Origin of the sequence: Microbacterium sp. NPDC058269, from assembly GCF_042881445.1 — a bacterium.
Lineage (GTDB): Bacteria > Actinomycetota > Actinomycetes > Actinomycetales > Microbacteriaceae > Microbacterium.
Genome location: NZ_JBHVXT010000001.1, coordinates 339378 through 394412 on the forward strand (window position 1 = coordinate 339378; position 55035 = coordinate 394412).

The 55035-nt window shown below is 67.0% G+C and carries 58 protein-coding genes, 3 tRNA genes and 1 pseudogene (2 of these 62 running past the window's edge); 29 read left to right on the plus strand and 33 right to left on the minus strand.

All coding sequences use genetic code 11. The features are described from left to right. The 4 genes from ACFVWL_RS01595 to ACFVWL_RS01610 all read left to right on the plus strand — a co-directional run. Positions 1-411, plus strand: partial view of an SOS response-associated peptidase family protein gene (locus ACFVWL_RS01595; RefSeq protein ID WP_387177691.1) — the 3' portion only. It extends 228 nt beyond the left edge of the window; 411 of the gene's 639 nt are visible here — the last part of the coding sequence; its start codon lies beyond the left edge, outside the window; its stop codon occupies positions 409-411. A gap of 48 nt (positions 412-459) precedes the next feature. Then, positions 460-1578: a tyrosine-type recombinase/integrase gene (locus ACFVWL_RS01600; protein WP_387177693.1), complete on the plus strand. Its 1119-nt coding sequence runs from the start codon at positions 460-462 to the stop codon at positions 1576-1578. After that, positions 1559-1912 (plus strand): helix-turn-helix domain-containing protein, encoded by a 354-nt coding sequence (locus ACFVWL_RS01605; protein ID WP_387177695.1) that lies wholly within the window; start codon positions 1559-1561, stop codon positions 1910-1912. The genes ACFVWL_RS01600 and ACFVWL_RS01605 overlap by 20 nt, the downstream gene beginning before the upstream one ends. A gap of 422 nt (positions 1913-2334) precedes the next feature. After that, a complete protein-coding gene (locus ACFVWL_RS01610) occupies positions 2335-3420 on the plus strand; it encodes a hypothetical protein (protein ID WP_387177697.1) in 1086 nt (361 codons plus the stop codon). A gap of 88 nt (positions 3421-3508) precedes the next feature. On the opposite strand, the gene ACFVWL_RS01615 is transcribed toward ACFVWL_RS01610, so the two are convergent. After that, positions 3509-4303, minus strand: a complete 795-nt coding sequence (locus tag ACFVWL_RS01615; RefSeq protein WP_387177699.1) for a hypothetical protein — start codon at positions 4301-4303, stop codon at positions 3509-3511. Between the two features lie 207 nt (positions 4304-4510). On the opposite strand from ACFVWL_RS01615, the gene ACFVWL_RS01620 reads away from it, so the two are divergent. Then, positions 4511-5998, plus strand: coding sequence for a hypothetical protein (locus ACFVWL_RS01620; protein WP_387177701.1), 1488 nt, complete (start codon positions 4511-4513; stop codon positions 5996-5998). Here ACFVWL_RS01620 and ACFVWL_RS01625 read toward each other — a convergent pair. Then, entirely contained in the window at positions 5970-6872 is a 903-nt protein-coding gene (locus ACFVWL_RS01625; protein ID WP_387177703.1) for a DNA adenine methylase, read from the minus strand. The two genes, ACFVWL_RS01620 and ACFVWL_RS01625, sit on opposite strands and share 29 nt — an antisense overlap. 544 nt (positions 6873-7416) lie before the next feature. Next, positions 7417-7734 (minus strand): hypothetical protein, encoded by a 318-nt coding sequence (locus ACFVWL_RS01630; RefSeq protein WP_387177704.1) that lies wholly within the window; start codon positions 7732-7734, stop codon positions 7417-7419. A gap of 630 nt (positions 7735-8364) precedes the next feature. Between ACFVWL_RS01630 and ACFVWL_RS01635 the strand changes: the two genes are divergently transcribed. The 5 genes from ACFVWL_RS01635 to ACFVWL_RS01655 all read left to right on the plus strand — a co-directional run bounded on the left by ACFVWL_RS01635 (position 8365) and on the right by ACFVWL_RS01655 (position 12766). Then, a complete protein-coding gene (locus tag ACFVWL_RS01635; protein WP_387177706.1) occupies positions 8365-8994 on the plus strand; it encodes an SOS response-associated peptidase family protein in 630 nt (209 codons plus the stop codon). A gap of 93 nt (positions 8995-9087) precedes the next feature. Next, complete coding sequence (locus ACFVWL_RS01640; RefSeq protein ID WP_387177707.1) at positions 9088-9999, plus strand: ABC transporter ATP-binding protein; 912 nt, start codon at positions 9088-9090, stop codon at positions 9997-9999. Then, positions 9996-10811, plus strand: coding sequence for an ABC transporter permease (locus ACFVWL_RS01645; protein ID WP_387177709.1), 816 nt, complete (start codon positions 9996-9998; stop codon positions 10809-10811). The genes ACFVWL_RS01640 and ACFVWL_RS01645 overlap by 4 nt, the downstream gene beginning before the upstream one ends. A 9-nt stretch (positions 10812-10820) precedes the next feature. After that, entirely contained in the window at positions 10821-12095 is a 1275-nt protein-coding gene (locus ACFVWL_RS01650; RefSeq protein WP_387177711.1) for a sensor histidine kinase, read from the plus strand. After that, positions 12092-12766, plus strand: a complete 675-nt coding sequence (locus ACFVWL_RS01655) for a response regulator (RefSeq protein WP_387177713.1) — start codon at positions 12092-12094, stop codon at positions 12764-12766. Before ACFVWL_RS01650 ends, ACFVWL_RS01655 begins: the two co-directional genes overlap by 4 nt. A 10-nt stretch (positions 12767-12776) precedes the next feature. On the opposite strand, the gene ACFVWL_RS01660 is transcribed toward ACFVWL_RS01655, so the two are convergent. Both ACFVWL_RS01660 and ppk2 read right to left on the minus strand, forming a co-directional pair. Continuing rightward, positions 12777-13730 (minus strand): aldo/keto reductase, encoded by a 954-nt coding sequence (locus tag ACFVWL_RS01660; RefSeq protein ID WP_387177715.1) that lies wholly within the window; start codon positions 13728-13730, stop codon positions 12777-12779. A 66-nt stretch (positions 13731-13796) separates the two neighbouring features. Next, entirely contained in the window at positions 13797-14627 is an 831-nt protein-coding gene (ppk2, locus tag ACFVWL_RS01665) for a polyphosphate kinase 2 (protein ID WP_387177717.1), read from the minus strand. 239 nt (positions 14628-14866) lie between these two features. Between ppk2 and ACFVWL_RS01670 the strand changes: the two genes are divergently transcribed. Next, the gene (locus ACFVWL_RS01670) at positions 14867-15190 is read left to right on the plus strand and encodes a hypothetical protein (protein ID WP_387177719.1); all 324 of its coding nucleotides are present in this window, start codon (positions 14867-14869) and stop codon (positions 15188-15190) included. 33 nt (positions 15191-15223) lie between these two features. Here the strand turns inward: ACFVWL_RS01670 and ACFVWL_RS01675 are convergent, their stop codons facing one another. Next, complete coding sequence (locus ACFVWL_RS01675; RefSeq protein WP_387177721.1) at positions 15224-15502, minus strand: hypothetical protein; 279 nt, start codon at positions 15500-15502, stop codon at positions 15224-15226. 286 nt (positions 15503-15788) lie between these two features. Here ACFVWL_RS01675 and ACFVWL_RS01680 point away from each other — a divergent pair. Further along, positions 15789-16289: pseudogene (locus ACFVWL_RS01680) on the plus strand (M23 family metallopeptidase); the annotation flags it as partial. A gap of 105 nt (positions 16290-16394) precedes the next feature. Beyond that, positions 16395-16589, plus strand: a complete 195-nt coding sequence (locus ACFVWL_RS01685) for a hypothetical protein (protein WP_387180951.1) — start codon at positions 16395-16397, stop codon at positions 16587-16589. A 114-nt stretch (positions 16590-16703) separates the two neighbouring features. Here the strand turns inward: ACFVWL_RS01685 and ACFVWL_RS01690 are convergent. Continuing rightward, positions 16704-16779, minus strand: a tRNA-Thr gene (locus tag ACFVWL_RS01690). Positions 16780-16824: 45 nt separating this feature from the next. Then, entirely contained in the window at positions 16825-17763 is a 939-nt protein-coding gene (locus ACFVWL_RS01695; protein ID WP_387177723.1) for a DsbA family protein, read from the minus strand. A 231-nt stretch (positions 17764-17994) separates the two neighbouring features. On the opposite strand from ACFVWL_RS01695, the gene ACFVWL_RS01700 reads away from it, so the two are divergent. Beyond that, positions 17995-19098, plus strand: coding sequence for an ABC transporter ATP-binding protein (locus ACFVWL_RS01700; RefSeq protein ID WP_387177725.1), 1104 nt, complete (start codon positions 17995-17997; stop codon positions 19096-19098). A gap of 84 nt (positions 19099-19182) precedes the next feature. After that, on the plus strand, positions 19183-20487 hold the full coding sequence (locus ACFVWL_RS01705) for a DUF4032 domain-containing protein (RefSeq protein ID WP_055865219.1): 1305 nt from the start codon (positions 19183-19185) through the stop codon (positions 20485-20487). A gap of 28 nt (positions 20488-20515) precedes the next feature. On the opposite strand, the gene ACFVWL_RS01710 is transcribed toward ACFVWL_RS01705, so the two are convergent. The 5 genes from ACFVWL_RS01710 to ACFVWL_RS01730 form a co-directional block, all read right to left on the minus strand. Continuing rightward, positions 20516-21157, minus strand: a complete 642-nt coding sequence (locus ACFVWL_RS01710; RefSeq protein WP_387177727.1) for an NAD(P)-dependent oxidoreductase — start codon at positions 21155-21157, stop codon at positions 20516-20518. A 22-nt stretch (positions 21158-21179) separates the two neighbouring features. Continuing rightward, a complete protein-coding gene (gene rlmB / locus ACFVWL_RS01715; protein ID WP_387177729.1) occupies positions 21180-22193 on the minus strand; it encodes a 23S rRNA (guanosine(2251)-2'-O)-methyltransferase RlmB in 1014 nt (337 codons plus the stop codon). Beyond that, the gene (gene cysS, locus ACFVWL_RS01720; protein ID WP_387177731.1) at positions 22186-23586 is read right to left on the minus strand and encodes a cysteine--tRNA ligase; all 1401 of its coding nucleotides are present in this window, start codon (positions 23584-23586) and stop codon (positions 22186-22188) included. Before cysS ends, rlmB begins: the two co-directional genes overlap by 8 nt. Positions 23587-23690: 104 nt before the next feature. After that, positions 23691-24887 carry a 2-C-methyl-D-erythritol 4-phosphate cytidylyltransferase gene (ispD, locus tag ACFVWL_RS01725; RefSeq protein WP_387177733.1) on the minus strand — a complete coding sequence of 399 codons (1197 nt, stop codon included), beginning with the start codon at positions 24885-24887 and terminating at the stop codon, positions 23691-23693. Between the two features lie 70 nt (positions 24888-24957). Beyond that, positions 24958-25440, minus strand: coding sequence for a CarD family transcriptional regulator (locus ACFVWL_RS01730; protein WP_017201416.1), 483 nt, complete (start codon positions 25438-25440; stop codon positions 24958-24960). Positions 25441-25576: 136 nt separating this feature from the next. On the opposite strand from ACFVWL_RS01730, the gene ACFVWL_RS01735 reads away from it, so the two are divergent. Next, positions 25577-26110, plus strand: coding sequence for a DNA modification methylase (locus ACFVWL_RS01735; protein WP_387177736.1), 534 nt, complete (start codon positions 25577-25579; stop codon positions 26108-26110). A 65-nt stretch (positions 26111-26175) separates the two neighbouring features. On the opposite strand, the gene ACFVWL_RS01740 is transcribed toward ACFVWL_RS01735, so the two are convergent. Then, positions 26176-26859, minus strand: a complete 684-nt coding sequence (locus ACFVWL_RS01740; RefSeq protein ID WP_017828959.1) for a response regulator transcription factor — start codon at positions 26857-26859, stop codon at positions 26176-26178. Beyond that, positions 26856-28079, minus strand: coding sequence for a sensor histidine kinase (locus tag ACFVWL_RS01745; RefSeq protein WP_387177738.1), 1224 nt, complete (start codon positions 28077-28079; stop codon positions 26856-26858). Before ACFVWL_RS01745 ends, ACFVWL_RS01740 begins: the two co-directional genes overlap by 4 nt. A gap of 216 nt (positions 28080-28295) precedes the next feature. On the opposite strand from ACFVWL_RS01745, the gene phoU reads away from it, so the two are divergent. After that, entirely contained in the window at positions 28296-29006 is a 711-nt protein-coding gene (phoU, locus tag ACFVWL_RS01750; RefSeq protein ID WP_021199093.1) for a phosphate signaling complex protein PhoU, read from the plus strand. Between the two features lie 71 nt (positions 29007-29077). Here phoU and ACFVWL_RS01755 read toward each other — a convergent pair whose 3' ends face one another. Then, positions 29078-29827 (minus strand): phosphoglyceromutase, encoded by a 750-nt coding sequence (locus ACFVWL_RS01755; RefSeq protein WP_021199094.1) that lies wholly within the window; start codon positions 29825-29827, stop codon positions 29078-29080. 59 nt (positions 29828-29886) lie between these two features. Here ACFVWL_RS01755 and ACFVWL_RS01760 point away from each other — a divergent pair, with 59 nt between their 5' ends. Next, positions 29887-30714, plus strand: a complete 828-nt coding sequence (locus ACFVWL_RS01760) for a class I SAM-dependent methyltransferase (RefSeq protein ID WP_387177741.1) — start codon at positions 29887-29889, stop codon at positions 30712-30714. 21 nt (positions 30715-30735) lie between these two features. Here ACFVWL_RS01760 and ACFVWL_RS01765 read toward each other — a convergent pair whose 3' ends face one another. The 3 genes from ACFVWL_RS01765 to ACFVWL_RS01775 form a co-directional block, all read right to left on the minus strand. Further along, positions 30736-31866 carry a YgfZ/GcvT domain-containing protein gene (locus ACFVWL_RS01765; protein WP_387177743.1) on the minus strand — a complete coding sequence of 377 codons (1131 nt, stop codon included), beginning with the start codon at positions 31864-31866 and terminating at the stop codon, positions 30736-30738. A gap of 1 nt (position 31867) precedes the next feature. Further along, complete coding sequence (locus tag ACFVWL_RS01770; RefSeq protein ID WP_387177745.1) at positions 31868-32470, minus strand: FABP family protein; 603 nt, start codon at positions 32468-32470, stop codon at positions 31868-31870. Positions 32471-32620: 150 nt separating this feature from the next. Further along, positions 32621-32911, minus strand: a complete 291-nt coding sequence (locus ACFVWL_RS01775; protein WP_387177746.1) for a hypothetical protein — start codon at positions 32909-32911, stop codon at positions 32621-32623. Between the two features lie 71 nt (positions 32912-32982). Here ACFVWL_RS01775 and ACFVWL_RS01780 point away from each other — a divergent pair, with 71 nt between their 5' ends. The 7 genes from ACFVWL_RS01780 to pstB all read left to right on the plus strand — a co-directional run bounded on the left by ACFVWL_RS01780 (position 32983) and on the right by pstB (position 41082). Next, entirely contained in the window at positions 32983-33666 is a 684-nt protein-coding gene (locus ACFVWL_RS01780; protein ID WP_387177747.1) for a winged-helix domain-containing protein, read from the plus strand. 51 nt (positions 33667-33717) lie between these two features. Next, on the plus strand, positions 33718-35883 hold the full coding sequence (locus tag ACFVWL_RS01785) for an RNA degradosome polyphosphate kinase (RefSeq protein ID WP_387177749.1): 2166 nt from the start codon (positions 33718-33720) through the stop codon (positions 35881-35883). After that, positions 35880-36869, plus strand: coding sequence for an NUDIX domain-containing protein (locus ACFVWL_RS01790; RefSeq protein WP_387177751.1), 990 nt, complete (start codon positions 35880-35882; stop codon positions 36867-36869). The genes ACFVWL_RS01785 and ACFVWL_RS01790 overlap by 4 nt, the downstream gene beginning before the upstream one ends. Positions 36870-37019: 150 nt before the next feature. Next, on the plus strand, positions 37020-38126 hold the full coding sequence (gene pstS, locus ACFVWL_RS01795) for a phosphate ABC transporter substrate-binding protein PstS (protein ID WP_387177754.1): 1107 nt from the start codon (positions 37020-37022) through the stop codon (positions 38124-38126). Between the two features lie 92 nt (positions 38127-38218). Continuing rightward, positions 38219-39169: a phosphate ABC transporter permease subunit PstC gene (gene pstC, locus ACFVWL_RS01800; RefSeq protein ID WP_387177757.1), complete on the plus strand. Its 951-nt coding sequence runs from the start codon at positions 38219-38221 to the stop codon at positions 39167-39169. A 1-nt stretch (position 39170) separates the two neighbouring features. After that, a complete protein-coding gene (pstA, locus tag ACFVWL_RS01805; RefSeq protein WP_387177760.1) occupies positions 39171-40274 on the plus strand; it encodes a phosphate ABC transporter permease PstA in 1104 nt (367 codons plus the stop codon). A gap of 28 nt (positions 40275-40302) precedes the next feature. Continuing rightward, positions 40303-41082 (plus strand): phosphate ABC transporter ATP-binding protein PstB, encoded by a 780-nt coding sequence (gene pstB / locus ACFVWL_RS01810; protein ID WP_028503355.1) that lies wholly within the window; start codon positions 40303-40305, stop codon positions 41080-41082. Between the two features lie 73 nt (positions 41083-41155). Here pstB and ACFVWL_RS01815 read toward each other — a convergent pair whose 3' ends face one another. The 4 genes from ACFVWL_RS01815 to sigK form a co-directional block, all read right to left on the minus strand. Next, a complete protein-coding gene (locus ACFVWL_RS01815) occupies positions 41156-42040 on the minus strand; it encodes an aminodeoxychorismate lyase (RefSeq protein ID WP_387177763.1) in 885 nt (294 codons plus the stop codon). 169 nt (positions 42041-42209) lie between these two features. Beyond that, positions 42210-42839 carry a DNA-directed RNA polymerase subunit beta gene (locus tag ACFVWL_RS01820; protein WP_387177766.1) on the minus strand — a complete coding sequence of 210 codons (630 nt, stop codon included), beginning with the start codon at positions 42837-42839 and terminating at the stop codon, positions 42210-42212. Positions 42840-42868: 29 nt separating this feature from the next. Continuing rightward, the gene (locus ACFVWL_RS01825; RefSeq protein WP_387177768.1) at positions 42869-43642 is read right to left on the minus strand and encodes an anti-sigma factor domain-containing protein; all 774 of its coding nucleotides are present in this window, start codon (positions 43640-43642) and stop codon (positions 42869-42871) included. Then, a complete protein-coding gene (sigK, locus tag ACFVWL_RS01830; protein ID WP_387177771.1) occupies positions 43639-44238 on the minus strand; it encodes an ECF RNA polymerase sigma factor SigK in 600 nt (199 codons plus the stop codon). The genes ACFVWL_RS01825 and sigK overlap by 4 nt, the downstream gene beginning before the upstream one ends. 194 nt (positions 44239-44432) lie before the next feature. Between sigK and ACFVWL_RS01835 the strand changes: the two genes are divergently transcribed. Both ACFVWL_RS01835 and ACFVWL_RS01840 read left to right on the plus strand, forming a co-directional pair. After that, positions 44433-45092 carry a fasciclin domain-containing protein gene (locus ACFVWL_RS01835; protein WP_387177775.1) on the plus strand — a complete coding sequence of 220 codons (660 nt, stop codon included), beginning with the start codon at positions 44433-44435 and terminating at the stop codon, positions 45090-45092. A gap of 137 nt (positions 45093-45229) precedes the next feature. Then, positions 45230-45302: transfer RNA gene (locus tag ACFVWL_RS01840), tRNA-Lys, on the plus strand. 26 nt (positions 45303-45328) lie between these two features. Here the strand turns inward: ACFVWL_RS01840 and ACFVWL_RS01845 are convergent. Further along, the gene (locus ACFVWL_RS01845; protein ID WP_387177777.1) at positions 45329-45790 is read right to left on the minus strand and encodes a hypothetical protein; all 462 of its coding nucleotides are present in this window, start codon (positions 45788-45790) and stop codon (positions 45329-45331) included. Positions 45791-45962: 172 nt separating this feature from the next. Between ACFVWL_RS01845 and ACFVWL_RS01850 the strand changes: the two genes are divergently transcribed. After that, positions 45963-46508: a type 1 glutamine amidotransferase domain-containing protein gene (locus tag ACFVWL_RS01850; RefSeq protein WP_387177780.1), complete on the plus strand. Its 546-nt coding sequence runs from the start codon at positions 45963-45965 to the stop codon at positions 46506-46508. Between the two features lie 9 nt (positions 46509-46517). On the opposite strand, the gene ACFVWL_RS01855 is transcribed toward ACFVWL_RS01850, so the two are convergent. Next, positions 46518-47033: a CGNR zinc finger domain-containing protein gene (locus ACFVWL_RS01855; protein ID WP_387177783.1), complete on the minus strand. Its 516-nt coding sequence runs from the start codon at positions 47031-47033 to the stop codon at positions 46518-46520. A gap of 25 nt (positions 47034-47058) precedes the next feature. Here ACFVWL_RS01855 and ACFVWL_RS01860 point away from each other — a divergent pair, with 25 nt between their 5' ends. Beyond that, positions 47059-47283 (plus strand): hypothetical protein, encoded by a 225-nt coding sequence (locus tag ACFVWL_RS01860; RefSeq protein ID WP_387177786.1) that lies wholly within the window; start codon positions 47059-47061, stop codon positions 47281-47283. On the opposite strand, the gene ACFVWL_RS01865 is transcribed toward ACFVWL_RS01860, so the two are convergent. The 8 genes from ACFVWL_RS01865 to ACFVWL_RS01900 form a co-directional block, all read right to left on the minus strand. Then, positions 47264-47797, minus strand: coding sequence for a DUF1697 domain-containing protein (locus ACFVWL_RS01865; RefSeq protein WP_387177789.1), 534 nt, complete (start codon positions 47795-47797; stop codon positions 47264-47266). The genes ACFVWL_RS01860 and ACFVWL_RS01865 overlap by 20 nt on opposite strands. After that, the gene (locus tag ACFVWL_RS01870) at positions 47794-48375 is read right to left on the minus strand and encodes an isochorismatase family protein (protein ID WP_387177792.1); all 582 of its coding nucleotides are present in this window, start codon (positions 48373-48375) and stop codon (positions 47794-47796) included. The genes ACFVWL_RS01865 and ACFVWL_RS01870 overlap by 4 nt, the downstream gene beginning before the upstream one ends. Positions 48376-48442: 67 nt before the next feature. Further along, positions 48443-48515 (minus strand) — tRNA-Thr (locus tag ACFVWL_RS01875). A gap of 69 nt (positions 48516-48584) precedes the next feature. Next, positions 48585-50138, minus strand: a complete 1554-nt coding sequence (locus ACFVWL_RS01880; RefSeq protein ID WP_387177795.1) for an alpha/beta hydrolase — start codon at positions 50136-50138, stop codon at positions 48585-48587. Beyond that, positions 50135-51292, minus strand: a complete 1158-nt coding sequence (locus ACFVWL_RS01885) for a DNA polymerase III subunit delta' (protein WP_387177798.1) — start codon at positions 51290-51292, stop codon at positions 50135-50137. The genes ACFVWL_RS01880 and ACFVWL_RS01885 overlap by 4 nt, the downstream gene beginning before the upstream one ends. A gap of 73 nt (positions 51293-51365) precedes the next feature. After that, positions 51366-51995 (minus strand): dTMP kinase, encoded by a 630-nt coding sequence (gene tmk / locus ACFVWL_RS01890; protein ID WP_387177801.1) that lies wholly within the window; start codon positions 51993-51995, stop codon positions 51366-51368. Continuing rightward, the gene (gene topA, locus ACFVWL_RS01895) at positions 51992-54853 is read right to left on the minus strand and encodes a type I DNA topoisomerase (protein WP_387177804.1); all 2862 of its coding nucleotides are present in this window, start codon (positions 54851-54853) and stop codon (positions 51992-51994) included. The genes tmk and topA overlap by 4 nt, the downstream gene beginning before the upstream one ends. 80 nt (positions 54854-54933) lie before the next feature. Beyond that, positions 54934-55035: the 3' portion of a helicase gene (locus ACFVWL_RS01900; RefSeq protein ID WP_387177807.1), read on the minus strand. Its footprint extends 225 nt past the window's final position; the window shows 102 of its 327 coding nt (coding positions 226-327); its start codon lies beyond the right edge, outside the window; it ends in the stop codon at positions 54934-54936.

Below are 55035 nucleotides of genomic sequence, written 5' to 3' on the forward strand. Positions count from 1 at the left end.
TCCGAGCGTCTTGCAAACGTGAAGGGCCCGCTCCCTGACCGTGCAATCGTTCCGATGTCGTTCTGGCGCGAGATGTCCAAGCCTTCACGGGTCTGGCACCATTTCGCCACCGTGGATGATGCCCTGCTTGGCGTTGCCGCGGTGACGCGCCATGGGCTCGCGAGCGATGGGACTGAATACACGTGTTACAGCCTTGTGATGCAGCCAGCGTCCCCGCACCTCGAGCACGTTCACGACCGAATGCCTCTCCTGATCAACCCCGGCCTCACTGAGGACTGGTTGACAGCGGAGAGTCGAGGCGGAGAGTTGATCGACGCAGCTATCGCCGCCTCGGTGCCCCTCAACGAGCGGATTCGGGTCACTCCCGACTCTGCCGACAAGAGTGCAGGCGCGGACGATCGACTCTTCTAGCTTGAGGCTCCAGTTGCATCATTGTTGCTTCTAATGCAACATGGGTGAGTGCCTGAGCTGACTTCCTTGCCGGTTCCTTTCCAACTGCGACAAAACGTCGTACCGCTGCACGCGGAGCAGTACATCTTCGACGTGATGCTGGAGGCCTGGGCGGAACAGCAGAAGAGTCGCGGGTTGGAGCGCCGGACCATCGAAGTTCGCATGAAGTTTCTTCGCCGGTTCCAAGGATTCGCGGAGAGTTACCCGTGGGAGTGGACCTCGTCAGATCTGGAGGCGTTCAGCGTTCATGCGGTTTCTGGGCAGGCGCCCTTGGCGAAGTCGACGTTGCGCGCCTATCAGACCATGGTGCGGATGTTCTGCGACTACCTCGTTGATGACCGGTATGGGTGGCGACAGGTCTGCAGCGATCGCTTCGGTGCCGCGCCTGTGCAGATCTGTCACGACTGGAACACTGTTGTCCACCTCACTGAGTACGAGGGTCGTCCGCAGCGCCGGGCGTTGACTTATGACGAGCTTGAGCAATTCTTCGCGGCCGCTGACGAGCGCGTACTCCGTATCCAACAGGCGGGGAGGAAGGGCGCATTGTCGGCCCTGCGCGACTCAGTGATCTTCAAGACGACATATGCGTTCGGTCTTCGCCGCGCGGAGACGGTGGGCCTCGATGTCCCGGATCTCCGCTCGAACCCCTCTGCGCCGATGTTCGGCACCTGCGGGGCAATCTATGTCCGGTGGGGCAAAGGATCGCGAGGTTCAGGACCGAGGCGTCGCACTGTCTTGGCGTTGCCGGAGTACGCGTGGGCGGTCGAGGGTCTCCTTCAGTGGTTGAAGACCGATCGTGCGCACTACGGTGCCCCATTGTCGGGACCGGTGTGGCCCACAGAGCGCGCCACGCGCGTCTCCTTGCGGTACTTGGATCTGAGGTTCGCGGACATTCGCGACGAAGTGGGGCTACCAAAGGAGCTGAGCCTGCACGCACTGCGCCATACATACGTGACGAATCTGATCGAATGGGGATACTCCGAACGGTTCGTCCAGGACCAAGTCGGACATGCCTATGCATCGACCACCGCGATCTACACTTCGGTCGGCGACGATTTCAAGAACAGGGTCGTAACGCAGGCCTTGAGCCGCCTCTACGGGAGCACCGATGACGACAAGCAACTCTGAGCATCAGGTCCAATGGAACTTGCGGGCAGTGATGGCCGCTGCAGGAATGTTTCACACCACGGACCTGCGTGAGCCGCTGCAGGCGCAGGGAGTGAATCTGTCTCGCGAGCAAGTTTTTCGTCTGGTAACCAAGACGCCGGACCGGTTGAACATGACGGTCCTCGCAGCGCTCTGCCGGATCTTCTCTTGCACTCCGAACGACCTCATCGAATTGCGGGCGGCCGCCCCCTCTACGAAACGTAGGGCGAACGGAACCGCGCCCACTTCCGGCGCGATCGGGACGCTGCGCCCTGTCCCTGCGCGCATTCACCGCCCGACTGATCAGAAACAGTGACCGGCCCCGCACCACACTGCGATCGATGCCACCGCGACGTGATCTCTCGGTATCAACTGCTCGGTGGGCAGATCTGCAATCCGTGCTACTCCTGGCTCCGACGCCACCCGAAACCCTGTCCGCGGTGCGCGCAGGTGCGGGTACTCGGCCATCTCGACAGCACGGGACTCATCGTCTGCTCTGCGTGTATCGGACAGCCTGGACGGTTTGGCTGTCGGACATGCGGGAGCGAGCGGCTGCTGCAGGGATCACAGTGCGCCCCATGCCGGCTCGATCATCGACTGCGCCTACTCCTTGACGACGGTACTGGCAACATCGCCGGCCCTCTCGAACCGTTGCACGCCTACCTGCTCGCTTTGGGTGGTAGCGAAAGCGTACTGAAATGGATCCGTCGGGAACCGGTCCCCTCCACCCTGCGAGGTATGGCCACTGACTCTGCATGGATCTCTCACAGCACAATCGACCGCCTCGAACAGTCCACAAAGGTTCGCTACCTCCGGCGCACACTTATCAGCGCCGGGGTCCTCCCCGAGATCGATGTTCTCCTCCACGACCTGGACGTCTACGCACACCGCCTGCTCGCCAGGATGCCCACCGCACACGCCGTTCTTGTCGGAAGATACTTCCGTTGGAGTCTCGCACCCGCCATTCGTCGGATGCTCCACAACCGCACGATGACCGCAGGCATCTTTAGCGCCCGACGAGGCCAGCTGCGTCAGATCGCAGACTTCCTGCAATGGCTCGACCAGAACGGCATGACGATGCAAACGGTCGATCAACCAGCGATCGACCGATTCGTATCCGGCAACAAGACGCGTCAGCAGGTCGGGCCGTTCGTGACCTGGGCGGTCAAAGAAGGTTTCGCACGGGACGTGAGCGTGACTCCGGTACGAAGCAAAGCCACAGTGGCCCACCTCTCAGACGACGATCTCTACGAACTGACCGAGCGGGTGTTCATGCATGGCGCTCTTCCGCTGCCCGTGAGGTTGATCACGCTGTTCAGCCTGGTCTTCGCTCAACCCGTCGAAGCGAGTGTCGCCCTGACCCGGGAACAAGTTCATGAGTCCGCATCGCAGATAGCGGTCACCTTTGCGAAAACGCCGATCGCCCTCCCCGCCCGGCTTGCGGCCCTCGTCCGCCAACACCTGGAGGAACTCGATGCTCGACGCCTTCACCACCCCAACGAAATGGGATGGCTGTTTCCGGGCACGATGCCAAATCAACACTTGACGCCCTCGGCAATCGAACGCGTCGCGTCACAGCACGGCTTCAGTCTGCGACATTTCCGCGCATCACGTCTACAGCACTTCGCACAGACCATCCCCGCCTCAGTGGTCGCCGACGTTGTCGGCGTCACCACCAACACCGCTTATCGACGCAGCATCGATGCCGGCGGCAGCTGGCGCCACTACCCCGGCCTACGACAAGACACCACCAACACGCAATCCCCACACACGTTCCACAGGCTCGACCGCAACAGGCCCACCACGGAAACCGGTAGTCCCTAACGCGCGACATCCACTAATCCGAAATGCGGTGCGCATCGGGGCGATGCCCACCAGGTTCACGCCGCACCGCACGGTGCCTGGTTTCGATCTAACTCATGTCCTGAATGAGTACGGGTCTGGCAAGCAAGATGTTCTCCTGGTCTGGTGACCGCCAGATGTCCCTGGCGATTCCGGTTACCCGGGCTCGGGAGAATGGCCGCCGTCGTTCCCATGTCTGTGCGTACCCTTCATCGCGGATCAGAGCGCTCCTGGCGCGATCGGTCATCCAAGATGCCCTCAACGCCTCCTCCCCGTCCCGCGGCGCTCCGAACCACAACTCGCTCTCGCGGATGTCCTTCTGAATTGAGTCGTCGTCGCCCAGCTCCAGCTCCCAGCTGAGCAGCCGCCCAATGGGGCCGGGATCAGATGGATAGTCAAACCCGATCTCGAGGCCATCTTCGCCCGCTCCGCTCCAGGGCTTGTTCACGACGTTGTCCCGAGATCCGACCATGATCAGCTTCAACCCGGCTTGGCCCTCCGCCGCGGCCGGCAGAGTTGCGGTGGCCCAGAACGCGCGGATCTTCGATACATGATGTTCCATCTCGCCGTGATGCCCGAAGGACATGAAGGGCATGATCCCGACGTGCAGATCACTGGTCATCAGGTCGAATACCTCGCCGGCGTTCTGCACGCTCCACCCGTCACGCCGGATCCCTCGACCTGACTTCCTGGCTCGCTTGAGCGCGAAGTCCACTTGATCGCGAGCCCCCGGGCTCTCCGCAAGCGCCCGGCTCCTCCCGAACGAGAGCCCGTGGAGGCCGAGGCTTCCGCTTGATGTTGCGGTGCTCGTCGCGAGCCGTCCGTCATCGATCTCATTCAGAGCCCGTTCAGAGAAGTAGAACATGCCGCCATTGTGCCGCCTTCGCCAGACATCGGGAACTCACGCGACACGCCGGGCACATGCTGGTTCGGTTCGAACTCCCGAATGCCCAATAACGTGATGAACAAACGGCATTTGCCGTTACATCGTGTGCGTGCATGCCGAAACTCGGGTGCCATCTCAACGAGGAGCATTATGAGTCCGGCCCCTTGGCCCATCGAAGTAGTCAACGTGTCGGACCTGCGCTTGGACCCGGATAACGTGCGGATCCGGGTGACCTCGCCCGTGGACCAGACAGCCATCCTGAACTACCTGTATCTGAACGATGATGTCGACGAGCTCGCTCACGACATCCTCCGTGATGGTTACATCGACAACGAGATCCCCGTTGTGGTCCGCGACGGCCACGGGATCGCAGTGATGGAAGGAAACCGCCGCGTGTCGGCGTTGAAGGGCCTCCTTAAGCCCGCGGATGTGCCGGCACGGGAGAGCCAACTCGACCGCCTCTTGCGTCGATACCCGGGCCAGGACGTTCCCAACAGCATTCGCGTTATGGTCGCTCCCGATCGCGAAGCGGTGCAGCCTTTGCTTGCCCGTCTGCACACCGGTAAGTCGAAGAAGCCGTGGGCACGCGAGCAGCAGGCCACGTTCTACTACGCGCAGTATGAGGGCGGGAAGACCGTGGCAGAACTGCGCCAGCAGTATCCGGTCGCACCGGGCCTCGTCACACGGTTCATCAGGATGGGCGAGATGAACGTTCTGCTACGTAAGCTGAGGTTTGACGATGATGAGTTGCGAAAATGGGCTCTCGGGAGTCTGACCATGAGTGCTTTCGAGTACTCATACAGCAAGCAGGATATTCAGCAGGCGCTCGGAATCGCATTCACCAGCGACGGGCTGCTCACCAGCAAGGACATCACACCGGGCCTCCGCGCGGGGCTGCTCTTTCTCATCGAGGGCTACCGCTCGGGAGTTCTCAGTACCCGTTCTCCTCAGCTGCGCGCGTCCGACCCCGCTCACGAAGCGTTCGCTGCACAGTTGACCCAGATCGTCGCAGAGGCAGACGCCGCCGAAGCACCGACGCGCGGCGATGTGCCCCCGGCTCCTGGACGCCCATCAGGTTCAAGTGCGCCGCCGCGCGGAAATGCATCCCCCAAACCTGGTGGCGATCAAAGCGGCGGCGGTTCGACGCCCCCTGCTGCGCCTGCCCCTGGCGAAGGCGGCGGCCCCTCGACCGGTGGACGTCCGCGACCCACGCGAGGCCAGGTCAAGCGCAGGCTGGATCTCACCGGCATCGATTACCGCAAGGCCTCACCGGGCCTGCGCCGCCGCTACGAAGAGCTCGAACGGCTTGACCTGGACTGGGCCCCCAACGCGACCTACGATCTGCTGCGCACTGTCTTGGAGTGCACCATCAAAGATTTCTTCGAGCGGTCTGGAAACAACCCGCTGCAGGAGCGCGCTCAGCTCGGCGACTGCATCCGAGAGATGCTCAAGTACTTCGACCGGACGGGACCGTCACCCGACTCGGAAATGATGAAGTGCCTCACCTCGCTGAACCAGCGCAACCGGACGCGGCAGGACCAGTTCATCGGCACCGCTGAGTCCTTGAATCATCAGAACCACAGCCCGAACGCCTGGGTCGAGAAAGCGGACGTGCATGCGGGCTGGGATCGAATGTTCCCGCTGCTCAAGCGGTTGCTGTCAGAGTTGACCTGAGCTGCTCCATCCGCTCAAGCGCCCTCGCAACCGGATCGGAGACGACGATCAGCTCTCGGGCCTTCTGTTTCCGGTAACCCGAATAGTTCAATTCGTACTGCCAGTGGTGACGAGATGCGTACTCAGCGATGACCACCGGCGACATGTCGTAGGTCAGTACCCAATTCCCGGCGGCCGCCGCGTTGACCGTTGCCGCGAGCTCAGCGTGGTCCCGGTGGTCGAACGCGTTGAGGTACAAGCTGCCCCCCATGTCGACGTAGGGCGGGTCGATGTACACGAACGCATTTGGATCTGAAGCGTATCGGGTGATCACATGCTTCCCATCCTCATCCGTCACCGTGATCTGGTCGCGCAGCGCCCCAATCGCTCGGATTCGATCAGCAAGCTGCGACCTGTTGAACCGAGCGTCAATCAGGTACTTTCCGGTCTGCGCCTTGCCACCGATCACACCGGCGTTCAACACCCCCGAGCGATTTGTCCGATTGAGGTAGAAGAAAGCAAAGCCAAGAGCGAGACGGTCCCGTTCGTCTCGCATCTTGTACAACTCGCGCTGTTTGCCCCATTCTTCGAGATTCAGAGGAGTTTCCAGAACGCGCTCGACGAACTCGTCGGTGCGCTCCAGCACCATCGTCCAGAACGAGAACACCGCCGCATCGATGTCATTGACGACAAGCGACGCGACTCGCCCATTCAGGAGAAGCTCGACGCCGGCACCAACTCCACCCGCAAACGGCTCAACATACGTGGGCGACTCGAGATCGAGCCCGTCGAGCACTTCCGCGAAGAACCCGGCGAGGACTGCTTTCCCTCCCGGATATCGCAGCGGACTCGCCGCCGGGCCGATTCGCTTTGTCGGAAGCAGCAGGGTATCCATCAACTCGCCTTCTTCTCAGTCCGATGTGCAGCAACTCGGCATCGCGTGGAGCAATACAAAGCACTGCTCTTCGCGTAGAACTCTTCCTGGCAGCGACGACACTGTCGCGCTCGACCTGCTCGTTTCAGCGACTCTTGGCGTAGCTGAGATCGGAGCAGATTCAGCTCGAGATCAGTGAGGCCTGCCGGTGCCGGCAGGTGCCCTGTTGACAACATGTAACGATTATACCCGTTACAAAGAGCTCACAGAAGAGACGCGCCGCGGGCTGCGTCGACGTCGAGGCGTCGTTGATCAGCGTGGCTAGCGCCATGCCGGGCCGCCGCCATCTGGATTGAGGAGGTTCTCGGTTGCGCTGCGGGACGGCAGTCCGAGCCACCGGCGCGGACTCCTGTCCATCCACGAATCGACTGCCCGCTCATCCAGTTGCGCGACCACGCGCTCCTGTCGCGACAGCTTCCGTCGGACCACAAGGTCCAATCCAGCTCGACAACGTCCTCAACGCCTCAGTGGCTCCCGGATCGCGATCGACGCAGCGCCCATCGATCTATGGGCCGAGAACGTCATCCAGCGCGAGGGCATCCACATCGTTCGCGTAACGAGCTAGCCGCGAGATGCCAGTGACCAATCCCACTCGGTCAGCGATTGCACGGCGCGCTTGCGCTTCGGTTGCGCGGTGGTAGACCAGCTCCTGATCGACGAGGAAGTCCTCAGCCAGCGCATCGTTGCGGTGGAACCGTCCCGTGTTCGCGATGTACACGTACATTCGTCCGTCGGCACGCGCGGCCGCGACCCACAACGGACTCTTCGCTCGCTCACGCGTCGGAGGGAAGACAAGATACAGGTCGAACGACTCAGCAGTCACGACACCGCCTCTCTTCGTGATCCTGTCATTCGTCCCCCTCGCTCCCCCCCCACGACGGAAACGACGGGCGCGAGTGCCGAAGGCCCTACCGACCGTCAAGCTCCTTGCCTCATCGACGCGCCAACTGATCATTCCCCTCGCTCGCCAATCGGAGGCGACGTAGGCTCTGAAACGATGCGACACCACCTTACGGTTCTCGAAGGTCCAGGAAGCCGGGAAAGCTGCGGGTAGGCCGGAAGTGTCGGGCAGTAGGTACTCAAACAATTCGCTCCATGTCGGACCACACGATGTCAGACGACGCGATCGAGCGATGAAGATCGCTGCCGCGAGCCCCCACTCGTCACCAGACTCCGCGCCCGTGAAGTCTTCCACCAAATAGATCCACGACGCGGGCGGAACGACACCCACGCCGGCGTACCAGACCCAGGGCGAGCCCGTTTCCTCCCGCGTGTATGTCACGGCGTACCTCCCCACGCTCTTCAGCGATATGCGTACAGAGTAAGCCAAGCGGCCCAAGGCCCGGAGGCTCCCAAAGATAGGTTGAATCCGCATTGACAAGATTCAGCAGACCCGGCGCCCGGTGAACTAAGCACCATTCAAGAACCCGGGACAGCGTGCCACTCGCGAACAATGCTCGGCACAATATTTCGCTGCACCGGTAGGTTCACCGATGCGGAACTCCTCGCTGCCGCCGATGACGCGGTGCTCGAGGGCCTGCGTGTGTGGGCGCAGGAGAACGCGGGCGAGACCGTCCGCCCGACGGGCAAGAACATGCGCAACCTCAACCCGCTGATCGTGCAGCCGGATGCCGCACCGGTCCTGGAGCCCGCGTGGTGGGGGTTCCTCGTGAACGGAGAGCCGGCGAAGTTCCCGTCGATCAATACCCGCTCCGAGCGCCTGCAGGAGCGTCCCGGTGGCGCCAAGTCGAGAGCGATCGTCCCCGCGACGAGCTGGTACGAGATGCAGAAACCGTCTCGGCAGTGGAACGAGTTCATCATCGACGACGGGACCCTGTTCGGCATGGCCGCGGTCACACAGCGTGGCCGCACCGCCGACGGCGAGTGGTTAACGTGCTATTCGATCGTGATGCGCCCCGCTCCCGCGCACCTCGTCGATCTGCATGATCGGATGCCGCTCCTCATCCCCGCGTCCTTGAGCCACGACTGGCTGGCCGCACCGGTGTCGAGAGAGATCATCGACGAGGCGATCATCGCCTCCGATGAGATGGCCGCGCGGGTGCAGGCGCGTCCTCGTCCCTGAGCCGCGAGCATCAGACGGGGGTCGGACGCTGCCCCGCCAGATGGGTACCTGAGGAGGACGCGCGATCCTGGGTCTCTCCGTAACGTTGTCCTCATGATCACAGCAGAAGGCCTCACCAAGCGGTTCGGAGACAAGACCGCCGTCGACGACGTGTCGTTCACTGTCCAGCCGGGCAGCGTCACCGGCTTCCTGGGCCCGAACGGTGCGGGGAAGTCGACCACCATGCGGATGATCGTCGGTCTCGACCGTCCCACGTCCGGGCGCGCTGCCGTCGCCGGACGCGAATACCGCAAGCTTCGTGCACCGCTCACCGAAGTCGGCGTGCTTCTCGACGCGAAGGCGGTGCACACCGGCCGGTCGGCCCGCAACCACCTCCGCGCGATGGCGGCTACCCACGGCATCCCTTCCTCCCGCGTCGACGAGGTCATCGACCTCGCCGGCATCGGATCCGTCGCTCGCAAGCGTGCAGGAGGGTTCTCGCTCGGCATGGGTCAGCGCCTCGGCATCGCCTCGGCGCTGCTGGGCGACCCGCACACGCTGATCCTCGACGAGCCCGTCAACGGCCTCGACCCCGAGGGCGTGCGCTGGGTCCGCCAGTTCGTCCGTCACGCCGCATCGGAGGGACGCACGGTGCTCCTCTCGAGCCACCTGATGAGCGAGATGGCGCAGACCGCCGACCACGTCATCGTGATGGGTCGCGGCCGGGTTCTCGCAGATGCTCCTCTCGCCGAACTCGTGCGGGCCTGGACACGGAACACCGTGCGCGTGCGCACACCGCGACCGGCCGATCTGGCTGCGGCCGTCGGCGGACCGGACGTGGAGATCGTGAGCTCGGCTCCCGACCTGCTCGACATCGTCGGGCTGCCCGCCGCGCGTATCGGCGACCTCGCCGCCGGTCGCGGAATTCCGCTGCACGAACTCACCCCGACGACCGGTTCGCTCGAAGACGCCTACCTCGCCCTCACCGGCGATTCCGTCGAGTACCGCACCAAGGAGATCTCATGACCACGACACAGGCCCCCGCCGCCACGCGGCCGCGCGTCGACACCGGTCGAAAGCTGACGTTCGTGCGCGCGCTGCGCGGTGAATGGATCAAGCTCGCCACCCTGCGCTCGACCTGGTGGTCCATCGGGATCGCAGCCGCTCTGACCGTCGGGATCGCGGTACTCATCGCTCAGGCCGTCGACATGCCGGACTTCGAACCGATTCAGGCCGTCATCATGCCCATCCAGTTCACGATGCTGCTCGCCGGCATCATCGGGGCGATCTCGGTCACCGGCGAGTACTCGACGGGCATGATCCGCTCGACGCTCACGGCGAATCCTGTTCGCGGTTCGGTTCTGGCGGCGAAGTCGACCGTGCTGGCCGTCTTCATGTTCCTGTCGTCTTTGGCGACCTTCGCCATCGCCGCCCTCGCGGTGACGCTGATCGTCGCGCCGCGGGATCAGAGCATCGACTGGTCCGACCCGTCGGCCTCGGTTCTTCCGATCATCGTGGCCTCCCTCGCCATGGCCGTCTTCGCACTGATCGGTGTCTCGTTCGGCTTCATCCTGCGCTCCGGTGCCGGTGCCATCGCCGCGACCGTCGGCGTACTCTTCGTGCTGCCGATCGTGGCGAGCTTCTTCTCCTTCGCCGGGGAATCGTGGGCGTGGGTCCTGGAAGCTTCGGCCTACCTTCCGGTCGCGGCTGCGCAGGCGGCGATCATGCCCAGTGAGACGGCGGCGCTCGACGCTCCGGCCGCGTTCCTGACGCTGGGCTGCTGGGTCGCCGGTGGGGCCCTGGTCGCATGGGGCGTGCTGCGCACGCGCGACGCGTAAAGTCGGCCTGTGAGCAGAACGCGCAGCCGCAGCGACTCGATCCGTGAGGACGAGGAGCTGCGGCTTCCGCGTGCCCCTGGCCTGTTCCGGCGTTTCTGGGCGCGCCACCCGCTCGTCGCCGACATCCTGCTCACGCTGATCTGCCTGTTCCTTTCACTCGCTCCGGCCGCGCCCTACCCCCGCACGTCGCTCCCAGAGGGCGCATACGTCGCCCTCAACGTCGCCACCCTGGTGATGGTCGTCCTCGGATGCAGCACACTGCTCTGGCGTCGTCGCGCACCGCTCGGCCCCTTCTTCGCCGCCGTCATCCTGGGAACGGTCGGCCTGTTCACCGGCATGTCAGGCGGTATCGTCCTTCTGCTCGTCGCCTGCTACGGCGTCGCGGTCTACAGGTCGGCGCGCCTCGCCTGGATCTGCTACGGGTTCGGCGCCGCGTGGTTCCTCGGACTCACCACGTTGCTGATGCTGACCGGCACGACCGTGCTGCAGGTGGGGCTCGACACCGCACTCGGCTATGTCGCGCTCGGTCTCATCGGCACCCTCGTCGGGGTCAACGTCGGCGGCCGCAAACGCTACCTCCTCGCCATCATCGACCGGTCCCGTCAACTCCTGATCGAGCGGGACCAGCAGGCGCAGCTCGCCGCCGCGTCGGAACGCGCCCGCATCGCCCGCGAGATGCACGACATCGTCTCCCATTCGCTCACCGTGATCGTCGCTCTGTCCGAGGGGGCGGCCGCGACGCCGGACCGCGAGCAGGCACGGAAGGCCGCGGCGTCTGTCGCGGACACCGCCCGAGGCGCCCTCACCGAGATGCGCTCGATGCTCGGGGTGCTGCGCGATGACGAGTCGCCGCTGCCGCTGGCCCCGATGCAGCCCGTGCCCGCACGCGACACCGTGGAAGCCGCTCAGCGGGCCGGCTACCCGGCGACACTCACGGTCGTGGGGCAGGCCGAGGTCTCCCCCGCCGTCGCACATGCGATCGGAAGGATCGTCCAGGAGGGCGTGACGAACGCCATGCGCCACGCGCCGACGGCGAAGGCCATCACCGTGCGTCTGGAGTACTCGACCGACGCGGTGACGATCGAAATCGTGAACGACGGTGTCTCCGGCGAGATCGGATCGGACGGATTCGGCGTCCGAGGGCTGTCCGAGCGCGCAGCCCATGTGCACGGAACCGTGCAGTCGGCACCTGCGGACGGGGGACGATGGGTTCTACGGGCTGTGCTCCCCGCCTCGGGAAGCACACCCGCCGCACGACGAGAGACGACGGAGGACGACGGATGACGAACGCGATCAGAGTGCTGCTGGTGGATGACCAGGAGCTCATCCGTATCGGTTTCCGGATGGTCCTCGAGGCCGAGGACGACATCATCGTGGTCGGTGAGGCCGGCGACGGAAGGGCGGCCATCGCGCAGAGCGCAGTGCTCGCCCCCGACCTGGTGCTGATGGACATCCGGATGCCCGAGCTGGACGGCATCGCCGCGACCGAGGCGATCGTCCGCAACCACCCGCAGACCAAGGTGCTCGTTCTGACGACGTTCGACCTCGACGAGTATGCATTCGGCGCCATCCGCGCGGGCGCGAGCGGGTTCCTGTTGAAGGATGCGCAGCGCCACGAGATGATCTCCGCGGTCCGCGCCGTCCACCGCGGCGACGCGGCGTTGTCCCCCCGGATCACGAGGACGCTGCTGGAGCACGTGACGCCACAGCTCGGTACAGCGTCAGCCACTCCGGCCCCGGATGAGAGCGCTGCTCTCGAATCGCTCACCGAGCGGGAGCGCGACGTCTTCCTCGCGATCGGCCGTGGACTCACCAACGCAGAGATCGCTCAGACTCTCTACGTCGGCGAGTCCACGGTGAAGACCCACGTCGGTCGCGTGCTCGCGAAGCTCGGTGCCCGTGACAGGATCCACGCGGTCATCCTGGCGCACCGGCTCGGGCTCGTCGGCGACTAGCGCGAGCTGATCAGGCGCGCGCCGGCGTCCACTCCGAGACCTGGTTGAGCCGCTGAACCTCATCGCTCGAGAGCTCGAGGCGCGCGCCGGCGAGGAGGTCGGGAACCTGCTCCACGCTGCGCGCGCTCGCGATGGGCGCGACCACGGTCGGCTGCGCGCGAAGCCAGGCGAGTGAGGTCGCCGCGATCGAGGCGCCGTGCGCATCGCCGATCTCCTCGAGCGCATCGATGATCCGCAGCCCGGCGCCCGTCGCGTACTTGGCGGCTCCCTGGGCCCGCGGCGAGTCCTGCCCCTCGGCGTCCGTCGACCGGTACTTGCCCGTGAGGAAGCCGCTTGCGAGCGAGTAGTACGGGATGAGCCCGAGCTCGAACTCCTCGGCGACCGGGATGATCGAGTCCTCGACCTCGTTGCGGTGCACGAGGTTGTAGTGGGGCTGCACGGCGACGGGCAGCGCGACCCCTGTGCGACGTGCGATCTCGATCCATTCACGGATGCGATCGGCGGAGTAGTTGGACACGGCGACGTGCCGCACCAGACCATCCTCGACGAGCTGTCCGAACGCGGCGACCGTCTCCTCCAGCGGCACGGTCTCGTCGTCGAAGTGCGCGTAGTACAGATCGATCTCGTCGACGCCCAGACGCGCCAGCGAGGCCTCGGCGGCCTTGCGGACGTTCGACGCGGCGAGACCGCGGAACTTCGGGTGCTGACTCACCTTGGTCGCGACGACCACACCTGCAGGCTTGCGAGAGGCCAGCCACTCACCGATGATCGTCTCGCTCTCCCCGCCCTCGTTTCCGGGGACCCAGGAGCTGTACGAGTCGGCGGTGTCGATGAAATCGCCGCCCCCGTCCACGAAGGCGTCGAGCACGGCGAAGGAGGCGTCGCGGTCGGCCGTCCAGCCGAACACGTTGCCGCCGAGCGAGAGCGGGAGGACATCAAGATCACTGGTACCGATGCGAGTCATGACGAAGACAACCGCCGAGCCTGCCTCTCGCATTCCCGGATGACGCCGTGTTGCACCCCACCGACGTCACGGTGTCGGTGTCTCCCCGTCGTCGTAGATCTGCGACGGACGACCGACGAGTCGTGGATCGGGGGCATGAGCGATGAGCGGATCCTTGCCGGGATAGTCGAAGCGCGCGAGGACGCACCTCATCGCCTCCAACCGCGCACGTCTCTTGTCATTCGACTTGATGACGATCCAGGGAAGCGCGGGAGTGTCCGTGTGGAAGAACATCGCCTCCTTCGCCGCGGTGTAGTCGTCCCACCGGTCGACGCTCGCGACGTCGGTCGGACTGAGCTTCCACTGCTTGACCGGGTCCCCTCCGCGGCGCGTGAAGCGACGGCGCTGCTCCGCCTCACCGACCGAGAACCACAGCTTGATGAGCCGGATGCCGGAGCCGACGAGCATGCGCTCGAACTCCGGTGCCGTCTGGATGAACTCCTCGTACTCGGCGGACGAGCAGTACCCCATGACCCGCTCGACGCCCGCACGGTTGTACCAGGAGCGATCCATCAGCACGATCTCACCGCCGGACGGCAGATGCGCGACGTAGCGCTGGAAGTACCACTGAGTGCGTTCGACATCGGTGGGCTTGTCGAGCGCGACGACACGCGCACCCCGGGGGTTCAGGTGCTCCATGAAGCGCTTGATCGCGCCGCCCTTACCTGCCGCGTCTCGCCCCTCGAACAGGATGAGCACCCGCTCCGAGGAGCGCTTGATGTGGGCTTGGAGTTTGAGGAGTTCGATCTGCAGAAGGCGCTTCTCATGCTCGTACGACATCCGTGTGAGCTTGTTCGCGTACGGGTAGTCATGCCGCCATTCCGGCGTCGTCGTCTCCGGCTGGGCTGGGCTCCTCATGACATGCCCCTCCCGGGTGCTCCTTGGATCCCACTCTTCACAGGGCAAGCGCAGGTGGCCGCGGCGGGGAGTCGGCCACCTGCGCAGTCATGACCTGGCGCGATTCCGTCTGACCGACCAGGAAAACTCAATGTCCAGTAACATATCACCCGCTAGTGCGATACTCCGGAATGCGCTCGCCCGTCGCCGTCGATCCGTCGCAGCGCAGGGGAAAGCGCCTCGACGGATAGGGTTCACACATGGGAACGATCCAGTACGGCAACGGCGACGAGATCCACATCGAGGACCGCGCGCTCGCACACCTGAAGGTGGTCATCGCCACGAAGCTGAGACGTAACGAGAGCTTCACCCTGTCGTGGCGCCACCCTGACGGCGACGCCCCCGGCCGTTCCACGATCTGGCTGCACCCGTCGATCCCTCTGCGCTTCACCTTCGACGAACCAGAGGCGCCCCAGCTGAACCCGCAGTGGATTCAGGACCTCATGCAGTCCGCCAGCTCGACGGGCGGAATCAGCCTCATCGACGAGGTCGTCGAAGCACCGCAGACCGACGACGCGGACTGAGCTCTCTCAGCGAGTGGGACGGCGGTGTCTGCCTCAGCTCGTCTTCCACACGGAGAGCAACTGCCACCCCTCCGGCATCTGCGACTCGAGCGCGGCCATGTCGTCGCCCTCGATCTCACGGATACCGTCTCGACGCAGGAACTTGCCCTCGACGGAGCGCATGGATCCGGCCTTCTCCATCGTCGCCATGGCCGACACCAGATCCCATCCGGCCGGCGCCTGGGCGGTGAGCTGCGCACGAACCTCGGCGAGGTCCTCGCCCTTGAGGGTGACGCTGTGGGCCTCGACAGGGCGAATCAGTCCGTGGAGCATCAGACCAGCCTAGGACGATCGGCGGGGAAGGATGTGCACTCCACCGACCCTGCGCCCCGACGCCATCGGGGTGACGCTGTTCCCGCGAGAGAAGTGAGAGCCGACCACGGGACTCGAACTCTGCTTTGCGGTGTGCATCTCCGGTGCATCCGCGGACGATGTGCGCAATCACCCACCTTGCTGCCACCGGGTGGGGGTCTCTCAACCTATCGGGTGCCGCGGCCCTGCGTCTGTAGACCGAAGAGGGGACAGCGAAAGAGCGGTGAGAGCTCTTACGTTAGGACTCATGAGCCCACCGCTTCCGGGATCTCGGCCAGACGAGATCATTTCCCATCCAGCACTCTCGAGAAGAACGTTGTTGACGTCGGGCGCTGCCCTCGCGGCAGCCACCGCCATTGGTATCGATCTCGTGCGTCCGACGACAGCATCAGCAGCCGTCTCGTGGGGTCACCCGTTCACGTCCTATGCGGGTCGCTCCCGAGGTTTCACGGGTCCATGGCCCAACGGACACGCGGGAATCGACTACACGCCGGGTTTTGGCACTCCGATCCACGCCGTTGCAGATGGCACCGTCACGTTGAGCGGAATCAGCGGAAGTAATGGTGCGTACGGGGAGAGCGTTTGGATCCAGCACGCCGACGGCTTTCGGACGATCTACGCACACATGAGAGAAGGGACCCGCATTGCAAAGGGTCCGGTCGTCCGCGGGCAGAAGATCGGAGAGGTCGGTGATACGGGCAAGTCCTATGGAGCGCACCTCCACATCGAACTGCACATCAACGGCACGGCGATCAATCCCGACCCCTACATCAATGCCGCCCCGCTTGCGGGCGGCGGTTCGGGCACGCCTGAACCTACAGACCCGACAATCATTCATCGAAGGAACAACAACATGGCATCTCTCTATTACACGACCGTCAATGGCGTCGCGACCTTCGCTCTCGCGGGCGACGGAGTGGGCAACGCCGCATGGCTCGAGACCACCGATCAGGGACTGGCGAACCAGCTTGCCGCTCAGCACGGCAACGCCGCGTTCCTGGCGCAGGGTTCCTTCAACCAGTGGAAGAGTTGGTACCTGGGCCAGTAGAAGCACGCCCATAGCGACAGAAGACCCCGTCTAGCCGACTTCGGACCGCGGCATTCCTCGCCTAGACAGAGGGCCCGCGTCCCCAGTTTTTCTAAGGGACGCGGGCCTCTTGTGTGGAGCCGACTACGGGACTCGAACCCGTAACCCCCGTATTACAAGTACGGTGCGCTACCAATTGCGCCAAGTCGGCGGATGCCATCCATCAGCTTAGCGATGGCATCGACCCCGCTTCGAACTACGGGGCAGGCGTGGTGGTCGGCGTCGGCGTCGGCGTCGCGCGGGACGCGTCGCTCGCGACGCTGAGCACGAACTGCGAGAACTCGGCGGGGTCGTCGAACGCGCCGACGTACGCTTCGCCGTTCGCGACGATCATGGGCGCCGTGTTGAGCATCAGATCCTTGGAGCCGGCGAGCGGCCCGTCCAGTGCGCGCGTGGTCGCTTCCTTGGCCCAGCTGACGAAGTCACCGTTCTCGATGCAGGACCGGACGGCCTTGGTGTTGTCCGTGCCGACGGCGGCCGCGAGATTCGCCAGGTCCTCGTCGGACATCCCGTCGCTGCCGACCTCGGGCTGCTTGTCGAGCAGGTCATGGTTGAACGCGTAGAACTGCGCCGGCGAGTGCGTCGCGACGCAGGCAGCGGCCGCCGCCGACCGCAGCGAGTACTTGGTGCCGTTCGAACTCGCGGTGAGCAGCGCGACAGGGTGGTAGCTCACGGTGACTGCGCCTTCGCCGATCCATCCGGCGAGCTGGCGGGCGTTGGCCCGCTCGAACTTCCCCGCGTCCGGCGAGAGGTAGTCGACGTACACGTGGATGTCGACCGTCTCCGACGCGGTCGCCTCGGGAGTCGGCTCGGCGGAAGCGCCCGCATCGCTCGGTTCAGTCGACGGCGACGCCGGAACCTCGTCGGAGCCTGCGACCGCGGTGATGTCGGTGACGGCCACGCCATCCGACTCCATCCCGGTCGGGGTGAGCTTCGGCTTCGACACCTGGGCCGACACCGCAAGGGCCACCGAAGTGCCGATCGCGCCCACGGCGACGATCGCGACGGCACCGATGATGATCCGTCGCATGAGGCGCGCCCTCGACTGCTGGGCGTGCACTTTCTGAGCCTTCTCCCGCACGGCCTCGCGAGAATTGCGAGGTGTGGGGACGTTCGGCGTTTCGTCGCTCGACATCGTTCCTCTTGTGAGTCTGCGGGGGTCCGGGTTGGCCCCGACCGCCGCTCAGCGACGATCGCCGCTGGGCGCGGCCGAGTTCGATGCTAACCATTGAGGCTGAGAAATACCCAGGTACCGCTGTTCATGTCATACTGATCCCGACCCAAAGACGGGTCACGGTGGCTCATTCCCACCGCTTCATCACTACGGATCGTCCGGCACGTACCTGCCGGTGAAGGAGAAACGACAATGGCATCTGTGACTTTCGACGAGGCCACCCGCCTGTACCCCGGTGGAACCCGCCCGGCCGTCGACAAGCTGAACCTCGAGGTCGGTGACGGCGAGTTCCTCGTCCTCGTCGGGCCTTCCGGTTGCGGTAAGTCCACGTCCCTCCGCATGCTTGCCGGCCTCGAAGAGGTCAACGCCGGCCGCATCCTCATCGGCGACCGCGACGTGACCGACGTCCCGCCGAAGGACCGCGACATCGCGATGGTCTTCCAGAACTACGCGCTGTACCCGCACATGACCGTCGCCGAGAACATGGGCTTCGCGCTCAAGATCGCCGGCGTCGGCAAGGAAGAGCGCGCCGCTCGCGTGCTCGAGGCTGCGAAGCTGCTCGACCTCGAGCCCTACCTGACCCGCAAGCCGAAGGCCCTCTCGGGTGGTCAGCGTCAGCGTGTCGCCATGGGCCGTGCGATCGTCCGCCAGCCGCAGGTGTTCCTCATGGACGAGCCGCTGTCGAACCTCGACGCCAAGCTCCGTGTCCAGACCCGTACGCAGATCGCGTCGCTGCAGCGTCGTCTCGGCGTCACCACGGTGTACGTCACCCACGACCAGACCGAGGCCCTGACCATGGGCGACCGCATCGCGGTCCTCAAGGACGGTCTGCTCCAGCAGGTCGGCTCGCCGCGCGACCTGTACGAGAAGCCGAACAACGTCTTCGTCGCAGGCTTCATCGGCTCGCCCGCGATGAACCTCTTCTCGGCCGACCTCGCCGAGGGCGGCATCCGCTTCGGCACCGAGGTGGTCCCGCTCGACCGCGACACCGTGGGCCGTGCGAACGGTTCGCAGGTCACGGTCGGCGTCCGCCCGGAGGACATCGTCGTCGGTCCCGCTGACGGCAAGGGCCTCTCGGTCACGGTCGACCTCGTCGAGGAGCTCGGCGCTGACGGCTACCTCTACGGCCACACCGAGATCAACGGCAAGCGCGCCGACCTCGTCGCCCGTGTCGACGGTCGCAACCACCCGAACGCCGGTGAGACCGTCACGCTCGCGGCCTCTGCCGGCCACGTGCACGCGTTCGACATCGAGTCGGGCGAGCGCCTGAACGACAAGCCGGTCGTCTCCGCCTGATCGGATCCACAGACGCGGCGCAGGCTGACCTCGGTCACCTGCGCCGCGTCTCTTTTTCCTCTTCGCACGCCACCAGGGAGCATCATGCAGGATTCGCTGCGGATCACCGCCAGCAAGATCGATCCGGGGTTGCTCTCCCTCCCCTGGTCCACCACGCTCGCCAAGTGGCCCTCCGAGCACATCGTCTCGCTCCCGAAGGGTCTCTCCCGCCACCTCGTGCGGTTCGCCGATCTCTCCGGTCGCGTCGTCGCCGTCAAGGAGACCACCGCCGAGATGGCCCAGCGCGAGTACGACATGCTCGGCAACCTCGCTCGCCTCGATGTGCCGTGCGTCGACCGGGTGGCCGTGATCGCCGGGCGCACCGATGCCCACGGCGACCCCCTCCCCGCCGCCTTGGTCACGTCGCATCTGCGCTTCTCGATGCCGTACCGCGCGCTGTTCACACGTGTGCTGCGCCCCGACACCGCGAACCGACTGGTCGACGCGCTCGCGCTGCTGCTGGTGCGCCTGCACAACGTGGGCTTCTACTGGGGCGACGTCTCACTGTCGAACACCCTGTTCCGGCGCGATGCCGGTGCCTTCGCCGCCTACCTGGTCGATGCCGAGACCGGAGAGCTCCACGAGGAGGGCCTGACCGACGGACAGCGTGCCTACGATCTGGACCTGGCCCGCACGAACATCGCCGGCGAGATCATGGACCTCGCCGCCGGCGGACGCCTCGAGCACGGTGTGGATGCGGTCGCGATCGCCGACGGCATCGTGTCGTCGTACCGATCGCTGTGGGCCGAGCTGACCGCACAGGAGTCCTTCTCCGCCGCCGAGACGTGGCGCATCACCGAGCGGGTGGAGCGGCTCAATGCCCTCGGGTTCGACATAGACGAGATGTCGATGTCGACGACAGCGGACGGCACCGTGGTCGAGATCCAGCCGAAGGTCGTGGACGCCGGGCATCACCAGCGGCGCCTCATCCGCCTCACGGGCCTCGATGTCGAGGAGAACCAGGCCCGGCGCCTGCTCAACGACCTCGATGAGTTCCGCGCCCGCTCGACCAAGCAGTGGGCGGACGAGGAGATGTACGCGCACGAGTGGCTCACGCGGGTGTTCGAGCCGGTTGTTCGCGCCATCCCCTACGAGTTGCGCGCCAAGCTCGAGCCGGCCGAGGTGTTCCACCAGGTGCTGGAGCACCGCTGGTACCTGTCTCAGGCGGAAGGACGCTCCATCCCCCTCGCCGAGGTGCTGACCAGCTACATCAACGAGGTACTGCGCCACCGGCGCGACGAGGCCACCATCATGGGCCCGCCCACCGAGACGATGAGCCTTCCCGTCATCACCGGCATGACCCCGGTCGCCGACGAGGACGAAGACGTCGACTGGCGCGATCTGGTCTGATCGACCGTCGCCTCAGCCGACCGGAGGCTCAGTATCCGACGGTGAATCGCCCGCGGTGGTGGTTGCCCTGCTCGACCTCGTCGACGACGGCGACGGCGAAGTCGGCACCCGAGATGAACGACTTCCCTTCCGCGTCGCGGACGATCACGTCGCCGCCGTCTCGGTAGTGACCGGTCCGCTCGCCCTCCGCCCAGGGGCCGAACACCTCGGCCGGGTGGATGAAGAACCAGTCGAGACCTTCGTCGGTCGCCTCGAGGAGAGCCAGCGAGTCGATGCCGACCTGCGCCTCGTGCTTGTACTCCTCGGGGAAGTCCTGATCGAACAGCCGCGGACCGCCCGGAGCGACCAGGCTGCCGCCGGCACCGCCGACGACGCCGAGACGCGTGGCCGTACCGGCGATCTGCTCGACGACGTTCGACAGCGCCTCGAGAGCACGATCTTCCATGTCACCGCGCGGAGAGAGCGCCGAGACCACGGCATCCGCTCCGACGAACGCGTCCGCGAGGGGCGCCAGGTCGAGAGCGGAGCCCTGCACGTACGCGGCTCCCGCCACCGGATCGGTCGGCTCCGAACGCGAGATCGCGATGACGGCATGGTCACGGCTCACCGCCTCCGTGACGATGTGGCGACCGGCGTATCCGGTCCCTCCGAGCACGATGATGCGAGCCATGGTCTGCCTTCCCTCGGACGGTCTAGTTCTTCTTCGCGGCGCGGAGCGACGCGACCTGGTACAGCGCGACGGAGGTCGCGATGCCGGCGTTCAGCGACTCGGTGGCCGCGGAGATCGGAATCGAGACGATCTGGTCGCAGGTCTCGGACACCAGACGGGACAGGCCCTTGCCCTCCGAGCCGACCACGATCACGACGGGCCGATCGGCCAGCTGCAGCTCGGGAAGCGATACGTCGCCGTCGCCGTCGAGGCCGAGCACGAACACGCCCTGCTTCTTGAACTCCTTGAGCTGCGTGGTGAGGTTGGTCGCCAGGGCCACGGGGGTTCGTGCGACGGCTCCGGCGCTGGTCTTCCAGGCAGCGGAGTTGACGCCTGCCGAGCGACGCTGGGGAAGGATGATGCCGTGACCGCCGAACGCCGCGGTGGAGCGGATGATCGCGCCGAGGTTGCGAGGGTCGGTGATGCCGTCGAGTGCCACGAACAGCGGCACCTGGCCGCGGTCGATGACCTGCTCGAGAAGATCTTGCGGATGCGCGTACTCGTAGGGCGGCACCTTGATCGCGACGCCCTGGTGCACGCCGTCGAACCCGGCCATGCGGTCCAGCTCCGGACGCGTGACCTCCATCACCGGAATCCCGCGATTCGTGGCGATCGCAAGCATCTCCTTCACACGGTCGTCCATCTCGACGCGCTGCGCGATGTAGAACGCCGTCGCCGGGATCTTCGCCCGCAGCGCCTCGAGGACGGAGTTGCGACCGGTGACGTTCTCGGTGTCGTCTCCTGCCTTGGCCTTCGGCGCGCGGTTCGAACCGCCGCCGGAGCCCTGGCGGCTGCCACCGGGGCGACCCTTGCCGCCCGTCGCCGCGGCGTAGCGCTCGGCCGCAGCCTTGCGCTTGCCCGCCGGGTGCCAGGCGCGGTCCTCCGCCTTGGGCGTCGGTCCGCGTCCCTCGAGCGCCTTGCGCCCGAGCCCGCCGGTGCCCTTGGTGGGGCCCTTCTTCTTGCCGTTGCTCGCGCCGGGGCGCTGTGGCTTAACCATCGATACTCCAATGAGTTCCGGCCGGAGTGTCCTCCAGCGTGATTCCTGCGGCGGCGATCGCGTCTCGGATGCGATCCGCCGCCGCCCAGTCCTTGTCAGCGCGTGCCTGAGCGCGCTGGGTGATCATCGTCTGGACGAGGGCGTCCAGAGCGGATTCCGAGGCGTCGGCCTTCGCGTCGGTTGTGGGCGTGAGGCCGAGGACGGAAGTCATCGCAATCACGGCCCGCAGCGCGTCGAGCGCGGCATCCGTCTCCCCCGCGTCGAGCGCCGAGTTCCCCGCACGCACGGTCTCGTGCAGCACGGCGAGCGCCTGGGGCACGCCCAGATCGTCGTCCATCGCCGCGGCGAACGCCTCGGGGAGGCTCTGCGAGACGAAGAGTCCGATGCTGCCTCCGCCCACACGTGCGGCGCGCTGCAGGAACGTGCGGATACGGCTGAGCGCCGCCTCCGCCTCCACCCACGACGAATCTCCGAGGTCGAGGCTCGAACGGTAGTGGGCGGCGGCCAGCGCGTAGCGCACCACCAGCGGATCGTGCGCGGAGAGCACGTCTGCGGCCAAGGTGAAGTTCCCGAGCGACTTCGACATCTTCTGCCCGTCGACGGTCACGAGCCCGTTGTGCACCCAGTAGCGCGCGAAGCCGTCACCCGCTGCCGTCGACTGCGCGAGCTCGTTCTCGTGGTGGGGGAAGCGCAGGTCTAGGCCTCCGCCGTGGATGTCGAACTCTGCACCGAGATACCGCCTCGACATCGCGGAGCACTCGATGTGCCATCCGGGACGCCCGGGACCCCACGGCGACGCCCAGGTCGCATCGGCGGGCTCATCGGGCTTGCTGCCCTTCCAGAGCGCGAAGTCCTGCGGGTTGCGCTTGCCGCGAGGGTCGGCGTCCTCCGCGGCTTCCATGGCGTCGAGAGACTGATGGGTGAGCGAGCCGTAGTCGGACCACGAGCGCACATCGAAGTACACGTCTCCCGAGCCGTCCGGCGCGGGGTAGGCGTGTCCGCGTTCGATCAGCAGTGCGATGAGCTCCTGCATCTGCGGCACGGATGCCGTGGCACGGGGCTCGTACGTCGGAGGCAGGATGCCGACACCCGCATAGGCCGCGCTGAACTCCTGCTCCATCCGGTACGCCAATGCCCACCACGGTTCGGAGTCCGTCGCGTTGGCGAGCACCTTGTCGTCGATGTCGGTGACGTTGCGCACGAACGTCACGCGACCGTTGCGGTGCTCGAGCCAGCGGCGAAGCAGATCGAAGCTCAAGGCCGCCCTGACGTGCCCGATATGAGGGCCGGACTGCACGGTGGGTCCGCACACGTACATCGTGATGTTCTCGGGATCGAGAGGCACGAAGTCGCGCAGCTGCTGCGCGCGGGTGTCGTAGAGGCGGACTGTCACCGCTCAAGCCTACTCGGGGACTGCTGAACGCCAGCCCTCGCGCGACGATTCACCGGTCGATGTGACGATCTGCACACCGCGCGGCGGCTCTTCTTCGAGGATCGTCATCCTTCCCGACGATGGCCGGGCAGGACCGAGGCGATGGCGGTCACGGCGATGCCCTCGCCCCTCCCGGAGAACCCGAGCCCGTCCGTCGTCGTCGCCGTCACCGACACGGGAGCGCCCAGGACAGCGGACAGAACCCCTTCGGCCTCCGCCCGCCGAGGGCTGAAACGCGGACGATTGCCCTGGAGCTGCACCGAGACGTTGCCGATCTCGAACCCGGCCTCGGTCAGGAGTTCGCGGGTACGAGCGAGGAAGACGTCAGCATGGGCACCGGCGTACTCGGGATGAGAGGTGCCGAAATGCTCGCCGATGTCGCCGAGGCCCCCCGCGCCCAGGAGCGCGTCGACGATCGCATGGGCGACGGCATCGCCGTCGGAATGCCCGGACAGCGGCTGCTCCCCCACCCACTCGAGACCGGCGAGCCAGAGGTTCCCCTCGCCCCCGAAGGCGTGCACGTCGGTGCCGATGCCCACCCGAGGGATGCCGGATGAGGCGGGTACCGCGCCGAGCAGGTGCCGCGCTCGCTCGAGGTCGGCGGGCGTGGTGATCTTGAATGCGCGCTCGGAACCGGCGATGTGGCGCACGAGGTGGCCGGCGGCCGCGAACAATGCCGCATCGTCGGTGTACTCGATCCCGCTGTCACGGGCAGCGGAGTACGCGGCCTCGAGCAGCGACCGCGGGAAGCCCTGCGGTGTCTGTGCCGCGGCGAGCACGGACCGGTCGACGGCGGCGACCACGGCACCGTCGACGACCTTCTTGAGCGTGTCGACGACGGGCAGTGCCGGGATGATACCGACCTCCGCCGTCACTGCCGCAGCAACGGCATCGATCTGCGACGGCGGGGTGAGCGCCCGTGCCGCGTCATGCACCAGCACGGTCTCGACATCGCCCCAGAGCGCGGCGAGTCCCGCCGCCACCGACTGCTGCCTGGTCACGCCGCCGGTGACCACGCGGCCGAGTTCCGAACGCTCACCTGCTGCTTCGCGCAGTTCCGTCTCGGCATCGCCCTCCAGTCCGTCGGGGGCGACCACGACGACCTGGGCAGGGGCTGCGGCGAAGACGCCGTCGAGCGCGTGGCGCAGGACGGAATGCGCGTCGATGCCGACGAAGGCCTTCGGAGCACCGGCGCCCAGGCGGGTGCCTGAGCCTGCGGCCACGACGATGATCGCGGTACGTGGGACGGGGAGGATGGTCACAGCATCACGTTACCCGCGAAGACGACGAAAGGCGGATGCCGAAGCACCCGCCTTTCGTCGTGAAAAGGGCTCAGGAAGCGAGGACCTCGTCGAGCAGTGCGCCCGCCTTGTCCTCGTCGGTCTTCTCGGCGAGCGCGAGCTCGGAGATGAGGATCTGACGAGCCTTGGCCAGCATCCGCTTCTCGCCCGCGGACAGTCCGCGGTCCTGATCGCGACGCCACAGGTCACGCACGACCTCGCTCACCTTGATCACATCGCCGGAGGCGAGCTTCTCGAGGTTCGCCTTGTACCGGCGCGACCAGTTCGTGGGCTCTTCCGTGAAGGGTGCTCGCAGCACCTCGAAAACATGATCGAGGCCTTCCTTGCCGATGACGTCACGAACGCCGACCAGGTCGACATTCTCCGCAGGAACCTCAATGATGAGATCTCCCTGGGTGACGTTGAGCTTCAGGTATTTCTTCGCCTCACCCTTGATGATGCGCTCCTTGACCTCGATGATGGTCGCAGCGCCATGGTGGGGATAGACGACGGTCTCGCCAACCTCAAAAAGCATAAAAACGTGTCCTTTCGGCAACCTCAAGGATACCACAGGGGTCATGCGCTAAGGTTCGCGCTCCCCGGGCCGCAGGAGCCGTCACGACTTACCCATAGAATGGATGCGGACATCCCGCCGGACCTCAGGAGGACCCGTGAAATCGCGCCTTGTTGCGTCTGCAGCCCTCAGCGCCCTCGTTCTGCTCGGCGCGACCGGGTGCACGTTCATCACACCCCAGTCCACCAAGACCGAGTACGCCGCCTCCGACGGCGTGAACGTCTCCGACGCCGACGGCCCGATCGACGTGCGCAACGCCCTCGTGGTGGCCACGGAAGACGGCTCGATCGGCAACTTCGTCGCGGCCATCGTGAACCCCACCGATGAGAAGGCGACTCTCACGATCACGGTCGAGGGCGTCGATCCACTCACCGTCACCGTCCCCGCAGGCGGCACGGTGAGCCTGGGCGCCGATGAGGAGCCGCTGCGCATCGACGGCCTCGACACCAAGCCCGGCGCGACGGTCGAGATCCACTTCCAGTCGGGTGACTCCACTGGCGTCAAGACCGAGGTCCCCGTGCTCGACGGCACTCTTCCGTACTACACGGATCTGGTGCCCTCGGAGAAGGCACCGACGTCGTCGCCGACTCCGCTGCCGACAGACACGGCCGCCCCGGCACCCTCGAACTGACGCACCACCGCATCGAGAAGAGGCCGGCACCCACGGGTGCCGGCCTCTTCGCTGTTCCGCGAGCCTCAGCCTTCGAAGCGATAGCCCAGACCGCGCACCGTGACGAGCATGACCGGCTCGCTCGGGTTCTCCTCGATGCGCGAGCGGATCCGCTTGATGTGCACGTCGAGCGTCTTGGTGTCACCGAAGTAGTCGCTCCCCCAGACCCGGTCGATGAGCTGGCCGCGGGTGAGGACGCGCCCGGAGTTGCGCATCAGGACCTCGAGCAGCTCGAACTCCTTCAGCGGCATGTTGATCTGGGCCCCGGCCACGGAGACGGTGTGCCGATCGATGTCGAGCGAGACCCGTCCGCCGTCGAGCACGCGCTCGTCGAGCTCGCTGTCCGCCTGCACGACCCGGCGCAGCACGGCACGCATGCGGGCGAGCAGCTCCCTGGACGAGTAGGGCTTCGTGATGTAGTCGTCGGCTCCGAGTTCGAGGCCCACCACGATGTCGACCTCGGAGTCCTTGGCCGTGAGCATGATGATGGGAACGGCGGAGGTCGACCGGATCTGCCGGCACACCTCGGTTCCCGGCATGCCGGGGAGCATCAGGTCGAGCAGCACGATGTCGGCCCCGCGCTCCCGGAAGGCCGCGAGCGCTCCGGGGCCGTCCTCCGCGATCTCCACCTCGTAGCCCTCACGCCGGAGAAGGTACGCGAGCGGGTCGGCGAGGTCGGGCTCGTCTTCGACGAGAAGGATTCGGGTCATGCTCTCTCTCCGTTTCGAACGCGCGCGGATGCGGCGGACTTGGCCGCTTTGCGCGAGCGCTTCTTCTTGCTCTTCTTGCCCGTGTCGAGGTTGTCGGGGGCGTCGATCCGGGGAAGACGGATCGTGAACGTGGATCCGCGGCCCGGACGCGACCACAGCCGCACCTCGCCGCCGTGCCGCTGGGTGGCGTGCTTGACGATGGAGAGCCCGAGGCCGGTCCCGCCCGTGCGCCGGGAACGGGCCTCGTCGGCCCGGTAGAACCGCTCGAAGATGCGCTCGCGATCGGCTTCTGCGATGCCGATCCCCTGGTCGGACACCGCGATCTCGACCACGCCGTCCTCCGCCCGGACGCCGACTCCGACGCGGGAGCCACGGGGCGAGTAGACGATCGCATTGGCGATCAGGTTTCCGACCGCCTCGATCAGGATCTGCGCGTCACCGCGCACGAAGACGCCGCGGTCCCCGCCGCGGGCGAGCTCCACGCCCGCGGAATCGGCCTGCACGACGTGCGCCTCGATGGAGGAAGCGATCACCTCGTCGATCGCGACGGGGCCGACCTTGGTCAGGCCGTCCTCCGCCTGGAGCCGGGACAGACTCATGATGCGGCCGGTGAGCTGTCCGAGCCGCCCGGCCTCCGCAGAGATGCGCGCGGCGAAGATGCGCACCTGCGCGGGATCGTCCGCTGCGGACTCGATGGCCTCTGCGAGAAGGCTCACGGCTCCGACGGGGGTCTTCAGCTCATGACTCGTGTTCGCCACGAAGTCCCGACGCATCTGGTCGAGCCGCTCCTGCTCGGTGACGTCGCGGATGATCAGCAGCACCAGACGCGTGCCGATCACGCTGGCACGGGCGGAGACCAGTCGAGGGTCGAGGCTCAGGCCCCCTCGGGTGATGCGCATCGATTCGGTGACGGACCCGCCGGCCTCCCTGACGCCGCGCACGAGTTGACGGAGCTCAGGGTTGTCGAGAGTCGATCCGACCTCGATGCCGAAACGGGTCGCGGCCTGCGAGGAGGCGAGCACCAGGCCCGAGGTGTCGACGATGGCCGCGGCGTCGTCCATGCTGTGCAGGACATCGGTGATGCCGGTGGGAATCGCCAGTGACGTCTCCTCCTGCACCCGTGCCCGCGCCCGATACGCCCACACCACGAGCAGGGAGAGGCCGACGCCGATCACCAGCCCGATGGCGAGCGAAGACAGCGCGAGCTGCGGCAAGGTCATGACATAAGCGTAGAGTGCGTTCACCGTCCGTCCGGCGGGTTTCCGCGCCCTGGCGGGAACAGGAGAAGTACTATTCACGTGCTGGGCACCGTTCGTTAACCTTCGAAGCAGACAATCGCTTCGGGCTTGTGCGGGAGCACAGACCTGCTCTCGTGCGGACGACCCGCCGTCTCGCGCTGACACAGCCGAGATCCGAATGAAAGGTTGCGCCCCAACATGCGCGAAGTCTTCCACCAGTCCCTCGAGGACCTTCAGAACCGCCTCGTCGAGATCGCCGACCTCGTCACGGTCTCGATCGACAAGGCCACCAGGGCGTTCGCCACGAGCGACGTGGCCCTGGCCGAAGAGGTCATCGCCGACGACGCGAAGATCGACGAGCTGGCCGTCGCGCTCGACGAGCAGGCCATCGAGATCCTCGCCCGCCAGCAGCCGGTCGCCCGCGACCTGCGCATCGTCGTCACGGCATTGCGCGTGAGCGCCTCGCTCGAGCGCATGGGCGACATGTCGGAGCACATCGCCCAGCTCGCCCGACTCCGGTTCCCCGAGCGCGCGATCCCGAAGGGCCTGAAGGGCACCTTCGTGAAGATGGGCGAGCTCGACGTCGAAGTGGCGCGGACGCTCTCCGAGCTGCTGCGCACCCAGGACCTGCGCTTCGCCGACGCCATCCGCAATGCGGACGACGACGTCGACGAGCTGCACGCGACCGTCTTCGAGAAGGTGCTCAGCGACAACTGGAAGGGTGAGGCCACAGCGACCGTGGACGCCACGCTCGCCAGCCGTTACCACGAGCGATTCGCCGACCACGCGGTCGCCGTCGCGAAGAAGGTCGTCTACCTCGCCACCGGCGACTGGGCCGTCGAGGAGGAGGACATCCCCCTCGCTGTCGAGCAGCAGGAGCTCGGCCAGCAGGAGTTCGGTCACGCCTGATCGCACCCACGGCAATGCAGAAGCCCCCGATGCCTTCGCATCGGGGGCTTCTGCGTGAGCTGCAGAGGCTCCTACTTCTTACCCTGTGCCGCGACGGCGGCGGCACCGGCGGCGGCGGCCTCCGGGTCGAGGTAGCGACCGGGACCGGTGGGAACGTTGTTCTCATCCAGCTCGTAGACCAGCGGGATGCCGGTGGGGATGTTCAATTCGGCGATGTCGTCATCGCTGATGCCTTCGAGGTGCTTCACGAGACCACGCAGCGAGTTGCCGTGTGCCGTGACGAGCACGGTCTTTCCGGCCTCGAGGTCGGGGACGATCGCGCTCTCCCAGTACGGCAGCAGACGGTCGATGACGAGCTTGAGCGACTCGGTGCGCGGCACCTCGCCGTCGATGCCCGCGTAGCGGACATCGTTCACCTGACTGAATTCGCTCTCGTCGTCGAGCACGGGCGGCGGCACGTCGAACGAGCGGCGCCAGAGCTGGAACTGCTCGGGGCCGAACTCCTCGAGCGTCTGCGCCTTGTCCTTGCCCTGAAGCGCACCGTAGTGCCGCTCGTTGAGGCGCCAGGACCGCGTGACCGGGATCCACAGGCGGTCGGCGGCGTCGAGGGCGATGTTCGCCGTCTGGATCGCACGACTCAGCAGGGAGGTGTGCAGCACGTCGGGGAGAATGCCGGATTCGGCCAGCAGCTCGCCACCACGGCGGGCCTCCTTCTCGCCCTGCGCGTTGAGGCGGACGTCCACCCAACCGGTGAACAGGTTCAGTTCGTTCCACTCGCTCCGGCCGTGGCGGAGCAGGATGAGGGTGCGCGTCGCAGTCATGCCGTCAGTTTATCCGTCCGGGGCACGGCCCCCGAGTCGGATGCTGGGAGGATGGAGACATGGCGTCATCTCCCCTCGGTCGGCCGACCCGCGGCACCACGGGGACGAACCGATTGCGACGCAACGATCGCTGGATCGCCGCAAGCGACGCCCTGCGCCGGGCGTCGGATCCGCTGGTCGTGGATCTCGGCTACGGAGCCAGCGGGGTGACGGCGTTCGAACTCGCGACCCGCCTGGTCCGGGTGCGCGACGACGTCGAGGTGCGCGGCCTGGAGATCGACCCCGCGCGCGTAGCGACCGCTGACGCCCAGCTCACCGAGGTACGCGCGGGACGAACCGCCTTCGCCCGCGATCTCCCGGTCTCGTTCGCGCGCGGCGGCTTCGAGGTTCCCCTTCCCTACGGCCGCAAGGCTGCGGTGATCCGCGCGATGAACGTGCTGCGGCAGTATGACGAGCCCGATGTTCCCGATGCCTGGTCCCGCATGGCATCACGCCTGGCTCCGGACGGACTGCTGTTCGAGGGGACCTGCGACGAGATCGGCCGCGTCTCGAGCTGGATCGACGTCGATGCCCATGCCGCACCGCTGCGCTTCACGATCTCCCTGCGGCTCGCCGACCTCGAGCGGCCGAGCATCGTCGCCGAGCGACTGCCCAAGGCGCTGATCCACCGAAACGTTCCCGGCGAGCGCATCCACGCGCTGCTCGTCGACCTCGACCGCGAGTGGGACCGTGCAGCCCCGTTGTCGACGTTCGGAGCCACCCAGCGCTTCCTCGCCGCCGTCTCAGCTCTTCGCGAGCAGGGGTGGCCCGTGCTCGGCGGACGCACGCGGTGGCGCCTGGGTGAGCTCACGCTGCCGTGGAATGCGGTCGCTCCGCTCGCAGACTGAGGCAGATCGACCGCGGGCGACTCAGCTTCCGGCGGCGGAGTCGCGTGGATCCGGTGCGGTGGGTCGGCGCGACAGCCGCGTGAGGCGCGGGATGTCAGCCATGGCTCCCGCATCGGCCGGGACGATCACCTGCTGGGACGCGGCGATGTCGATGCCGTCGGCGCGCACCACGAGGTCGCCGATCGGTGCTCGTCGGGAGAGGATCGCGAGAGCGATCGGACCGTCTTCATGGTGTCGCGCCACCGAGGTCAGGTGCCCGACCTCGTCGTCGCCGGCGAACACCGGCGCACCGGGCTCGGGCAGGACGGCATCGCTGCCGTCGAGGTGGAGCGCGGCCAGCCGCCGGGGCGGGTGCCCGAGGTTGTGCACCTTCGCGACAGTCTCCTGCCCGCGGTAGCAACCCTTGTTCAGGTGTACCGCGCTGCGGATCCAATCGGACTCATGGGGCAGCGATCGTTCGTCGACCTCTGTCTTCCAGCGCGGGCGCCAGGCGGCGACGCGCAAGGCCTCCGCGGCGAGAAGTCCCGCGAGCGCCTCCCTGTCGAGGGACGCGGCGAGAGCGTCTGCTCCTGCCGCGCTGAGGATCGCCACCCGCCAGGCGAAGTCGGCGGCGGGGTGCTCTGCGACCTCCGAGTACTGGTGGCCACCGGCGCTGATCCGCTGCCATGGGTCGGCCCAGACGAGAGCGGTGCCGTTCGGCGCGAACGCGGCAGCGGTCCCCATCGACGCGACTGCCCCGCCGTCGACATAGCCGACCAGCACGAGGTCGGAGCGGACGTCGACCGTGGCCTGCGTGCGGAACTTCATGCGCGTCAGCCAAGCGGCGAGCGCTTCGGCGTCATCGGCGTCGGCGATGAGCCACGTGGATGCGCCGTCATCGATGACCCCGGCCGCATGCTCGACGCGGCCCTGCGGATCGAGCACCAGGAGCTCGGTGCTGTCGCCGGCGGCGAGACGCCCCACGGCCTGCGACGTGATCGAGTCGAGCCAGGTCAGCCGCTCAGGGCCCGCGACCTCGATCACGGTGCGGTCGCCGAGAGGCGCGAGCGCGGTGCCATCGGCGAGACGTCGCTGCTCTCGGAAGGCATCGCCGAAGTGCGCGATCAGGTCGCCGTCGGAGACGACGCCGTCGATCTGGTTGAAGCCGGACACGTCAGACCTTGGCCAGCCGCGCCGACGCGTGCGAGCGCAACGGAGTGCCGAGAGCGGCGATGTCCCACGCCCACAGCAGATGTCCGTCGACGAGACCGTACATACGCGACGATGCGGTGTGCACCTTCGCCCCGGCACTGCGCACGACGGCGTCGGAGCCGATGTCGATGCGCGGGCCGTTGATCTCCCCGATGTAGAGCTCGAGGGCACCGTCGGCGTGCGCGAGTGAGACCTCGATCGGGAATCCGCCGCTCGGCGCACGCAGCTCTTCCACGTCGTCGACCGTGCGCGTGACCGCGGGTGCGGTGGGCGGGAGCAGCGCGGGGCCGGCATCTGCCGCCGTCGCCGGGCGCGCGAGCCGCCAGAAACCGGTCTCCGCGAGCAGTGCGGTGGCGGGGGCGCCGTCTTCGGTGAGGAAGGTGGCCGTTCCGGAGTAGTTCAGGAACGATCCTCCGTCATGGCTGAAGCTGACGCGGTGCGTGAACTCGCCCTGCAGACGCTCGTCGCCGACCGGATAGTCGATGACGCCTGTGCCTTCCCAGACGCCGATCAGCCACGCGAAGGGGACGAGGTCAGCGGGAAGGTCGACGGGCAGTTCGAGCATTATCGCGTCAGCGCTGGCCGCGGAAGAGGTTGCGCAGCACCACTGCCGAGACGAAGACGATAGCGAGGCTCGCAAGGCCCAGCAGGCCGATGAAGAAGATTTCGAGCGCCATGAGGTCCATGTGCTCCACCTTACCGCGCCGCGCCGGCGTCAGGAGGGGATCAGCGCCGCGAGGCCGAATCCGACCGAGATGATGCCCATCAGCAGCAGCGCACCGATGACGCTCCCCGCCACTCGGAAGATGAAGCCCTGCGTGCGCCCGTACCAGAGCTGCACGGCGAACGACAGGAGGACGGCGCCGCCGAAACCGACCAGAAGCCAGGGCACACGCCACTCCTCCGGCACGAAGATGCCGATGGCGACGGTGGCGAGGAAGGCCGTGGCCCAGACGACGAGCACACCGACGAACGCGTTGCGTGGTGCGAGTGCGGGATCCGTCATGTCTCCATTGTTGCGCATCGCTCCCGGTATCATGGCGGCACGACGTCGATCCGCGTCTGTGAGGAGTGCGTGTGGCCCAGGTGCTGGTTCTGACCAACGCTCCGCTCTCCGAGCAGGTGCTCCCCGCGCTCGAGCTGCTGAGCCACCGCGCGCGCCAGATCCCCGCAGAGCCCTCCCAGCTGGTCAACGCACCCGACTACGACGTCGTGATCGTCGACGGCCGCCACGACCTCGTCGCCGCGAAGTCGCTCTGCCGCCTGCTGCGGACCGCTGGCCAGGACGCACCCCTGCTGCTCGTCGTCACAGAAGGAGGGATGAGCGCGCTCTCGGGAGACTGGGGCATCGACGACGTCCTCCTCTCCACGGCGGGACCGGCCGAGATCGACGCCCGGCTCCGTCTCGCGCTCGCTCGGCGCGACGAGGTCGCCGAGCCCGCTCGCGTGCAGGCGTCGGGCGTCACGATCGACGAGCAGTCCTACTCGGCGAAGCTGCGCGGCAGACCTCTGGATCTCACCTACAAGGAGTTCCAGCTGCTGCACTTCCTGGCGACGCACCCTGCACGCGTGTTCACCCGCGAGCAGCTGCTCAGCGAGGTCTGGGGATACGACTACTTCGGGGGCACCCGCACGGTCGACGTGCACGTGCGACGGCTCAGGGCGAAGCTCGGCGACCAGGAGCAGATCATCGGAACGGTGCGCAACGTCGGCTACCGCTTCAACGTCAACGAGGACGAGAGCCTCGCCAGCGCGGGCTGACGATCGACTCCGTTCACACGCGCGTCACCTCTCGGTGCTTAGATGTACCCCATGATCGATCCCGCACTCGCCGACGCCGGGCTGGGTGACGCCGAAGACGACGACTTCGACGCCATCGAGTCCTACGACGCACAGCTCCCGGACCACCGCTACCTGGATCGCGAGCTCAGCTGGCTCGCCTTCAACCAGCGCGTGCTCGAGCTCGCCGAGGATCCGTCGCTTCCCGAACTCGAGCGCGCCAACTTCCTGGCGATCTTCGCGAGCAACCTCGACGAGTTCTTCATGGTGCGCGTCGCGGGTCTCAAGCGCCGCATCATGACCGGTCTCGCCGTGCCCACCAACATCGGCCGCTCCCCCGTCGACGCCCTCGCCGACATCTCTCGTGAGGCGCACGCCCTGCAGCTGCGGCATGCCGACGCCTGGACCTCGCTCGTGCGTCCGGCCCTGGCCGAATCCGGAGTGGAGATCACCGAGTGGTCTGAGCTCACCGACGGCGAGCGCTCGGCGCTGTCGGAGTACTTCGGGGCCCAGGTCTTCCCGGTCCTGATGCCGCTCGCCGTGGATCCCGCCCACCCGTTCCCCTACATCTCGGGTCTGTCGCTGAACCTCGCGATCCGCATCCGCAACGCCCGCACCGGACGTCAGGAGTTCGCGCGCCTCAAGGTGCCGCCCATGCTCCCCCGCTTCGTCGAGGTGCCAGGCGGCGGCGAGATCAAGCGCTTCCTGCGTCTGGAGGAACTCATCGCCAACCACCTGGGCGATCTGTTCCCCGGCATGGAGGTGCTCGACCACCACGCGTTCCGCCTCACCCGCAACGAAGACGTGGAGATCGAGGAGGACGAGAGCGAGAACCTCATCCAGGCACTCGAGGCGGAGCTCCTGCGCCGACGATTCGGCCCGCCGATCCGACTCGAGATCACCGACGACATGGATGACGTCACGATGGACCTGCTGGTCCGCGAACTCGACATCACCGACCTGGAGGTCTACCGACTTCCCGGGCCGCTCGACCTGCGCGGTCTGTTCGATCTGTCCCGCATCGACCGTCCCGACCTGCGGTACCCGCCGCATCTGCCGACCACGGCCGTGGCCTTCCAGCCCGCCGGGTCGAGCACGCGGGCCGACATCTTCAAGGCGATCCGCAAGTCGGACGTGCTTGTGCACCACCCGTACGAGTCGTTCACCACGAGCGTGCAGGCGTTCCTCGAACAGGCCGCCCGCGACCCGCACGTGCTCGCCATCAAGCAGACCCTCTACCGCACCTCCGGCGACAGCCCCATCGTGCAGGCCCTCATCGACGCGGCAGAGGCGGGCAAGCAGGTGCTGGCCCTCGTCGAGGTGAAGGCACGCTTCGACGAGGCGAACAACATCGTCTGGGCGCGCAAGCTCGAGAAGGCCGGCGTGCACGTGGTCTACGGTCTCGTGGGTCTGAAGACCCACTGCAAGCTCGCGCTCGTGATCCGCGAGGAAGACGGCAAGCTGCAGCATTACTCCCACGTGGGCACCGGCAACTACAACCCCAAGACCAGTCGCATCTATGAGGACTTCGGGCTGTTCACCGCCGATGCGCAGGTCGGCAAGGACCTGACGCGACTCTTCAACGAGCTCAGCGGCTACGCGATCGAGAAGAAGTTCAAGCGCCTCCTCGTCGCACCCCTGCACCTGCGCAAGGGCCTGGTCCGCCAGATCGACGCCGAGCGGAAGAATGCCGAAGCGGGGATTCCCGCGCACATCCGCATCAAGGTGAACTCCATGGTCGACGAGGAGATCATCGACGCGCTCTACCGTGCGAGCGCCGCAGGGGTGAAGGTCGACGTCTGGGTACGGGGCATCTGCAGCCTCCGCACCGACCTCGACGGCATCAGCGACAACATCACGGTGCGCAGCATCCTCGGACGATACCTGGAGCACTCGCGCATCTTCGCCTTCGAGAACGGCGGCGACCCGCAGGTGTACATCGGCAGCGCCGACATGATGCACCGCAACCTCGACCGCCGTGTCGAGGCACTGGTGCGCGTCACCGACCCCGCCCATCTCAAGGAGCTCAGCACGTTCTTCGACCTGGCGATGGATGCCGGTACGACCTCGTGGCACCTCGGTGCCGGCGGCGTCTGGGAGCGCCACGCCGTCGACGCGGAGGGCAAGCCCCTCATCGACCTGCAGGATAAGACCATGGGGTTGATCCAGCGGCGCCGTCGCGCACGGGCGGTTCGATGAACACTCGGCAGCTGCAGCTCCCGGCCGACACGACGACGAACTCGAAGTGGACGGACAAGGCCGTGTACGCGGCGGGGGCCGTCGTGTGGCGCCTCGTCGAGGGCAAGCTGCGGATCCTGCTGATCCACCGCACCAAGTACCGCGACATCACCCTCCCCAAGGGCAAGGTCGATCCCGGTGAGATGCTCGCCGAGACGGCCGTGCGCGAGGTGCACGAGGAAACCGGCATCCGAGTCTCGCTCGGGGTGTCGGTCGGCGTGAGCCGCTACCACCTGGCGTCGCAGAAGCAGAAGGTCGTGCATTACTGGGCAGCGGAGGCGACGGACGCCGCCATCCGGGAGTCGACGTTCGTTCCGAATCGGGAGATCGCCGCGCTGGAGTGGGTCAGCGTCAAGAAGGCGAGAGCGCGCCTGAGCTACCCCGTCGACCTCGAGATCCTCGACTTCTTCTCGAACCTCGTCGACGACGGCGTGCTGCGCACCTTCCCGGTGATCGCGCTGCGCCATGCGAAGGCCACTCCCCGCTCGGAGTGGGACGGCTCGGATGCCTCGCGGCCCCTCACCGATCGCGGACGGAAGCAGGCGAAGTCGATCGTGGGACCGCTGCGCGCTTTCGGCGTGCGCCGGATCGTGACGAGTGACGCGGTGCGCTGCATCGAGACGATCACCCCGCTCGCTCGCGCACTCGATCGCAAGCCGGTGAAGACCGAGAAGATGAGCCAGGATGCCTGGGAGGACGGCGACTCCGACCTGCGATCGGTCGTCGGACGCCGCATCCGCGCCGGCAAGCCGGCCGTGCTGTGCAGTCACGGCCCCGTGCTGCCCGGCCTGCTGTCGGAGATCGCACTGGCCACCGGCACCATCCAGGGCTCGTATCTCAGCAGCGCGGCGGACCTCGAGCCGGCCGCGTTCTCTGTCGTGCACCTGTCCGCCACGAACCCCGGATCCGGGATCATCGCGATCGAGACGCACATCCCCAAGGTCTGACGTCCCCTGATTTCTCGCGGGAGCACCCCAGAGAGTCGCCCGTCGTTCACCTGCCGTTCACCTGCTCGGGAGAGTCTCGTTAACCGTCGCCCATAGCGTCACTGTGTGCCCTGCACCGGGCCCCACCCATTCCAGATCGAAGGATCCACAGTGAAGATCTCCCGAATCGCACGAATCGGCGCCATCGGCGCCGTCGCCGCTCTCGCCCTCGCCGGCTGTGCCGCGAACGAAGGCGGCACCGGTTCCACCGACGAGCCCACCTCCAGCTCCGCAGCCGTCAGCGGCTCCCTGGTCGGCGCGGGCGCCTCCTCGCAGCAGGTCGCCATCCAGGCCTGGACCGCCGAGTTCCAGAAGACCAACCCCGACGCCCAGGTCGAGTACGACCCGCAGGGCTCGGGCGGTGGCCGCGAGTCCTTCCAGCAGGGTGCGGTCAACTTCGCCGGTTCCGACCGCGCGTTCAAGACCGACGAGATCTCGGCCGGCGGCTTCGGCGCATGCGTCGACGGCTCCGACCTCATCGAGATCCCCGCCTACGTCTCCCCGATCGCCATCGTCTTCTCGCTCGACGGCGTGGACGAGCTGAACCTCGCCCCCGAGACGATCGCATCGATCTTCGCCGGCAAGATCACCAACTGGAACGACCCGGCGATCGCCGAGGACAACCCCGACGCCAAGCTCCCCGACCTCGCCATCACGCCGGTGCACCGCTCCGACAAGTCGGGAACCACGGGCAACTTCACCGACTACCTCGCGCAGACCGCGGGTGACGTGTGGACCGCGGGCAGTGTCGAGGAGTGGCCGGCCGACCTCGCCGGCGAGTCCGCCGAGAAGACCTCGGGCGTCGCCAACGCCGTCAAGGGCGGACAGGGCCTCATCGGCTACATCGACTCCTCGCAGGCCGCCGACTTCTCGGCCGTCAACGTGAAGGTCGGCGACAAGTTCGTGCCGCACTCGGCCGAGGGCGCCGCTGCAACCCTCGACGCGTCGAAGATCGAGGAAGGCCGCACCGACGGCGACCTCGCCTTCGCTATCGACCGCACCACCACCGCCGACGGCGCGTACCCGGTGCTCCTCGTCAGCTACCTCATCGGCTGCGCCGAGTACGAGGACGAGAACGTCGCCGCGCTGACCAAGGCGTTCTTCACCACTACGATCAGCGCCGAGGGCCAGGACGTCGCCGCGACCAACGCCGGCAGCGCCCCGATCTCGGACGACCTGCGCACGCAGGCACAGGCTGCGATCGACCTCATCAAGTGAGCCAGTGACGGTCTCCGGGATGCCACGCGGCATCCCGGAGACCGTCTGCTCGCGTCAGACACCCGATCTCCACTGAGCAGGAAGCAGCTCCCATGACAGCCACGACCTCGCCGGCGTCGACGCGCATCGTCGCGAAGAAGCGCGCCGGTGACCTCTGGTTCTCCGGAACGGCGGTCGCCGCCGGATCCATGATCATGATCACGCTGGCCGCGGTCGCGATCTTCCTCATCGTTCAGTCGATCCCGGCCTTCACCGCGACCGCAGAGGATGCCTCGCTCCTCAAGACCAACTTCTGGGACTACGTCGGTCCTCTCCTCTTCGGCACCGTCTGGGCGGCCTTCCTGGCCCTCCTCCTCGCCGTCCCCCTCTCCCTCGGCGTCGCGCTGTTCATCACGCACTACGCCCCCCGCCGACTCGCTCAGGGCCTGGGCTACGTGGTCGACCTGCTCGCCGCTGTCCCCTCGGTCGTCTTCGGCCTCTGGGGCATCCTGGTCCTTGCCCCCGCGGTTCAGCCCATCTACGTCTGGCTGAACACCAACGCCTCCTGGATCCCGTTCTTCAGCGGCGTCGTCTCCCCCACCGGCCGCACGATCCTCACCGCCGCCATGGTGCTGGCGGTCATGGTCGTCCCGATCATCACCGCCATCTGCCGCGAGATCTTCCTGCAGACCCCACGTCTCCACGAGGAGGCCGCCCTCGCCCTCGGCGCCACCCGCTGGGAGATGGTGCGAATGGCCGTACTGCCCTTCGGCCGTTCCGGCATCGTCTCCGCCTCCATGCTCGGCCTGGGCCGCGCGCTCGGTGAGACGATGGCCGTCGCGATGGTGCTCTCGGTGAGCAAGGCCGTCACGTTCGAACTGCTCACCTCCACGAACCCCTCCACGATCGCAGCCAACATCGCGCTGACGTTCCCCGAGGCGTACCAGGTCAACATCAACATCCTCATCGCGACCGGTCTGATCCTGTTCGTCGTGACGTTCGCGGTGAACGCGCTCGCACGCTGGTTCGTGAACCGCCGCAAGGAATTCTCGGGAGCGAACTGACATGACCGTTACCGCCCCCGAATCGGCTCGCACGGCGAGCGCGGCCCCGTCCCAGCTCTCGCTCAGCTCCGGGCACCTCCCCCGCTGGTCACCCTGGGCTCTTCTCGGCCTCTCTCTCCTCATCGGATTCACCCCCTTCGCCATCACGGCGCTCGCCGGCGGCTCCGACCTCAACATCGCGGGCTCCGTCGTCCTCGGCGCCATCATCTACCTCGTGCTCATCTACGTGATGTCGCGCATCATCGAGAGTCCGCGGAAGGCACTCGACCGCCTGATCACCGGCATCGTCACCTCGGCGTTCGCCATCGCGATGGTGCCGCTGGTGTCGGTCGCCATCACCGTGGTCGCCAACGGCGTGGCCCGCTTCGACGGGTTGTTCTTCTCCTCGTCGATGCGCGGCGTGCTCGGCGAGGGCGGCGGCGCCCTGCACGCCATCATCGGCACACTCCTGGTCACGCTCGCCGCAGCGATCATCTCGATCCCGATCGGTCTGATGACGGCCGTGTACCTGGTCGAGTACGGCAAGGGCGGGCGCATGGCCCGCACCATCACCTTCCTCGTCGACGTGATGACCGGCATCCCCTCGATCGTCGCCGGCCTCTTCGCCTACGCGGTCTTCGCGCTGATCTTCGGACCCGGTGTGCGCATGGGCATCGCGGGCTCGGTCGCCCTGGCCGTGCTCATGATCCCGGTCGTCGTGCGCTCCACCGAGGAGATGCTGCGACTGGTGCCGAACGAACTGCGTGAGGCGGCGTACGCGCTCGGCGTGCCGAAGTGGCTCACGATCGTCAAGGTGGTCCTGCCGACCTCGATCGCCGGCATCACGACGGGTGTCATGCTCGCCATCTCCCGCGTGATCGGTGAGACCGCGCCACTGCTCCTCACGGCCGGATTCACCGACGCCATGAACTACAACCTCTTCAGCGGGCGCATGCAGACCCTCCCGGTCTTCACGTACTCGCAGTACGCATACCAGGGCATTCCCGCTGAGGCATACGTGGAACGGGCCTGGGCCGCCGCCCTGACGCTCATCATCATCGTCATGCTGCTCAACCTCATCGCGCGGCTCGTCGCGAAGATCTTCGCACCCAAGACCGGCCGCTGAGCCTCGACCCGACAAGCAAGGAACTGCAGTGTCCAAGAGCATTGAAGTCAACGACCTGAACGTCTACTACAGCGACTTCCTCGCCGTGGAGGGCGTCTCCCTCGACATCCAGCCGCGCAGCGTCACCGCGTTCATCGGCCCGTCGGGCTGCGGCAAGTCCACGTTCCTGCGCACCCTCAACCGCATGCACGAGGTCATCCCCGGAGCCCGTGTCGAGGGCGAGGTGCTGCTCGACGGCAAGGACCTCTACGGTCCCGGCATCGACCCGGTGCTCGTCCGCCGCCAGGTGGGCATGGTCTTCCAGCGCCCGAACCCGTTCCCCACGATGTCGATCAAGGAGAACGTCCTCGCGGGGGTGAAGCTCAACAACAGCCGCATGTCCAAGAGCGACCAGGACGCCCTCGTCGAGAAGTCGCTCACCGGTGCGAACCTGTGGAACGAGGTCAAGGACCGCCTCGACAAGCCCGGCTCCGGTCTCTCCGGCGGTCAGCAGCAGCGTCTGTGCATCGCCCGCGCCATCGCCGTGTCACCGCAGGTGCTGCTGATGGATGAGCCCTGCTCTGCCCTCGACCCGATCTCGACCTACGCGATCGAGGAGCTGATCGGCGAGCTCAAGAACGAGTTCACCATCGTGATCGTGACGCACAACATGCAGCAGGCGAGCCGCGTGTCCGACAAGACCGCGTTCTTCAACATCGCCGGCACCGGCAAGCCCGGCAAGCTGATCGAGTACGACGACACCACGAGCATCTTCACCACCCCGTCCGTGCAGGCCACCGAGGACTACGTCTCCGGCCGCTTCGGGTGATCTGAAGCACGCGGAAGAGGGCCCGGCGACTTCGGTTTCCGGGCCCTCTTCGCGTGCAGGCGAAGGCGAAGCCTCAGTCGCGCGGGGAGAGCAGGTAGCGGTTCAGGGCGGAGGTGAGGGCCCGGTCGACCGGGAGGGAGACGCCGTCGACGGAGGTGATCGCCGCGGCGAGGCGGACACTCGACACGAGCCATGCGGCATCCGCCTGCGGGAGATCCGTCGCCGGGATGCGGTCGTATCCGACCTCGAACCCCTGGGCGGCGAGGTGCTCGTACACGCTGAGCTGAGTCGTGCCGTGCAGGATGCCGCCGGTCGGAGCCGGCGTCACGAAGCGGTCTCCGAAGCGGAGGATCAGCGAGGCCGTCGGAGCCTCCAGCACGAAGCCGTCGCTCGAGAGGAAGATCGCGTCATCGGCACCGCGTCGATGCGCCTCGCGCAACGCGGCCATGTTCACGGCGTAGGACAACGTCTTCGCGCCCAGCAGCAGCCACGGGGCGCGCTCCGCCGCGCCCAGGTCGTATCCTCGGTCGAGAGTCGCGACGCGCACACCGTTCTCGCGCACGACCGTGAAGTCGGCCGCCGGAGCCGCCGTCACCCACGCCGTCGGAGTCGGCCCGTGCTCGACCCCGCGGCTGAGGATCAGCTTGATGACGGACTCACCCGCGCCGAGCTGGGCAGCTGCGTGATCGATCGCCTGCCGCCACTGCGCGAGATTCGGCGCCGGAAGGTCGCACAGCCGGGCGGAATGGGCGAGGCGGTCCAGATGGGGAACGACCTCCTGTGCATGCCCGTCGACCACGCCGATCGACTCGAACACCCCGTCACCGCGCTGCGTGCTCAGCTCCCCGACGCTGAGCGCAGGAGCTGCGGCGTCGACCTGGGTGAAGGTGTCGGCGAAGTCGGTTCGCTGCACGTCGGCGGCGACGGGATCGATCATGAGTGCGAAGCGCCCGGTCATGATCCGAGCCTAGACGGCGGGAATACCCCACGCCCGATCGCGTTACAATTGAATGGCCGGGCCGCATAACCCCGGGCTCCAATTTTTGCCGCTTTGAGCGGCCTTCCGCCGAGAGGCGTTCTTGCGGCCCGGTCTTTTCATGTCCGGCGGTTCTTCCTCGGGCGTCGCTTCAGGCGAGAGCGTCCATCCGCCACAGCACGGCGGCCGCGGCCAGATCCTGTCCGTAGCTGCTCAGACGCAGTGCCCTGGTGGTCAGCTCGCTGGCCCGTGCAGGCTCGGTCGGCTCGTAGTCGTCTGCCGTGTGGGTCGCGCCGGATGCCTGCACGCGGCAGAACGCCGCCGCGCGGTCGAGTGCGACGGCGAAGTCACCGCGGAACGCTCCGCGCAGGATCGTGTCGATCAGTGCGACCAGTTCATCCGGACTCGCGGGCACCGGGGCTCCGGCGATCATGGCATCCGCCGACGGCAGCTCGACGCGCCCACGGTCGTAGAGGAGCGCAGCGGTCTGCGGGTCGCCGTGGATCGCGAGCTGCAGCACGTAGAGGCGCCAGAGCGCACCGGGCAGCGTGCGCGACGGCGCCTTCGACCACAGCTCGGCGATCTCGTCGATCCCGTGCTCGGCGGTGAAGGCCACGAGGCGTTCGGCGCTCGCTCCGCTCTCGTCGGCGCGCACGCGGGCCAGCAGAGCGGATGCCGTGGCGTGCGCGATGCGCGTCTCCTCGGCGGGATCATGCGTGCCGACGATGTTGTCGAAGGCACTCGTCGGGCGGCGCACGGGGCGATGGTACTGCTCGGGCATCCCTCCAGGGTACGCGCGATCAGTGGGGCTCACGCCGTGGGGATGACGATCACCGGGTCGGAGGTCGGCAGGCCCGTCGGCGATCCGCCGGCCTGCTCGACGGTCACGGCGATGGCATCGCCCGCCTGCATGTCGCCGGTGAGCAGGGCCGTGGCATCGCCGCCGTCGACGTCGAAGACGCCCGCAGAGACAGGGGCATCGCCGCGCACGAACCACAGTTCGTAGGTCTGCCCGTCTCCCGGGCTCGGAATGCCGTCGGCCACGAGCACCGCCTTGCCGGCGGAGGCGGACCAGTGCGCTGTCGCGGTTCCTCCGTCGTCCAGGGCGACCGACGCCTGCTGCGCGTCTCCGGCAGCCTCGATCTCCTGCAGAGCGACGACGCTCGCCGGAGGATTCAACTGCTGGTTGAGAGCGACCGCACCGACCCCGACGCCCACGAGCAGGGCGAGGCACGCCGCCAGCGCGAAGGCGGTGCGGGTCCAGCGGCGCGGCTTCTTCGGATCGACCGGAGACTTCGCCGACGTCTTCGCGATGGGATCGGGCGAGACATCCGGATCCGCTTGCGATCCGTCGTCCTGGGGCATGTCGGCGATCTTCGCCAGCAGCACGGAGCGGATGGAGGCGGGAGCGGTGACGGGCTCGGTAGTATCTGCGAGCGACGCCGCTGTGGCGATATCCGCATCAACCGTGTCCTGCCATTCCGGGTGCTCCCCGAGGGCGGAACGATATCGACGCTCGTCGTCTGCGGAGAGCGAGTGCAGCGCGGCACCTGCCGCGAGCTCCGCGAAGTCCTTCTCGTTCATGCCGTCACCCCCATCGCCGTGCGCAGACGGCTGAGCCCGTCTCGCATCCGTGTCTTGATAGTCCCCAGCGGCGCCCCTACGAGGGCCGCGATCTCGTTCTGACTGTAACCGCCGTAATACGCGAGGACGAGTGCTTCGCGCTGCGCCTCGGGAAGCCCCGAAAGCGCTTCGACGACCTTCCCTCCCTCTATCCCCAATTCGACCTGCTCCGCGACACTGTCGTGCGCGACGCCGATGTCCTTGAATCCTGCTCGTACGTCTCGGTCGGCGCTCGACTGCGATGCTCGCACCCGATCGACGGCCCGGCGATGAGCGATCGTCATGATCCACGCTCGTCCTTGACCTCTGTTCGGAGCGAAGCGCGAAGCGGATTGCCAGATCTCCAGGAACACCTCCTGGAGCACCTCCTCGCTCTGCGCGCGGTTCACCAGGACACGGAGGATGAGGCCGAACACGCGGGAGGAGAGGGTGTCGTAGAGAGCCGCGAAGGCAGCTTGATCACCGGACGCGACGCGGACGAGGAGGTCGGCGACAGCATCCTGCGTCGCTCCGTCCTCGGGAACGTCGAACCCATCGATGACCATCTCCACAAGCATGCCGTATCTCCTCTCCGAACACGTGCAGACGTCACCCGAATGTGAAGGATTAGACCTCGCGCCCAGCTCGCTCCGGTGGTGGGATCGGATCGGTTTCGAAGATTTCTCAGATTCGTCCCATCCGATCCCGAACGGGCTCCGAACAGCCCTCGACGCCACGGAGAGGCCGTGGCTCAGTTCTGAAGGAGCTCGACATGTTCAGCACCAAGAAGAAGGTCACCGCGGCAATCACCCTCGGCCTGGCGAGCGCGTTCCTGCTCTCCGCCTGTTCCATGGGCAGCGGTAGCAGCACGGACTCGTCTTCCGAGCCGAAGGCACCGGAGACGTCGGAGTCGACGCCGATGGAGATGGACCCGGCCGCCAACCTGGTCGGTCCCGGTTGCGCGGCATACGCCGACGCCGTGCCGGACGGCGCGGGCTCGGTCGAGGGAATGTCGCAGGACCCCGTCGCGGTCGCGGCCTCGAACAACCCGCTGCTGACCACGCTGGTCGCTGCGGTGAGCGGACAGCTCAACCCCGACGTCGACCTCGTCGACACGCTGAACGGCAGCGAGTTCACGGTCTTCGCACCGGTGGATGACGCCTTCGCGAAGATCGACCCGGCCACCATCGAGGCCCTCAAGACCGACAGCGCCACGCTGAGCTCGATCCTGACCTACCACGTGGTTCCCGGCCAGATCGATCCGGCCGACATCGACGGCATGCACACCACCGTGCAGGGCGCCGACCTCGAGGTCACGGGCAGCGGAGACGACCTGATGGTCAACGACGCCAAGGTCATCTGCGGTGGAGTCAAGACCGCGAACGCGACCGTGTACCTCATCGACACGGTTCTGATGCCCCCGGCTTCCTGAGCCAGGGACAGCCGGGTGGGAGGACACCCGGCACGCGCCCTTCTCGGGAGCAGGGGGAGAACCCGGGAAGGAAAAGGGGCCGTCGGCGGTGCTGTGTCGCCGACGGCCCCTCGTCGTGCGCACTAGACTTTGATGAGGGGCCTCTAGCTCAGTTGGCAGAGCATCGGACTTTTAATCCGCGGGTCGTGGGTTCGAGCCCCACGGGGCCCACCGCAGGTCGCCTCGCGGCGACCGTCTCAGGACTCGCTGCCGGGCGCTCCCGTCAACAGCTCCTCGCGGATGTCGGCCACACCGCCCGGCAGCGACTCCCCCTCGAGAGCGAACACGGGCGCCTCCTGGGTCCCTCCGATGCCGCACACCGCGACGCTGTCCGCACCGTCGAGTGTCTTCGGGATGACCACGAACCAGAGTGCCGACGACGCAAGCCATTCGGTGGTCGCCATGTCCGCGTAGTACGTGGCGTTCGGCGCCAGGCTGCGGGTCTTCTCGGTGCACAGCTCGACGAGCACGGACGTGGTGAACTCCGTTCCGGTCACCGGCGGATCCGGAGTCTCGGAGGGCGAAGGGGAAGGCGTCGGAGCGGCAGTGGGCGAAGATGTGTTCGACTCGGACGGCGAAGGGCTCGAGGCCGGCTCAGGGGCGCACCCCGCGAGCAGGACGAGCGCCGAGAGGATGACGAGTGAAGAACGGACGCGCATGTCTGGATCGTACTGCTGCGACCCGCGGATCCGCGGGGAGCGCTCCGAGGACGGCCGCTTCTCCTGTATCACCGGCTCCCCGCATCGGCCACCCCCTTCCCTCCTCCCCCGATACGAGAGATCGTCGAGTCGTCCCCCGAACGGCGGACGACAATCCAGGAAAGGAAGAACGATGACTCTCAGCGGCAGCCGCGTGGCATTCCTCGCGACCGACGGATTCGAGGACAGCGAGCTCACGAGCCCCTGGGAAGCCGTGACGGCAGAGGGCGCGAGCGCGACCATGATCGCCCCCGATGGTGCAGCCATCACCGGCAAGAACGGGCACGAACAGGCCGTCGATCTGCACGCGTCGGATACCACCGCGGATCAGTTCGACGCGTTGGTGCTCCCCGGTGGCGTCGTCAACGCCGATCACCTGCGCATGGACAGAGCATCCATCGACCTGGCGCGGGCCTTCTTCGAGCAGCACAAGCCGGTCGGCGTGATCTGCCACGGCGCCTGGATCCTCATCGAGGCCGGTGTCGTCGACGGACGCACGCTCACCAGCTATCCGAGCCTGACCACCGATCTGCGCAATGCGGGCGCGACCTGGGTCGACGAAGAGGTCGTGGTCGATGAAGGTCTCGTCTCCAGCCGGACGCCCGACGATCTGCCGGCTTTCAACGCGAAGCTCGTCGAGGAGATCGGCGAAGGCAAGCACGCCGGACAGACCGCCTGACGCCCGCACTCACGCCCGTGCCCGGTGCCGCCGCACGGCCGCACGGTTGGCGCAGCGCACGGAGCAGAAGCGCTGGCGGCCGTTGCGCGTCACGTCCGCCACGACGTTCGTGCAGGGCTCGGCCTGGCAGCGGCTCAGCCTGCTCATCCCCCGGGTCACCAGATGCAGCGAAGTGCCCAGGCTGATGATCGCTCGGAGCACGTAGGGCAGCGACGGCACGTCGTCGCGATAGTGCAGGTGCCACCCCTCGTCGTCGTGGTTCGTCAGCCGCGGGTAGGCGGCCGCTGCGGCGAGTTGGGCGTTGAGGAGAACCGCCCGCGCGTCAGGGTCGGGTTCATCGACGATCGCGAGCCAATCGTCGATGACCCCCCTGACCCGCTCGTGGTCGTCGACGGCGGGCGGGAAGGTCTGCGTCATCCCGAGTTCCAGTGTGCGCTCTTCAATCCCGGCGCGGGTTTCCGGCCAGTCGTTCGCCAGCGATGCAGCAAGCAGCACGGCATATTCACCGTAAGGGTTGAGATGCATAAGACCATTACATCACGCTGGATGCATGACCTCGCTGAACACCCTTCCCATCCCCCGCGCCCGCCCCGCCGCCGAGGCGCACGAGCATGCCTGGCTGGTGGAGTCACGGCATCCGACGAGTGAGGGCGTCGTGCTCTATGTGCGGTGCTCCGCCTGCGGCACCCGCCGGGTCGATCTGCAACCGCACCCCCACACCCCGCCGACCGCGCTGAGCGCGACGCTGGGCGGTGTCACGCCGTCAGCTCGATGAGCTTTCGCGTTGTCCGCAGATTGCGCGCCGTCCCCGCGACTCCGAGCGCGCGATCCAGCACCGCCTTGGTGAGCTTGGTGGAGTGCACGCCGCCCTCGCCGTAGTCGATCCACAGGTCGTCCCCGATGAGCGCGATCCGCTCCTCTGGGAGCAGACGCTCCTCCAGCGCCTTGATCGCGCCTTCCGAGGGCGAGCCCTCGAGGAACATCGCATGCACGAACTTCACATCCCCCTCGGGGAACGGCTGTGCGGACTCCAAGGAGACGAGTTGCGCGTGGGTGCGGTGGATGACGGGCGTATCGACCCCGAATTCGTCGTGAATGACCGCACGCACGGACGCGCACGCCGCCGCCGGATGCGCCGGCGTCTCGCAGATGATGTTGCCGCTCGCGATGTACGTGGAGACGCCGGACATGTCGGTTCGGGCGGCGAGCACCTCACGAAGCCGCGCCATCGGGACGCTGTTGCGACCACTGACGTTGACCGCCCGCAGGAGCAGGACGCTCCGGCTCACGCGTCGGTGCTCTCGGCAAGCTCTGCACCTGCGTGGACGAGCTCGGCGAGTGCGGCCTCGCTGGGCTCCACGGCGACGCCGGCGACGAGGTCGGTGAAGATGCGGACACGGACGCCGTGCGCGATGGCGTCGAGAGCCGTCGCCCGCACGCAGTGATCGGTCGCGAGCCCCACGACGTCAGCGCTGAGCGCACCGGCGGCAGTCAATATCGCGCCGACCGTCTCTCCGGTCTCGGTCTGGCCCTCGAACATCGAGTACGCCGGCTTGCCTTGTCCCTTGCGCACGTGGTGGGTCACCGCATCCGTCACCAGGAGCGGGTCGTACTCGGCACCCTCGCTGCCCGCGACGCAGTGCACCGGCCAAGACACGACGAAGTCCGGCACCTCAGCGAAATGCCCTCCGTTGTCGCCGTCCGCATCATGCCAGTCCCGTGAGGCGATGATCACGTCGTAGTCGACCGAATGGGCGGCCAGAAAGGCGGTCACGGCCGCGGCGACCGCATCGCCTCCTGCGACGGCGAGTGCGCCGTCCTCGGTGAAATCGTTCTGCACATCGACGATGAGAAGCGCTCTGCTCATAGTTCGAGGGTACGCCGTGAGGAACGGGAAAGGCCCCGTGATGTTCTTCGCATCACGGGGCCTTCGGAGCCGCTTGTCAGAATCGAACTGACGACCTTTTCATTACGAGTGAAATGCTCTGCCGACTGAGCTAAAGCGGCGTGCGACGCGTGAGCGGCGCGATCACCGATATTACCCTGTCTCGCGCTCGCTCGCGAATCGAGGCGGCCTCACTCGCAGCGAAGCCCGTCTTCCGGCACGACGCCATCGAGCAGGAAGGCCTCGACGGCATCATCGACGCAGGCGTTGCCCTTGTTGTATCCGGTGTGCCCCTCGCCGACACGCGTGATGAGAACACCCTCTTCGAGCTGCTTCGCCAGCGACTCGGACCACTCGTACGGAGTCGCCGGGTCGTTCGTGGTGCCGATCACCAGGATGGGTCCCGCGCCTTCTGCCGTGATCTCGCCGCGGGTGCCCGTGGGCGGGTACGGCCAGACCGAGCAGGAGTCGGGTCCGGTCCAGTACGGCGCGATCGTCGGCGCCCCCTCTGCGATCTTCGCGTTCGTCGCCGCCTCCGCCGCGGGGTCGTCTTCGACCGGGTAGTCCATGCAGTTGTACGCACGGAACGCCTCGGCCGAGTTGTCCGTGTACGTGCCGTTCTCCCGGCCGTTGTAGAAGTCGGCGAGGAACAGCGCCGATGTCGGGTCGCCCTGCAGGGCCTCGTCGAGCGCCTGGGTGAGGTATCCCCAGCTGTCCTGCGAGTAGAGTGCGGCGATGATGGCCGTCATCAGAGAGTCGGCGCCCAGCATGCGGCCGTCTCCGCTCTTCAACGGCGTGCTGTCGACGCTCGCCAACAGGGCTCCCAGGTCGGCCATCGCTTCGTCGACGGTGCCGTTGAACGGGCACTCCCCCGAGTCGAGACAGTCCTGCATGTAGGCGCGCAGCGCGGACTCGAACCCGAGCGCCTGGGTCGCCCCGACCTCGAGCCCGGGAACAGCCGGGTCGATGGCACCGTCGAGCACCAGGCGACCGGCCTTCTCCGGGTACAGCTTCGCGTAGGTGGCGCCGAGGAACGTACCGTACGAGTAGCCGAGGTAGTTCAGCTGCTTGTCGCCCAGCACCGCGCGGATCAGGTCCATGTCGCGGGCGGCGTTGATCGTGGTGATGTACGGCAGGATGCCGCCGCTGTTCGCGTCGCACGCTTCGGCGAAGCCCTTGTGCGCATCGAGCAGCTCGGCCTCCCACTCGGCCGTGCCGCGGGCGGCTGCCGGGATGCCGTAGAGGTATTCGTCCATCTGCGGGGCGTCGTAGCAGGTCACCGCGGTCGAATCGCCGACTCCGCGCGGGTCGAACCCGATCACGTCGAAGTTCTCGATGAGGTCGGCACCGACCGCGAAATCGAGGCTGTTGAGGATCAGATCGACGCCGCTCGCGCCCGGACCGCCCGGGTTCGTCAGCAGCGAGCCGACGGGGGTGCCCTCGGCGCGGTGCCGAACCACCGAGAGGGTGATCTCACCCTTACCCGGATCTTCCCAGTCGAGCGGAGCCGTCACATCGGTGCAGTCGAAACCGACACCGCACTCCGTCCACTCCAGCTCCTGCGAGTAGAACGGCAGCAGGTCATCTGCCACGCCCTCGGTGTCGGGGTCGCTCGTCGTCGAGGGCCGCGAGGACTGTTCGGGGATCATCGCGTACAGGCAGCCCGAGAGGGCGACGGATGCGGCGGCCAGTCCTGCGACGATCGCGGCGGCGCGACGCAAGCGGGAAGTCGATCGATTGTTCACGGTTTCCTCCCGCTCGTGATCGTCACGAGCAAGCTTTCCAGGGCAAGCAGAGGGGCGACGTTGCGCTCCAACGACTGCCGCGTCTCGGCAAGGTGGTCAAGTACGACAAGAGTACGGGTCTCGGACCAGGCGGATGCGAGGTCTGTCACGTCGGAACGCAGCTCGCTGTTGATGAGATCGTCGGAACGGCCGAACTGGAGCATCACGACGTCGCGGAAGAGCGACTGCAGATCGGTGAGCACACGGTCGATCCCATCTCTCAGGCTGCGCGTCGCACGCTTCTTCTGATCGTCTTCGAGCGCGGAGAGCTGCGTGCGCAGAGCAGGCGGCACCGCCTGCCCCTCGGCGATTCCGATGGTGCGCAGCAGCGAAGCGCGCTCCTGGGCGTCGCGCTCGGCGGTGAGCGCCTTCGCGTCCTCGGTGGCGGCCTGGATGATGCGCCCGGCGACCTCGACCGCGTCGCCCACTCCCCTGACACCGAGAACGGAGCGGAGGGTCTCGTCGCGCCGACGCCGAGCCGCATCGTCGGTGGCGAGTCGTTGAGCCATGCCGATGTGGCGCTGCGCATGCCTCGCGGCCTGCTCTGCGACGCTCTCGTCCACGCCCGTGCGAAGAGTGATGAGGCGCGCGACATCGGCGACATCGGGTTCCCGCAATCTCAGCGAGCGCACGCGGGATCGGATCGTCGGCAGCAGGTCAGCCTCGCTGGGTGCGCAGAGGATCCACACCGTCTGCTCCGGGGGCTCTTCGAGCGCCTTGAGGAGCACATTGGAGGTGCGCTCGACCATGCGGTCGGCGTCTTCGACCACGATGACCCGATAGCGCCCCGCGGATGGCGCGAAGTAGGAGCGTTCGACGAGGCCACGGGCTTCGGCGATCGTGATGATGACCTTGTCGGTCCGCAGCGCGGTGACGTCGGGGTGGGTACCGGCGAGGACCTGCCGCATGACGATCTCATCATCGGGCCGATCGGCGATGAGAGCCGCCGCGAAGGCGTAGGCGAGGGTCGAGCGGCCCGATCCGGGTGGTCCCGTGATCAACCAGGCGTGCGAGAGGGCGGAAGGATCGGATGCCGCGGCTCGGAGTGTGTCGACGGCCGCGTCTTGCCCCCACACATCCGCCCACGGGAACGGGGCGGGAACGGTCTGGGGCATGTACTCAGCCTAATCGCGACCACCGACGCTCACCGCACGGAGGGCTGCTGTCGCGCAGCCGGGTCGCGCAGGCTCAGACGAGCAGCCCGCCGACCCTGTCCCTGATCCGCTCGGCGATGGTCTCCGGCGCCGCTGCGGCGTCGAGGACGAGGAACCGATCAGGCTCCGCCTTCGCGAGGTCGAGGAACGCATCGCGGACGCGACCGTGGAACTCCTCCTGCTCGGCCTCGAGCCGATCGAAGGGCTTGTCGGCGGAGTCCAGACGGGCCCGGGCCTCGGCAGGATCGAGGTCGAGCAGGATCGTCAGATCCGGAAGCGCGCCTTCGGCGGCCCAGAGCGAGAGGTCCCGGATCTCTGACGCGTCGAGCACCCGGCCGGCGCCCTGGTACGCCACGGATGAGTCGAGGTAGCGGTCCTGCAGCACGATGTCGCCCCGACCGAGTGCCGGTCGCACCACGGTCGCGACATGGTGCGCCCGATCTGCGGCGTACAGCAAGGCTTCCGCACGCGGTGCGATGTCACCGCGATGATGCAGCACGATGTCGCGGATGAGCTGACCGACCTCGGAGCCCCCGGGTTCGCGCGTGCGGACGACGGCGCGCCCGGTGCCTTCGAGCCATTCCGCGAGCAGGTTCGACTGCGTGGTCTTGCCGGAGCCGTCGCCGCCTTCGAGCGTGATCCACACCCCGTGGCGTGAGGTCACGAGTCCGCCTTCTCCGCCGCCTTCGCGGCGGCATTGGCTGCGCGCGTGGCCGCGGCCTTCTTCGCCGCCGCAGACCGAGCAGCCGACGTGGCTGCCGTCGTCTTCTTGGCAGCGGGCTTCTTGGCAGCCGGTTTCTTGGCTGCGGGCTTCTTGGCTGCCGGTTTCTTGGCCGGGGCCTTCTTCGCCGGGGCCTTCTTCGCTGCACCGCGCTTGGGGGCCGGGCCCTTGGCACGCTTGTCGGCGAGCATCTGCACCGCGATCTCGAACGTGATGTCTTCGACGGTCTGACCGCGCGGGATCGTCACGTTCGTCTCGCCGTCGGTCACGTACGCCCCGAAGCGGCCGTCGCGGATGCGGATCGGCTTGCCGCTGACGGGGTCGGCCTCGAACTCGGCGAGCGCGCTGGAGGCCCGGCGGCCTGCCCCGTACTTCGGCTGGGAGTAGATCTCGAGCGCCTGGTCGAGCGTCACGTCGAAGATCTGCGACTCGGACTCGAGCGACCGCGAGTCGGTGCCCTTCTTCAGGTAAGGCCCGAACCGGCCGTTCTGCGCGGTGATCTCGTCGCCCGACTCCGGGTCGACGCCCACGACGCGCGGGAGGCTCAGCAGCTGCAGGGCGGTGTCGAGGTCGATCTCGTCGACCGACATCGAGCGGAACAGCGAGGCGGTGCGGGGCTTGGGCGCCGTCTCCTTCTTCGCACCGCGCTTCGGCTTCGGAGCCTCGACGACCTCGCCGGTCGTCTCATCGACCGCGGCGTCTTCCGACACCGGGTCGTTCTCCTGCACGTACGGCCCGAACCGACCGTCCTTCACGACGACGATCTTGCCGTTCTCGGGGTTCTCCCCCAGCACGCGGTCGCCGGCGACGGGAGCATCGATGAGCTCCTGTGCCTTCTCCGCTGTGAGCTCGTCCGGAGCAAGGTCTTCGGGCACGTTGACGATGCGCGGCTTGGCCTCGGGGTTCGCGGGGTCGGACACCTCGAGGTAGGGCCCGTACTTGCCGAAGCGGAGCGTGGCGGTGTCGGTGATGCGCGTGGAGTTCAGCGCGCGCGCATCGATCTCGCCGAGGTTGTCGACCACCTGGCGCAGGCCCACGTGGTCGTCGGAGCCGAAGTAGAACGACTTGAGCCATTCGACGCGGTTCTGCTCGCCACGGGCGATCGTGTCGAGGTCGTCTTCGAGCGCGGCCGTGAAGTCGTAGTCGACGAGGTCGGCGAAGTGCTCCTCGAGCAGACGCACGACGCTGAACGCGAGCCAGGTCGGCACGAGTGCCTGCCCCCGCTTGACCGCGTAGCCACGGTCGAGGATCGTCTCGGGGATCGAGGCGAACGTCGAGGGACGTCCGATGCCCTTCTCCTCGAGCACCTTCACGAGCGAGGCCTCGGTGTACCGGGGTTTGGGCGTGGTGCGGTGCCCCTTGGCCTCGGCATCCGACACGGCGAGCTGATCGCCGACCGCCACGGCGGGCAGCGACTGGTTCTCCGCGGCATCTGCGTCGCCGCGCTTCTCGTCACGCCCTTCCTCGTACGCCTCCAGGAAGCCCTTGAAGGTGTACACGGTTCCGGAGGCGGTGAACTCGGCCTTCTTCCCGGCGGCGTCGACGGCGATGGTGACCGTGGTGGTCTCGTACTTGGCGTCGGACATCTGGCTGGCGACGGTGCGCTTCCAGATGAGGTCGTAGAGGCGCTGCTCGTCGCGATCCAGCTCGGACGACAGCGAAGCCGGTGTGCGGAAGTTGTCGCCGGAGGGGCGGATGGCCTCGTGGGCCTCCTGCGCGTTCTTGCTCTTCGACTTGTAGACGCGCGGCTTCAGCGGCACGGCGGCGTCGCCGTAGAGGGCCACCGCCTGGCTCCGCGCCGCCTGCACCGCCTGGGTGCTCAGCGACGTGGAGTCGGTACGCATATAAGTGATGTAGCCCTTCTCATACAGACGCTGGGCGACACCCATCGCCTGCTTGGCGCCCATCGAGAGCTTGCGGCCTGCCTCCTGCTGCATCGTGGAGGTGGTGAACGGCGCGTACGGGCTGCGCGTTCCCGGCTTGGCCTCGACCTTGGTGACGCTTCCGGAGCCGACGGCATCGACAGCTTCGGCGAGGGCGGTGGCCGCGGCCTCGTCGAGGATGACGACCGCCTTCTTGAGCTTGCCGTCGTCGTCGAAGTCGGTTCCGCGCGCGAGCTGGCCGCCGTCGACGCGGACGAGACGGATCTTGAAAGAGGTGCCGGTCGCTGCAGCCGCGGCATCGACGTCCCAGTACTCGGCGGAGGTGAACGCCATGCGCTCGCGCTCACGGTCGACGATCAGGCGCGTGGCCGCGGACTGCACGCGTCCCGCGGAGATGCCGGTCTTGACCTTGTACCAGAGCACGGGCGAGACGTCCCAGCCGTAGAGGCGGTCGAGGATGCGGCGAGTCTCCTGCGCATCGACGAGGTCGTGGTCGAGTTCACGGGTGTTGCCGACCGCAGCCTGGATCGCGTCCTTGGTGATCTCGTGGAACACCATGCGCTTGACGGGGACCTTGGGCTTGAGGGTCTCGAGCAGATGCCAGGCGATCGCCTCGCCTTCGCGGTCCTCATCAGTGGCGAGCAGGAGCTCGTCGGCGCTCTTCAGCGCGCGCTTGAGTTCGGCGACCGTCTTCGTCTTCCGATCGGAGACGACGTAGTACGGGTCGAACCCGTTGTCGATGTCGATGGAGTACTTCCCGTACGCCTGCTTGTCAGCGGCCGGGATGTCCTTCTTGTCAGCGAGGTCGCGGATGTGGCCGACGGAGCTGAGCACCTCGTAGCCGTCGCCGAGGTATCCCTGAATAGACCGCATCTTCGTCGGGGACTCGACGATGACGAGCTTCTTGCCTTCAGCCAAGGGTGCGTCCTTTCTACGAAGCACACCATACACACCACTGTGTGGGGTCGTTCACAGTGAGCGAGGTCGCGCTGCCGTCGCTATCCCTCGGGTGGCCCGGCACGGGCTCGGGAGACGGCTGCGAGTCCAGCGTACGCCGCCTGCACCTCCACGGTCGCCACGAAGCCCTCGAGGACGCAACC

What these genes read in the sequence shown, in the direction of transcription:
- ACFVWL_RS01775 (WP_387177746.1), bottom strand. Translation starts at nt 32,911, where the DNA reads ATGACGGATCCCGCACTCGCACCACGCAACGCGTTCGTCGGTGTGCTC.
- ACFVWL_RS01675 (WP_387177721.1), bottom strand. Translation starts at nt 15,502, where the DNA reads ATGCTCCACGGACTGATTCGCCCTGTCGAGGCCCACAGCGTCACCCTC.
- ACFVWL_RS01845 (WP_387177777.1), bottom strand. Translation starts at nt 45,790, where the DNA reads ATGCGCGTCCGTTCTTCACTCGTCATCCTCTCGGCGCTCGTCCTGCTC.
- ACFVWL_RS01850 (WP_387177780.1), top strand. Translation starts at nt 45,963, where the DNA reads ATGACTCTCAGCGGCAGCCGCGTGGCATTCCTCGCGACCGACGGATTC.
- ACFVWL_RS01745 (WP_387177738.1), bottom strand. Translation starts at nt 28,079, where the DNA reads ATGACCTTGCCGCAGCTCGCGCTGTCTTCGCTCGCCATCGGGCTGGTG.
- ACFVWL_RS01815 (WP_387177763.1), bottom strand. Translation starts at nt 42,040, where the DNA reads ATGACCGGGCGCTTCGCACTCATGATCGATCCCGTCGCCGCCGACGTG.
- ACFVWL_RS01870 (WP_387177792.1), bottom strand. Translation starts at nt 48,375, where the DNA reads ATGAGCAGAGCGCTTCTCATCGTCGATGTGCAGAACGATTTCACCGAG.
- ACFVWL_RS01785 (WP_387177749.1), top strand. Translation starts at nt 33,718, where the DNA reads ATGATCGATCCCGCACTCGCCGACGCCGGGCTGGGTGACGCCGAAGAC.
- ACFVWL_RS01615 (WP_387177699.1), bottom strand. Translation starts at nt 4,303, where the DNA reads ATGTTCTACTTCTCTGAACGGGCTCTGAATGAGATCGATGACGGACGG.
- ACFVWL_RS01770 (WP_387177745.1), bottom strand. Translation starts at nt 32,470, where the DNA reads ATGCTCGAACTGCCCGTCGACCTTCCCGCTGACCTCGTCCCCTTCGCG.
- ACFVWL_RS01885 (WP_387177798.1), bottom strand. Translation starts at nt 51,292, where the DNA reads ATGCCCCAGACCGTTCCCGCCCCGTTCCCGTGGGCGGATGTGTGGGGG.
- ACFVWL_RS01605 (WP_387177695.1), top strand. Translation starts at nt 1,559, where the DNA reads ATGACGACAAGCAACTCTGAGCATCAGGTCCAATGGAACTTGCGGGCA.
- ppk2 (WP_387177717.1), bottom strand. Translation starts at nt 14,627, where the DNA reads ATGAGGAGCCCAGCCCAGCCGGAGACGACGACGCCGGAATGGCGGCAT.
- ACFVWL_RS01655 (WP_387177713.1), top strand. Translation starts at nt 12,092, where the DNA reads ATGACGAACGCGATCAGAGTGCTGCTGGTGGATGACCAGGAGCTCATC.
- phoU (WP_021199093.1), top strand. Translation starts at nt 28,296, where the DNA reads ATGCGCGAAGTCTTCCACCAGTCCCTCGAGGACCTTCAGAACCGCCTC.
- sigK (WP_387177771.1), bottom strand. Translation starts at nt 44,238, where the DNA reads ATGCTTGTGGAGATGGTCATCGATGGGTTCGACGTTCCCGAGGACGGA.
- ACFVWL_RS01685 (WP_387180951.1), top strand. Translation starts at nt 16,395, where the DNA reads ATGGCATCTCTCTATTACACGACCGTCAATGGCGTCGCGACCTTCGCT.
- ACFVWL_RS01700 (WP_387177725.1), top strand. Translation starts at nt 17,995, where the DNA reads ATGGCATCTGTGACTTTCGACGAGGCCACCCGCCTGTACCCCGGTGGA.
- ACFVWL_RS01625 (WP_387177703.1), bottom strand. Translation starts at nt 6,872, where the DNA reads ATGGATACCCTGCTGCTTCCGACAAAGCGAATCGGCCCGGCGGCGAGT.
- ACFVWL_RS01670 (WP_387177719.1), top strand. Translation starts at nt 14,867, where the DNA reads ATGGGAACGATCCAGTACGGCAACGGCGACGAGATCCACATCGAGGAC.
- ACFVWL_RS01855 (WP_387177783.1), bottom strand. Translation starts at nt 47,033, where the DNA reads ATGCATCTCAACCCTTACGGTGAATATGCCGTGCTGCTTGCTGCATCG.
- pstC (WP_387177757.1), top strand. Translation starts at nt 38,219, where the DNA reads ATGACAGCCACGACCTCGCCGGCGTCGACGCGCATCGTCGCGAAGAAG.
- ACFVWL_RS01825 (WP_387177768.1), bottom strand. Translation starts at nt 43,642, where the DNA reads ATGAACGAGAAGGACTTCGCGGAGCTCGCGGCAGGTGCCGCGCTGCAC.
- ACFVWL_RS01635 (WP_387177706.1), top strand. Translation starts at nt 8,365, where the DNA reads ATGCTCGGCACAATATTTCGCTGCACCGGTAGGTTCACCGATGCGGAA.
- ACFVWL_RS01820 (WP_387177766.1), bottom strand. Translation starts at nt 42,839, where the DNA reads ATGCCCGAGCAGTACCATCGCCCCGTGCGCCGCCCGACGAGTGCCTTC.
- ACFVWL_RS01645 (WP_387177709.1), top strand. Translation starts at nt 9,996, where the DNA reads ATGACCACGACACAGGCCCCCGCCGCCACGCGGCCGCGCGTCGACACC.
- ACFVWL_RS01790 (WP_387177751.1), top strand. Translation starts at nt 35,880, where the DNA reads ATGAACACTCGGCAGCTGCAGCTCCCGGCCGACACGACGACGAACTCG.
- ACFVWL_RS01610 (WP_387177697.1), top strand. Translation starts at nt 2,335, where the DNA reads ATGGCCACTGACTCTGCATGGATCTCTCACAGCACAATCGACCGCCTC.
- ACFVWL_RS01640 (WP_387177707.1), top strand. Translation starts at nt 9,088, where the DNA reads ATGATCACAGCAGAAGGCCTCACCAAGCGGTTCGGAGACAAGACCGCC.
- ACFVWL_RS01740 (WP_017828959.1), bottom strand. Translation starts at nt 26,859, where the DNA reads ATGACCCGAATCCTTCTCGTCGAAGACGAGCCCGACCTCGCCGACCCG.
- ACFVWL_RS01755 (WP_021199094.1), bottom strand. Translation starts at nt 29,827, where the DNA reads ATGACTGCGACGCGCACCCTCATCCTGCTCCGCCACGGCCGGAGCGAG.
- pstA (WP_387177760.1), top strand. Translation starts at nt 39,171, where the DNA reads ATGACCGTTACCGCCCCCGAATCGGCTCGCACGGCGAGCGCGGCCCCG.
- ACFVWL_RS01660 (WP_387177715.1), bottom strand. Translation starts at nt 13,730, where the DNA reads ATGACTCGCATCGGTACCAGTGATCTTGATGTCCTCCCGCTCTCGCTC.
- ACFVWL_RS01860 (WP_387177786.1), top strand. Translation starts at nt 47,059, where the DNA reads ATGACCTCGCTGAACACCCTTCCCATCCCCCGCGCCCGCCCCGCCGCC.
- rlmB (WP_387177729.1), bottom strand. Translation starts at nt 22,193, where the DNA reads ATGGTTAAGCCACAGCGCCCCGGCGCGAGCAACGGCAAGAAGAAGGGC.
- ACFVWL_RS01695 (WP_387177723.1), bottom strand. Translation starts at nt 17,763, where the DNA reads ATGTCGAGCGACGAAACGCCGAACGTCCCCACACCTCGCAATTCTCGC.
- ACFVWL_RS01730 (WP_017201416.1), bottom strand. Translation starts at nt 25,440, where the DNA reads ATGCTTTTTGAGGTTGGCGAGACCGTCGTCTATCCCCACCATGGCGCT.
- ACFVWL_RS01760 (WP_387177741.1), top strand. Translation starts at nt 29,887, where the DNA reads ATGGCGTCATCTCCCCTCGGTCGGCCGACCCGCGGCACCACGGGGACG.
- ACFVWL_RS01710 (WP_387177727.1), bottom strand. Translation starts at nt 21,157, where the DNA reads ATGGCTCGCATCATCGTGCTCGGAGGGACCGGATACGCCGGTCGCCAC.
- ACFVWL_RS01705 (WP_055865219.1), top strand. Translation starts at nt 19,183, where the DNA reads ATGCAGGATTCGCTGCGGATCACCGCCAGCAAGATCGATCCGGGGTTG.
- ACFVWL_RS01835 (WP_387177775.1), top strand. Translation starts at nt 44,433, where the DNA reads ATGTTCAGCACCAAGAAGAAGGTCACCGCGGCAATCACCCTCGGCCTG.